This is a genomic window from Gallaecimonas xiamenensis 3-C-1 (assembly GCF_000299915.1).
GTDB classification, from domain to species: domain Bacteria; phylum Pseudomonadota; class Gammaproteobacteria; order Enterobacterales; family Gallaecimonadaceae; genus Gallaecimonas; species Gallaecimonas xiamenensis.
In genome coordinates this window covers 1-56,789 of the sequence record NZ_AMRI01000008.1, presented here as the reverse complement: position 1 = coordinate 56,789, position 56,789 = coordinate 1, and the positions used below count along the sequence as shown (strand labels likewise).

Sequence of the window (56,789 nt, the reverse complement as noted above, 5' to 3'; positions counted from 1 at the left end):
CATTATCACCTTGATTGCCCTGGCCCACTGGCTGACCCGGCTGATGATGGATTACTTCTTCGAGCTGGTGCAGCAGATCCCCATGGTTCTGCAATGACCTTTTCCGTCGACCAGTTGCTCGACTGGCTCGCCGCCTATGCCTGGCCCTTTGTGCGCATCAGCGCCACCCTGACCGCCATGGTGGCCTTCGGCACCCAGTTGATGCCAAGGCGGGTCAGGGTGCTGTTGACCCTGGCCATAGCCCTGGTGGTGGTGCCCACCCTGCCACCCATGCCCAACGAGACCCTGTTTTCCATCAAGGGCATGCTGATCACCGGCCTGCAGGTGGTGGTGGGGCTGGCCATCGGCTTTATCACCCAGATGGTGATGCAGATCCTGGTGCTGGCCGGCTCCATTATCGCCATGCAGTCGTCCCTGGGCTTTGCCGCCATGGTCGACCCGGTGTCCGGGCAGCAGACCCCTGTGGTGTCCCAGCTGTTTCTGATGCTGGCCACCTTGCTGTTTTTTGCCTTGGATGGCCACCTGTGGTTGCTGCAGATGCTGCACATGAGTTTTTTCCTGGTGCCGGTGGGGGTGGACGGTATCCAACTGCCCAATTACCAGGTAATAAGCGGTTTTGGCACCACCCTCTTTGCCAGCGGCCTGTCTATGGCCATTGCCGAAGTCATCGCCCTACTGCTGATCAACATCACCTTCGGCTACATGACCCGAGCCGCGCCTCAGCTCAATATCTTTACCATCGGCTTTCCCATCATCATGTTGTCGGGATTGCTGTTCTTGTGGATCACCGCCGCCAACCTGCTGGATCATTTCATGCAGGCCTGGCGTGATGGCCAAGGGGCCATCTGCACGCTCTTAAGGACCAGTTGCTGATGGCCGAAGAGCAAGCAGGGGAACGCACAGAAGAGGCGACACCCAAACGAAAACAGCAGGCCAGGGAAAAAGGCCAGCTACCCCGCTCCAAAGACTTGGCCGGGGCCGTTGGGCTATTGGGAGGGGTGATCGCCCTGATGTGGTTCGGCACCTGGCTGGGCCAGAATCTGATGGGGGTGATGAATGCCTCCATGGACTTGCAGCGCGATACCCTCTTTGACTTTGACAAACTGCTCACCCACCTGGGGGGCGTGGTCTGGGGCGTACTGTGGCCGACCCTGCTGCTGCTGGGGGCCATGTTCCTGATGAGCCTGATAGGCTCGGTGCTGTTGGGGGGCTTTAACTTCTCCGGCCAGGCCATGGCCCCCAAGTTCAGCAAACTCAGCCCCCTGAACGGTTTCAAGCGGATGCTGGGTACCCAGGCCCTGGCAGAGCTGCTCAAATCCCTTGCCAAGTTTTTCGTTATCGGCGGCACCGCCTGGCTGCTGTTGGCTGGCGTCTTTGAAAGGGTGTTGGCCCTGGCCGGCGAACCGGTAGACGGCGCCATTATCGATGGCCTCAAGATCCTGCTGTGGCTGTGCCTGGCCCTCTGTACCCCCTATGTGATCATCGGTCTTATCGATGCCCCCTTCCAGCTGTGGCAATACAACAAGCAGCTGAAGATGACCAAGCAGGAGATCAAGGACGAGTACAAGGACGCCGAGGGTAAGCCCGAGGTGAAAAGCAAGATCCGCCGCATGCAGATGCAGATGGCCAGTCGCCGCATGATGGCCAAGGTGCCGGAAGCCGACGTCATCATCACCAACCCCACCCATTACGCCGTGGCCCTGCGCTACGACCAGAGCAAGGACAACGCCCCCACGCTGCTGGCCAAGGGGGTGGATGAAGTGGCCGCCCACATCCGTGACATTGGCAACGCCCACAACATCACCATGCTGCGCTCGCCCTTGTTGGCCAGAGCCCTGTATTACAACGGCGAGCTGGATAAACCCATCCCCGACGGCCTCTTTGTGGCGGTGGCCCAGGTACTGGCCTACGTCTACCAGCTGCGGCTGTGGAAGCGGGGCAGGGGCACCAGGCCCAAGGGCCTGCCTACCGAGGTGCCGGTACCGCCGGAATTCCGGCACTTCTAACCTAGCCTTTTGTTATTAAAAGTCTTTTTTAATTGGCCTGGACTTTGCTTGCCTGGCGCTATCCTCCTCTAGAGCGTCAAGGCATGGCTGTTGCGAACTGGCAAAATGTCCTTCTGAACATCAAATCCGCCAAGGGCTCCCTGGCCAAAGGGCTGGGGGCACCGCTGCTGGTATTGGCCACCCTGGCCATGGTGGTGCTGCCCATGCCACCTTTGCTGCTGGATGTGCTGTTTTCTTTCAATATTTCTTTGTCTCTGGTGGTATTGCTGGTCTGTATCTATGCCGGTAGGCCCCTGGATTTTGCCGCCTTCCCGACCGTGCTGCTGGTGGCCACCCTGCTGCGTCTGGCCTTGAACGTGGCCTCCACCCGGGTGGTGCTGCTCGAGGGCCATAACGGCGCCGGCGCCGCCGGCCAGGTGATCGAGTCCTTCGGCTCCGTGGTTATCGGCGGCAACTATGCCGTGGGCCTGGTGGTCTTTGCCATCCTTATCATCATCAACTTCGTGGTGGTCACCAAAGGTGCCGGCCGTATCTCAGAGGTGAGTGCCCGCTTTACCCTGGACGCCATGCCCGGTAAGCAGATGGCCATCGATGCCGATTTGAACGCCGGTATCATCAACCAGGACGAGGCCCGCAAGCGCCGTAAGGAAGTGACCAGCGAGGCCGACTTCTACGGGGCCATGGACGGTGCCTCCAAGTTCGTCAAAGGGGATGCCATCGCCGGTATCCTTATCCTCTTTATCAACGTCATCGGCGGCTTTGTGATTGGCATGGTCCAGCACAACCTGCAGTTCGGTGACGCCGTGCAGATCTATACCCTGCTCACCATAGGTGACGGCCTGGTAGCCCAGATCCCGTCACTGCTGTTGTCGGTGGCGGCCGCCATCATGGTCACCCGGGAAAATACCGACGGCGACATGGGCAGCCAGCTGCTGACCCAGATGTTCGACAGTCCCAAGGCCCTTTACATTGCTGCCGGCATCCTGGTGGTGATGGGCCTGGTGCCGGGCATGCCCCATTTTGCCTTCCTGCTGCTCGGTGCCCTTTGTGGCTACGGCGCCTGGTACCAGCACAAGCGGCGCCAGAAACAGGTGGCCGAGGCGGCTGCGGCACCACCGGCCAAGGCCGGGGAAGTGCTGCCTCCCGAACAGCGGGAGCTGGGCTGGGACGACGTGCAGCCGGTGGATACCATAGGCCTGGAAGTGGGTTATCGCCTGATCCCGCTGGTAGACAAGGCCCAGGGCGGCGAGCTGTTGTCGCGCATCAAGGGGGTGCGCAAGAAGCTCAGCCAGGACCTTGGCTTTTTGGTGCCGCCTGTGCATGTGCGTGACAACCTGGAACTGGAACCCAACACCTATCGCATCACCCTGATGGGGGTGGCGGTGGGGGAAGCCGATATTCGCGGCGATCGGGAGCTGGCCATCAACCCCGGCCAGGTCTTTGGCAAAGTCGACGGCATTCCCACCCTGGAGCCGGCTTTTGGCCTGGAAGCCTACTGGATCACCCCATCCCAGCGTGACCATGCCCAGAGCCTGGGCTATACCGTAGTGGACGCGGCCACGGTAGTGGCCACCCACTTGAGCCAGTTGTTGTCCAACAACGCGGCGCAGCTGCTGGGGCACGAGGAAGTGCAGAACCTGCTGGATATGCTGTCCAAGAAAACCCCGAAACTGGTGGAAGGCCTTATTCCGGACATCATGCCCCTGGGCATTTTGGTCAAGGTGCTTCAGAACCTGCTGCACGAAGGGGTACCCATTCGCGATATGCGTACCCTGGTGCAGACCATGGTGGAGTACGGGCCCAAGTCCCAGGATGCCGACGTGCTGACGGCCGCCGCCCGTATCGCCACCAAGCGCCTGCTGGTTCAAGAGATCTTCGGCAACACCACGGAACTGCCCGTCATAACTTTGTCACCAGAGTTGGAACAGATGTTGCATCAGACCCTGCAAGCCGGTGGCGAAAACGCCGGACTGGAGCCAGGCCTTGCCGAACGTCTGCAACAGTCTCTGGAAAACGCCGCCAATCAACAAGAAATGAATGGTCAGGCAGCGGTGCTGCTGACATCCGGGGTACTCCGTGGCTCCCTGGCCCGCTTCGTCAAATATTCGATACCGGGCTTGAGAGTGCTGTCTTACCAGGAAGTACCGGATGACAAGCAGATCCGTATTGTCAGCAGCGTCGGTAGCGGAGGCTAAGGCCAGTGAAAATCCATCGCTTTTTTGCCAAAGACATGCGTACCGCCTTGGCCGAGGTCAAGGACACCCTGGGGTTGGACGCCGTGATCCTGTCCAACACCAAGGTCAATGGTGGTATCGAGATCGTGGCCGCCGTGGATACCGAGCGCAGCCTGCAAGAGTCCCCTGTACGCAGCAGCCGGATCGGCGAACGTGAATTACCTGAAGACAGGGTCACCCTGTCTGCCGGCCCCCAGCGCCAGGCCTTTGTGTCCGAACCCCGGCGTAAAACCGCCCCGGTGATGAACTGGGACTGGCAGGCCAAAGAGCAGGAAAGCCGTGCCGGCAGCCTGCCCGAATGGTCCCGCAATTTTGCCAAGCACAGCCCGGCGCCTGAAGGCGAGTCTTTCCAGGCCGAGACCGTCAAGAAGGTGACGCTCAACGAGCTGTCAGACGAAGTGCAAAGCCTGCGCGAGCTGCTGGAACACCAGCTGTCCGGTTTGCGCCATGACGTCAAGGCCCGCCGCCAGCCGGTGCGGACCCTGCTGGAAGAACGCCTGGTGAACATGGGCTTCCCGGCGGCGCTGGCCGAAGAGCTGGTGGCGCCCATGCCCGAAGCCCTGGGAGCCAACGACGGTTGGAAATGGGTAAGGGTGCAGCTGAAAAAGCGCATCCATACCACTGAAAACAGCATTTTGCGTAAAGGCGGTGTGGTGGCCATGATGGGCCCCACCGGGGTCGGCAAGACCACCACCATCGCCAAATTGGCCGCCCACTATGCCCTTAAGCATGGTGCCGACGAAGTGGCCCTGGTCAGTACCGACACCTACCGTATCGGTGCCCACGACCAGTTGGCCACCTACGGGCGCATCATCGGCTGCCCGGTCAAGGTGGCCAAAGACGCCGAAGAATTGGAAGACGTGCTGTATCAACTGCGTAACCGCTCTTTGGTACTGATTGATACCGCCGGCCTTGGCCAGCGTGACTTGCGCCTGAGCCAGCAGCTGACCACCCTGGTGCAGGCCGGGCAGGTGCCCATACAGCGTTACCTGGTATTGTCGGCCACCAGCCAGATGCGGGTGCTCAGCGACGCCGTGAACCGTTTTTCTCAGGTGCCTTTGGACGGCCTGGTACTGACCAAGCTGGACGAGACCCTGAGTCTGGGCGAAGCCTTGGGCTTGGCCATACAAAATGCCCTGCCGATCGGGTATCTTACGGACGGTCAACGCGTCCCAGAGGATCTGCAGGTAGCGCAACAGGACAACCTGCTTGAGCGTGCTCTGGCACTTTTTGTGGGCGGGGCCGCAGCTTGAGCTGTGGCGACAAGTAAAATAAGGAACACCCATGGATCAAGCGAGCGGCTTGAGGCAAATGAAGCGCCAAAGCATTACCAAAGTGGTAGCCGTGACCGGCGGTAAAGGCGGTGTCGGCAAGACCAACGTCTCTATCAATACCGCAGCAGCCCTGGCCCAGGCCGGGCAGCGGGTACTGCTGTTGGATGCCGACCTGGGCCTGGCCAACGTTGACGTACTGTTGGGCCTGCGGGTCCAAAAGAACCTGTCCCACGTGTTGGCCGGCGAGTGCGAACTAAAAGACGTACTGCTGGAAGGGCCTGGCGGCTTCAAGATAGTGCCTGCTACCTCCGGCACCCAGTCCATGGTGGAACTGACCCCGGCCGAGCACGCCAGCCTGATCCGCGCCTTTAGCGAGCTGGATGAAGAGTTCGATGTGCTTATCATCGATACCGCCGCCGGTATCTCGGACATGGTGCTGAGCTTCTCGCGGGCCGCCCAGGACGTGATGGTGGTAGTGTGCGACGAGCCCACCTCCATCACAGACGCCTACGCCCTTATCAAGATCCTGTCCCGCGATTTTGGCCTCTTTCGCTTCAAGATCGTCGCCAACATGGTGCGCAGCCTCAAAGAAGGCCAGGAACTCTTTACTAAGCTTTCCCGGGTGACGGACCGTTTTCTTGATGTGGCCCTGGAACTGGTGGGCACAGTCCCCTTCGATGAACATGTACGCCAGGCAGTGCGCAAGCAGAAGCTGGTGGTGGACGTCTTTCCCCGGGCACCGGCCTCGGTGGCCTTCAAGGCCCTGGCCTCCAAGGTCATGACCTGGCCTATTCCCAGCCGTCCGGGCGGGCACGTTGAATTTTTCCTAGAGCAATTGATCGGCGACAAATCTCATGTCGGGAGCGAGCAAGATACTGAATAAGAATCCCTATGGTGAGCAGCGGGAAAGCCAACTGGTTGCCCGCCATGCCGAACTGGTTCGGCGTATTGCCCACCATTTGCTGATGCGCCTGCCCCCCTCGGTGCAGCTGGATGATCTTATCCAGGCCGGGATGATGGGGCTTATTGAAGCGTCGCGTAACTTCGACGGTTCAAAAGGCGCCAGCTTCGAAACCTACGCCGGTATCCGCATCCGTGGCGCCATGCTGGATGAAATCCGCCGAGGCGACTGGGTGCCGCGCAGCGTGCACCGCAACGCCAGGGCCATCAGCGACGCCATCGGTGAAGTGGAGCGGGAAACGGGCCAGGAGGCCCGAGACCTGGAAGTGGCCAGCAAGCTCAACGTCAGTGTCGACGACTACCACAAGATGCTCAACGACGTGAACTGTGGCCGCCTGGTGGCCATGGAAGACTTGGGTGTCAGTGATGATATCCTGGCGCCCGACGACTCCCAGCGCCCGGACTTGCACCACCACAAAGGCCGTTTCCAACAGGAATTGGCCGAGGCTCTGAAAAAACTCCCTGAGCGTGAAGCCATAGTGCTGTCGCTTTATTACGAAGAGGAACTCAACCTCAAGGAGATTGGCGCCGTTTTAGGTGTGAGTGAATCACGGGTTTGCCAGATCCATGGCCAGGCCATGTCCCGCCTTAAAGGGCGGTTGATGGAATGGCATCAGGACAGCAACATTATTTAAGTAATGGTCAACAGCGCCGATACAGATTCAGCTAAGGCAGCTTAGGCTTCGTTGGAGGAAGCATTGGACAAGAACATGAAGATCCTCATCGTGGACGACTTTTCCACGATGCGCCGTATCATCAAGAACCTCATGCGCGATCTGGGCTTCAACAACTGTCATGAAGCTGATGATGGCAACACGGCTTTGCCGATGCTGCAAAACGGTGATTTCGACTTCGTCATCACCGACTGGAACATGCCTGGCATGCAGGGGATTGACCTTCTCAAGGCCATTCGTAACGATGACAAACTCAAGCACCTGCCGGTGCTGATGGTCACCGCCGAAGCCAAACGTGAACAGATCATCACGGCCGCTCAGGCCGGGGTTAACGGTTACGTTGTCAAACCCTTTACTGCCGCCACCCTCAAAGAAAAACTCGACAAGATCTTTGAGCGGATGGGTTAAGGAAGGTCCATGACTGAGCGCCAAAAAACCGCCATCACCCTGGAGCAGGCCAGACAACTGGTTGCCTACCTGGAGGCGGGCCAGGAACAAGAGGCCGAAGCGGTGCTTCGGGAGATGGCGGTCGCCGCCAACACAGAACTCTTTTCCCAGGTGGGCAAGCTGACCCGGGAATTGCACAGCTCCCTGTTGGAGTTCCAGCAAGACCCTAGGCTGGCCACGTTGGCGACTCAGGACATTCCCGATGCCAAGGACAGGTTGATGCATGTCATCACCATGACCGAATCGGCCGCCAACACCACCATGGACGCCGTTGAGTCCTGCCTGCCGGTCACCGACCGGCTGGTAGAAACCATCGACGGCATGACCCCGGCCTGGCGGCGGCTGATGGAGCGGGAGATGAGGGTAGGCGAGTTCAAGACCCTGGTCCATGAACTCGACGCCTTTTTGGCCAATTCCAAAGTGGAGGCCGACCAGTTGCGTAACTCCCTGACCGAGGTGCTGATGGCCCAGGGTTATCAGGATCTTACCGGCCAGATCATCCGCCGGGTGATCGAACTGGTACGGGAAGTGGAAGAGCGGCTGGTGAGCCTGGTGGCCATGTTCGGCCAAACCCAGGCGGCGCCGGAGCGCAAATCCGGCACCGAAGCCGAAGGCCCCATCCTCAATCCCGAGCTGCGGGACGATGTGGTCAAAGGGCAGGACGACGTGGACGACCTGCTGTCCAGTTTGGGTTTCTAAAGGAGCTGATTGATGAGCTTCGAGTTGGACGAAGACATCCTGCAGGACTTTCTGGTCGAGGCCGGAGAGATCCTGGAACTACTCTCAGAGCAGCTGGTGGAGCTGGAAAAGCGCCCCCAAGACAGTGATCTGCTCAACGCCATCTTCCGTGGCTTCCATACCGTCAAAGGCGGCGCAGGCTTTTTGGGCCTGGCCAACCTGGTGGACGTTTGCCACGGTGCCGAGAACGTCTTCGACCTGCTGCGCAATCATCAGCGCCAGGTAAATGCCGAACTGATGGATGTGGTGCTGTCCGCTCTGGACACCATCAATGAGATGTTTACCCAGATCCAGGACCGCATCATTCCTGGCCCTGCCGACCAGCAGCTGCTGGACGATCTGCATCGCATTTGCGACGACAATTACAGCCCGGCTGCCTCAGCAGAGGCGGCCAGCACTGCGGCCGAGCCCGAAGTGGCACCGGCCCAGGAGCCCATTGCCGAAGTGTCAGAAGCGGGCAACGGCGGCGGCATAGACGAAATCACCGACGACGAATTCGAACGTCTGCTCGACGAGCTGCACGGCACCAGTAAGGGCCCCTCCACCGACGTGGTAGCCGAAGCGCCAGCAGCCCCTGTTGCCGCTGCCCCGGCCGCTAACGGTGACGAGATCACCGACGACGAATTTGAAGCGCTGCTGGACCAGCTTCATGGCAAGGGCCAGTTCACCGGTGCCGTTGACGAACCCGAGGCACCCAAAGCCGAGGCTCCCAAGGCTGCTGGTGACGCGCCCAAAACCGAGGCGCCGGCCGGTAAAGACAAAGAGCTTATCCAGGACGACGAATTCGAAGCCCTGCTCGATGAGCTGCACGGCAAAGGCAAGGGGCCCTCTGTGGAAGGGGCTGCCCCGGTGCCTGCGCCCAAGGCCAGCGCCCCAGCGCCCAAGGCTGCCCAGCCGGCACCGGCCCCTGGCAGTAATGCCCAAGCCAGTGCCCCGGCAGCGGCCCCCGCCGCCCAGGCCGAGACCACGGTCCGGGTCGACACCAAGAAGCTCGACGAAATCATGAACATGGTTGGCGAGCTGGTGCTGGTGCGTAACCGCCTGCTGTCCATCGGCCTCAATGCCGATGATGACGAGCTGTCCAAGGCCGTGGCCAACCTGGATGTGGTGACTGGTGACCTGCAAGGCGCCGTGATGCAGACCCGGATGCAGCCCATCAAGAAGGTCTTTGGCCGCTTCCCCCGGGTGGTGCGCGACCTGGCCCGCAGCCTGAAAAAAGACATCAACCTCGAACTGGTTGGTGAAGAGACCGATCTGGACAAAAACCTGGTAGAGGCCCTGGCCGATCCCCTGGTCCACCTGGTGCGTAACGCCGTCGACCACGGTGTCGAAATGCCTGAAGACCGGGTCAAGAAGGGCAAGTCTCGCACCGGTACCATAGTGCTGTCCGCCAGCCAGGAAGGGGATCACATACTGCTGTCCATCACCGACGATGGCGCCGGTATGGACCCGGAAAGGCTCAAGTCCATCGCCATCGACCGTGGGGTCATGGACGCCGATGCCGCCGGTCGCCTGTCCGACGAAGAAGCCTACAACCTGATTTTTGCCCCGGGTTTCTCCACCAAGAAGGAGATCTCCGATATCTCCGGCCGTGGTGTGGGCATGGACGTGGTCAAAACTAAGATCAGCCAGCTCAACGGCTCGGTACACATCGATTCTTCCCTGGGTGAAGGTACCCGCCTGACCATCAAGGTGCCTTTGACCCTGGCCATACTGCCGACCCTGATGGTGTTGGTGGGCAAGCAGACCTTTGCCTTCCCCCTGGCCACCGTCAACGAGATCTTCCACCTGGATCTGTCCCAGACCAACGTGGTGGACGGCCAGCTCACCGTCATCGTCCGGGAAAAAGCGATACCGCTTTTCTACCTGGACCATTGGCTGGTGCGGGGCGGCTCCCGCCGCGAACGCCGCAAGGGCCAGGGCCATGTGGTTATCATCCAGCAGGGCACCCTGCAGGTGGGCTTCGTGGTGGATGGCCTGATCGGCCAGGAAGAAGTGGTGATCAAGCCGCTGGGGCAGATGCTGCAAGGCACCCCTGGCATGGCAGGGGCCACCATCACTTCCGACGGCGGCATTGCCCTGATATTGGATGTTCCGGCACTATTAAAACGCTACGCCCGTAAGATGTAAGGGGATTACCCAGCTATGCCGATTCGCGTTTTGGTGGTAGATGACTCCAGCTTTTTCCGCCGCCGGGTGTCCGAGATCCTTGAATCGGACGCCGGTGTGCAGGTCATCGACACTGCCATCAACGGTAAGGACGCCGTTCAAAAGGCCAAAGATTTGCGGCCTGACGTGATCACCATGGATATCGAGATGCCTGTTATGGACGGCATCTCGGCGGTCCGCGAGATCATGCTTGCCAATCCCACCCCCATATTGATGTTCTCCTCTTTGACCCATGATGGCGCCAAGGCCACTCTTGATGCCTTGGATGCCGGCGCCCTGGACTTTTTGCCCAAGCGTTTCGAGGACATCGCTAAGGACCGCAACGACGCCGTCGCTACCTTGCTGACCCGGGTTAAGACCCTGGCTAATCGCCGAGGCCTTAGCCTGATCAAGGCCCGCCAGCTGCGCAGCGCCTCGACGCCGACCATTGCCAAGCCGGAACCGGCCCCGGCGCCGCTCCGTTCCGAACACAGCAGGGAAAGCGCAGCGCCGCCGCCAAGGCGCCGCCGCTCCACCCCCTACAAGCTGCTGGCCATCGGTTGCTCCACCGGCGGCCCGGTGGCATTGCAGCAGATCCTTACCCGCCTGCCGGGTAACTTTCCGCTGCCCATCATCCTTATCCAGCACATGCCGGGCACCTTTACCTCGGCCTTTGCTCAGCGCCTCAACGGCCTTTGCCAGATCACCGTCAAGGAAGCCGAGAACGGCGACCGGCTCCAGGCCGGTACCGCATACCTGGCGCCGGGCGGCAAACAGATGCTGGTGGAAGGTGCCGCCAGTGCCATGCGCCTGAAGGTGACCGAAGGCCCAGAATCCCTGGTCTACAAGCCGTCCGTTGACATCACCTTTGCCTCCGCCGCCAAGGTCACCGGCGACGTCTTGTCGGTGATCCTCACCGGCATGGGGGCCGATGGCCGCGACGGCTCGCGCCTGCTCAAGGCCCAGGGTGCCACCCTTTTTGCCCAGGACGAAGCCAGCTGCGTGGTCTACGGCATGCCCCAGGCGGTGACCGCCGCCGGCTTGACCGACGAGTCCATCAGCCTGGAGCGCATCGCCGGGCGTATCCTGGCCGAGATAGGTCATGGATAGGTTAGCCCTGCCGGCAGTGCTGCTGGGCCTGGGAGTGATAGCCCTGGCCCTCTGGCTCGAAGGCGGCCACCTGCAAAGCCTGATGAACGGCCCGGCAGTGCTGATCGTGGTGGGCGGTTCCTTTATTGCCACCCTGGTGCAAAGCCCCTGGGGCCGTTTTACCCGCTGGCTGGACTTGTGCCGCTGGCTGGTAACGCCGCCCCGTCAGGATCTTGACGCCCTGTCGGACAACCTCCAGTACTGGAGCCAGCAGTGCCGTAACCAGGGCCTGCTGGCCCTGGAAAACGCCTCTGAGAGTTACCCCGAACCCTTTGTGCGCAAAGGCTTGCAGTTGCTGGTGGACGGTGCGCCGCCAGAGCAGATCCGCGAGATGCTGGAAAGCGATCTCTATCTGCAACAGGACAGTGACTACAAGGCGGCCGACGTGTTCCAGATGATGGGTGGCTATGCCCCCACCATGGGCATTCTTGGCGCCGTGCTGGGGCTTATCCAGGCCATGGGCCAACTGACCAACCCCGAAGCCCTGGGCGCCGGTATCGCCACTGCCTTTGTGGCCACCATCTACGGGGTGGGCTTTGCCAACCTGATTTTCCTGCCCCTGGGTGGCCGCCTGCATGCCCTTATCGATGCCCGCAGCCGTTACCAGGAAGCGGCCATTGTTGGCCTGATGTCCTTAGGGCTTGGTGAGCACCCGGCCAAGGTGGCCATGAAGCTGCACAGCTACAAGGCTCACTGACATGTACCGCTACCGGCGCCAACACAAGGTTCGCCATAAAGACAACGGCGACCGCTGGCTGGTGTCCTATGCCGATTACATGACCCTGATGTTTGCGCTGTTCGTGGTGCTCTACGCCTTTGTGCTTTTGGAAAAAGACGAATTCCAGGATGTGGTGGCCAAGCTGGAAGATGCTGTACAAGGCGTCGCCAAACCCCGCCAGCAAGAAAGCCACTCCAAAGACGGCCAAAGCGAGCAAGTCGCCGGCCACAGCATATTGCCTGACGGCGCCGGACTCTTGGATGGGGGCGCCCTGCTCAATGCCGAGGGCAACGCCAAACAGGCCGCCGATGAAGGCCTGCTGGCCGACCAGCCGGACACCCAAAAAGGCATGCCCCTGCCGGAACTGGCCGAAAAGCTGGCCCAGGCCCTCAAAAGCGACAACAACCTGACCGGTGCCCGTATGCACCTGGGGGAAGACTGGTTAACTCTGGAGTTGCCGGACGACCTGCTTTTCTCTCGGGCCAGTGCCACCTTGCAGAAACCGGCACGGGACTTGCTTTCTTCCCTTGCTCCGGCGCTGAAAAGCGCCAACAACTACATCAGGGTGCGGGGCTACACCGATAGCACCCCTATTGAGGACCCACTGTTCCCGTCCAACTGGGAACTGTCGGCAGCCCGGGCGGCAGCCGTACTGCGGGAATTGGTAGGGCAGGGGGTTGAAGCGCCCCGCCTGGCACTGGAAGGCTACGGCGCCTTCGGTCAGGACCAGGGGCTTAGCGAAGCGGATAAACGCCGGGTGGTGCTGGCCCTGTCGGTCTATGGCTGGAAAAAGCCCAAGCCTTTGCCCACCAAACCCCTGGAAGAGGCGCCCCAGCTACGTGAAGTCAGCCTGCCGGGAGGCGGTATCCGCATTACAACCCGCCAGGACAATTAAGGCGATGAGGACAGCGTGAATATCTGGACCGTTGCAAACCAGAAAGGTGGTGTCGGCAAGACCACCACCACCGTCACCCTGGGGGCCCTACTGGCCGCCCGGGGCGAGCCCGTGCTCCTTATCGACATGGACCCCCACGCCTCGTTGACCAGCTATTTCGACCGTACCCCCGAAGAGCTGCAGGCCACTTTGTTTGACCTGATGTCGGCCCAGAAGCTGACCCCGGGCCTTATCGATAGCGCCACCCTGGACCTTGGCAACAATCTCTATATGTGGCCGGCGGCCATGGAACTGGCCACCCTCGACCGCCAGCTTGGCACCCGCGAGGGCCTTGGCCTGCTGCTCAAGCAGCTGCTGGAAAAGCTCGACGGTCTCTACGCCCATGTGCTGATCGACTGCCCGCCGGTACTGGGCGTGCTGATGGTCAACGCCCTGGCTGCCTGCCAGCGGGTGTTGGTGCCGGTACAAACCGAGTTTTTGGCCATCAAGGGGCTGGAGCGGATGCTGCGCACCCTGTCGATGATGGAAAAGTCCCTCAAAGGGGCACGCCAGGTCACCATAGTGCCGACCATGTTCGACAAGCGCACCCGGGCCTCCCTCGAAGCCCTCCAGGAGTTACGCGAGGAATTTGGCGACAAGGTCTGGCAAGGCATGGTGCCGGTGGACACCAAGTTCCGTGACGCCAGCCGCAGCCATGTGCCCTTGCCCTTGCTGATGCCCCAGGCCAGGGGGGTTTTCGCCTACGAAAAACTCCTTGAGACCTTGCTGCCCACCGAGGTGAACGCATGAGCCTGATGGACGATTACTTTGCCGCCCTGTTGGCCGATCCTGAGGTCAAGGGGGCGCCGCAGCCGGCCCCGGCAGTCAAGGCCGACGACAAGCCCGGCCGGCCCCTGGCAGAACGACCGGCCCCGACCAGTGATGACAAGGCGGCCCTGACCAAACTGCTGGCACAGGTGCGCACCGCCCAGGCCGAAGAGGAAGCGGCCAAGGTCGCTGTTGAAGCCAAGGCCGAAGCTCCGGCCCCTGTAGCCCCCCCAGCCCCGGTCGACGTCGTTAAGGCGCCGCCAGCGCCGGCGCAGGAAGTACCGGCCGAACCCGCAGCTGCCATCGCCGCCGAGGCCAAGGCCGAACCGGTGCGTCCCGAGGGCAGCTTCCAGGTGTTGCTGTTCGACGTGGACGGCCTGGAACTGGCGGTGCCTTTGGATAGCCTCGGCGGCATCCACCAGCTCACCGAGGTGTCGCCCCTTTTTGGCAAACCGGACTGGTTCAAGGGCATCATGCTGCACCGCAATCAGAAAATTCGCGTGGTGGATACCGCACGCTGGGTAATGCCGGATAAAATCAAACATCAAGAAAACGACCAAAATTACCGATATCTGGTTATGTTGGGTGACAGTCCCTGGGGACTGGCCTGTCAGAGCCTGGTTCGAACCGAAAAGATCGATAGCGCCTCGGTCCGGTGGCGCCAAGGGGCCAGTAAACGCCCCTGGCTTGCCGGCATGGTCAAGGAACGCATGTGTGCACTGCTGGATGTAGAAGCCCTTTTGGGTATGCTCGACAAGGGCCTGGGCGGTCTGGATCTGGAAGACAATAAGGGTAAGGCATGAGCAATAAGCAAAAGCTGGCGAAAGTGGCGGAAGCCAACGATCAAATCCTGCAGTGGGTAACCTTCCAGCTGGATAACGAGACCTACGGCATAAACGTGATGCAGGTCCAGGAAGTGCTGCGTTATACCGATATCGCACCGGTACCCGGCGCGCCGGACTATGTGTTGGGCATCATCAACCTGCGTGGCAACGTGGTGACCGTTATCGACACCCGTTCCCGTTTTGGCCTGCCGCCCTCCGAGGTGAGCGACCAGTCCCGCATCGTCATCATCGAGGCGGAGAAGGAAGTGATCGGTATCCTGGTGGATGCGGTGGCCGAAGTGGTCTACCTCAAACGCTCCGACATCGAAGTGGCGCCCAATGTGGGCACCGAGGAGAGCGCCAAGTTTATCCAAGGCGTCTCCAACCGCGATGGCGAGCTGCTGATCCTGGTGGATCTCAACAAAATGCTCACCGATGAAGAGTGGGACGAGATCATGAGCCTGTGATGGAACTGACCAGCCTATTGCAGCTGGCGCTGCTGTTGTTGTTAGTGCTGGTGGTTGCCTTGCTGTACCGCCGTCAAACCCTGCTGGTTGCCAGGGTGGCCGACCTGGAAGACAGGCTGGCCGACCGCGAGCAGCTGCTGCACGAGGTGCACTCCGGTGCCCTGGGTATGGGCCAGCGCCTGTTGGCCCTGGCCGGCGACGTGGAGCGCCTGCAAGGCACCCAGGACGAGCTCAAGAATGTCGACCCCCAAAGTAAGCTCTACAGCCGGGCCGCCAAGATGGTGTCCCTGGGCGCCGATATCGACGAGCTGATGCGCGAATGCGAACTGCCCCGAGCTGAAGCCGAGCTGCTCTACAACCTGCACAAACGTCCATGAAAAAAGGCCCCGAACGGGGCCTTTTTTATGCCTTGGCGCTGATCCCCCCCTGGGGAGTACGCCAGTAGTCGGGCTCCTTGCCCATCAGCAACCAGGCATAGGCGATAAGCTCGGCGACGATTTGATAAAGCTCGGCCGGGATCTCTTCCCCTTGTTCCAGGCGCAGCAGGCTGTGCAACAGGGCCTGGTCCTCATGCACCAACAATCCCTTGTCCCTGGCATCGGCCACCAGTTGCCTGGCCTCGTCGCCACTCAGCTTAAAATCCAGTTTCGGCGGGCTCTGGCCGTCGTATGAGAGCCCTACGGCCTTGTCGTTTTCCATGGTCATACCAATTCGTTTATCCCCCCCACCGGGGGCATGAGGCGGCTGGGCACCTTGCCCTGGAAGCTGTGCAGGGCGGGGCTGAGGTTGAGGCTGTCCAGGCGTTTGGCCAGGCGCGGCAAGGTGTCGTCCACCCGGGCCTTGAGGGCAGGGGTGTCGGCGTAGAAACGCACTTGGCTCACCCCGGCCTTGACCAGCAACCGGCCAAGCTCGGGAATGGGGAACAGCAGGGTCAGCACCGGCTCTTCCTGGCGCTTTGGGTCCTGGCTGGCGCTCTTGGGCCAGGCCAGTTCCAGCCAGTCTTCGCTAAAGGGCAGGGGCAGGGCCCAAAACAGGGTGTCCTGACGCGACTGCACCTGGGCTTGTTCCAGGCGGCCAAGGCCTTCGCTGAGGGTCTTGCGTGCTTCGCTGCCCAGACTGTCCAGAAAACGGGCCAGGGGTTCGGGTAAGGGCATACGGGCGTCTTGCAAACGGGCGCCCACTGCCGCCAGCAACCATTGGCGCAACCCCTGGTGCTGGCCCTTGTCCGGCAGCAGCAGGCTTGAGAGCAGGGTCGGCAAGCTGTCCAGCCCCAAGGGCGGCAACTGGCGGCTAAGGGCGGCGCCGCTGGGGCTTGGCAGGGTCAAACCCAGGGCCAGGCGGGCGGCCTGGGCGTAAACCTGGGGGGCCAGTGGCTCGGTTTTTAACGGCGCTTGGGCCTGGCCGGTGGCGGCCTTGGGGGCCGTGGGTAACTGTGGTGGGGTGACTTTCATCCCTAGGGTACTTGCTCGGCGTAGTCAGTTTCCGCCAGTATGCTATCATCCCGATAACATTGACAGTTGAGCCTGGCTGAGTGAGCTATCCTCTTCTTGCCGTTGACAATTTAGCCTGCATACGAGAAGAGCGCCTGCTCTTTGAAAAGCTGTCCTTTGCTCTTGAGGCCGGCAGCCTGGTGCAACTGGAAGGCCCCAACGGGGTCGGTAAGAGCAGCCTGCTGGCGATACTGGCAGGGCTTAGCAGCCCCTTGGAAGGTGAAGTGCGCTATCGAGGCCAGCCTCTGGTAAAGGTGCGTGCCCAATACCATGAGGATCTGCTGTTCCTCGGCCACAAAAGTGGCGTCAATCCGGTGTTAAGCCCCCTCGAGAACCTACGCTTTTACCAGCAAGTGCTGCCAAGCCATGACCTGGATCTTTGGGAGCTGCTGGATTTGGTGGGGCTCTTTGGCATGGAAGAACTGCCGGTGGGCCAGCTATCGGCCGGCCAGCAGCGACGGGTGGCCCTGGCCAGGCTCTGGCTAAGCAAGGCCAGTTGCTGGCTGTTGGACGAGCCCTTTACCGCCATTGACGCCCTTGGGGTTAAAAAGCTCGAAGCGCGCCTTGAAGAACACTGCCAACAAGGTGGCCTGGTGGTGCTTACTACCCACCAGAGCCTGGCCCTGGCTCCGGCCTTGCGCCTCAATCTGGCGATGGCGGCATGAGCGGGGTCTTTCTCAGCCTGGTCAAACGAGACCTTAGCATTGCCCTTCGCAAAAGGGCCGAAGTCCTCAACCCCCTGGTCTTTTACCTTTTGGTCATTACCCTCTTCCCCCTGGGCCTGGGGCCTGAACCCAGCTTGCTGGCCCGCTTGGCGCCGGGCATTGTCTGGGTGGCGGTGTTGTTGTCGGCCCTGCTGTCTTTTGAACGGCTATTTCGCGACGACGAAGCGGACGGCTCCTTGCAGCAGATGCTGCTGCTGCCGGTGCCCCTGGCGCTGGTGGCCCTGGCCAAGGTCTGTGTTCACTGGTTGCTGACCGCCTTGCCCCTGGTGCTGCTCTCGCCCTTGGTGGCCGTGCTGCTGCATATGGACTGGGCCCGCTGGCAGGCCCTGGTGCTGACCCTGCTGGCCGGCACCCCGGCTTTGAGCCTGCTTGGCGCCGTTGGGGTTGCCCTTACCGTCGGCCTTAAAAAGGGCGGTATCCTTTTGAGTTTATTAGTGTTACCCCTGTATATTCCAATATTGATCTTTGCCGTCGGCGCTTTGGAGGCGGCAGGGCTGGGCTTGGGGTATCAAGGGCAGTTGGCCCTGCTGGGCGCCATCAGCATGGGGGCTGCCACCCTTTGCCCCTTTGCCATAGCGGCGGCGCTCAGGGTGAGCCTGAACTGAAGGGACTTGGACCATGTGGAACTGGTTACATCCATACGCGAAATCGGAAAGGGCCTACCAGCTGTGCCGTACCCTGCTGCCCTGGTTTCTGATACCGGCCGTGCTGGCCCTGTTGGTGGGTACCGTCTGGGGCCTGGCCTTTGCGCCGCCGGACTACCAGCAAGGCAACAGCTTTCGCATCATCTACATCCATGTGCCCACCGCCATGCTGGCCATGGGCGGTTACCTGGCCATGGCGGTGGCGGCGATCATCGGGGTGGTGAGCCAACAGCGCCTGGCCGACCTGACGGTGCAGGCCATAGCCCCCATCGGCGCTGTTTACACCTTTTTATCCCTCTTTACCGGCGCCGTCTGGGGTAAACCCACCTGGGGTACCTGGTGGGAATGGGATGCCCGTCTGACCTCACAACTTATCCTGCTGTTCCTTTACCTGGGGGTAATGGCCCTTTATGGTGCCTTCAACGATAAACGCACGGCAGCCCGGGCGGCGGGAATACTGGCCTGGGTGGGGGTGATCAACCTGCCCATCATCCATTACTCGGTGGAGTGGTGGAACACCCTGCACCAGGGGGCGACCATCATCAAGCTCAGTAAGCCTTCCATCAGTGGCCCCATGCTGTGGCCGCTGCTGGTGAACCTGTTGGGTTTTGCCCTGTTGCTGTCGGCCCTGGCCTGCAAGCGGATGGCTACCCTGATCCTGTCGGTGGAAGCGCGCCGGCCTTGGGTGCTCAAGTTGTTGGAGGACCGCCGTGTACTTTGACAGCTTCGAAGCCTTCCTGGCTCAGGGAAAACACGGATTCTTCGTCTGGCTGGCCTATGGGGTCACCCTGCTGGTGCTGTTGCTGCTGGCCTGGGGGCTCTGGCAGGCAGAGCGCAGCCTGGTCAAAGAAGTGCAGCGCCGTCATGCCAGGGAAGTACGGCGGCAAACAAGGATGGCAGAGGAGGCGGTTCGTGAATCCAAGACGTAAAACCCGGCTGGCCATAGTGCTGGCCGTGCTGCTGGGGGGCGCGGCCACCGCTGGCCTGGTGCTCTATGCCCTGGGCCAGAACATCGACCTTTTCTTTACCCCCGGCCAGCTTCACAGCGGCAAGGATGGTGTTAAACCCCAGCCTGGCCAGCGTCTGCGCATCGGCGGTCTGGTGGTGCCCGGCACCGTGGTGCGCGACAACCAGAGCCTGGATGTGACCTTCGAGCTGACCGACGACAGCGGTGAGCGGGTCAAGGTCCATTACGCCGGCATACTGCCGGACCTGTTTCGTGAAGGGCAGGGCATAGTGGCCCAGGGCCGGCTCACGGTGGCAGGGGCGGTCGAGGCCACCGAAGTGCTTGCCAAGCACGATGAAAACTACATGCCGCCGGAAGTGGCGGAGGCGGCCAAAGAGATGCACCGTCGAGGGGTCAATGGTTCCTGAACTGGGGCATTTTGCCCTTATCCTGGCGTTGATGCTGGCGCTATTGTCAGCGGTTTATCCGCTGCTGGGCGCCCACAGGGGCCAGGTGCGGCTGATGGCCCTGGCCAGGCCCCTGGCCCTGGGTCAGTTCCTCTTTGTGGCCCTGAGCTTTGGCGCCCTGGTCCATGGCTTTGTGGTCAACGACTTTAGCCTGGTCTACGTTGCCAGCCACTCCAACAGCCAACTGCCCCTGGCCTACCGTATCAGCGCTACCTGGGGGGCCCATGAGGGTTCCTTGCTGCTGTGGGTGCTGATTTTGAGCGGCTGGGGTGCCGCCGTGGCGCTGCTGTCCCGTAACCTGCCGTTACCGGCGGTGGCCAGGGTGCTGGCGGTAATGGGCATGATAGCCGTGGGCTTTTTGCTCTTTATCCTCTTTACCTCTGACCCTTTCACCCGCAGCCTGCCTTACTACCCTGTGGACGGGGCCGACCTTAATCCCTTATTGCAAGACCCTGGCCTGGTGATCCATCCCCCCATGCTCTACATGGGCTATGTGGGCTTCTCGGTGGCCTTTGCCTTTGCCATTGCCGCGCTGTTGTCCGGTAAGCTCGACACCGCCTGGGCCCGCTGGTCCAGGCCCTGGACGGCGGCCGCCTGGCTGTTTTTGACCCTGGGCATCACTCTTGGCTCCTGGTGGGCCTATTACGAACTGGGCTGGGGTGGCTGGTGGTTCTGGGACCCGGTTGAGAACGCCTCCTTTATGCCCTGGCTAGCCGGCACCGCCCTGATGCATTCCTTGGCGGTCAGTGAAAAACGTGGCGTCTTCAAGGCCTGGACAGTGTTGCTGGCCATCGCCGCCTTCTCCCTCAGCTTGCTGGGCACCTTCCTGGTGCGTTCCGGGGTGCTGGTCTCTGTCCATGCCTTTGCCTCCGACCCGGCCAGGGGCCTTTTTATCCTGGCTTTCCTGGTGGCGGTCATCGGTGGCAGCCTGACCCTCTATGCCCTGCGGGCCGCCAAGGTCAAAAGCCAGGGCCAGTTTGAACTCTTAAGCCGTGAAACCCTGCTGCTGGGCAACAATGTCTTTTTGACCACCGCCTGCCTGGTGGTCATGGTGGGCACCTTGCTGCCCCTGGTGCACAGGGAGCTGGGGCTGGGGTCCATTTCGGTAGGGGCGCCTTTTTTCAACAGCCTCTTTACCTGGCTTTTTGTGCCTTTTGCCTTTGCCATGGGAGCCGGTCCCCTGGCGCGTTGGAAAAAAGAACCCGCCGGCCCCTTGCTGCGCCGCCTGGGCCTGGCTTTTGCCCTGAGCCTGGTGCTGGGCGTTAGCCTGCCGTTGTTGCTGACCCAGCAAGCTCAAGGCCATGCCATGCTGGGGCTGGCCCTGGCGGCCTTTATCCTGGTCACCTCCATCCAGGAAGTGCAGCTGCGGGTAGGTAGCCGCCATGGCTTTTTCAAGGGACTGAGGCTGCTAAACCGCAGCCACTGGGCCATGATCCTTGGCCACCTTGGCCTGGCGGTGACAGTGATCGGTATCGCCCTAACTACCAGCTATTCGGTGGAAAAGGACCTGCGCATGAGCCCGGGCGACCATTTCGAACTGGCTGGCTATGATTTTCGCTTCGACAGGGTCAGCCAGGTAGCCGGTTCCAACTACCAAGGCTATGCGGCCCACTTTGTGGTGACCCGTGACGGCAAGATGGAGGCCGAGTTGGACGCCCAAAAACGCTTTTATACCGTGGCCCGCTCGGTGATGACCGAGGCGGGCATCGATTGGGGCCTGGGCCGTGATCTCTATGCGGCGCTGGGGGAACAGCTGGACGGCGGCGCCTGGGGCGTGCGGCTCCATGTGAAGCCCTTTGTACGCTGGATCTGGGGCGGTGGCCTGCTGATGGCGCTGGCCGGGCTGCTGGTGGTCAGTGACCGGCGTTATCGCTTTAAGAAATGGCAGGAGGCCACCTGATGAAAAAAGCCTGGCTATTGCTGCCTTTGCTGTTGTTTTTGGGCCTGGCGGTCTTCCTGTTCCGTGGCCTCTACTCGGACCCGCGCACCCTGGACTCTGCCCTGGTAGGCAAAGAGGTGCCGGATTTTGAGATGGTGGATCTGTTCGACAGCCGTCGCTACGATGCCAAGTTGCTGGCCAATGGCCAGCCGGTGCTGCTCAACGTCTGGGCCACCTGGTGCCCGACCTGCTATGCCGAACACCAGTACCTCAATAAACTGGCGGCCCAGGGAGTGCGTATTGTCGGCTTGAACTACAAGGACGAGCGCAGTGCTGCCGTCCAGTGGCTTGGCAAACTGGGCAATCCCTATGAAGTTACCCTCTTTGACCCGGACGGCATGCTGGGCCTGGACTTGGGCGTCTACGGCGCCCCGGAAACCTTTCTTATCGACGGACGGGGCCTTATCCGCTACCGTCACGTCGGTGATGTGAACGACAAGGTCTGGAATGAGACCCTCAAACCCCTCTACAACGGACTGAAGCCATGAGAACGCTGCTGTATTTGCTGCTTCCAGCCGCCCTGTACTGCGCCTCCGCCTTGGCGGCGGTGGACACCACATACACTTTTGACGACCCAGCCAAGGAAGCCCAGTTCCAAGAGCTGATAAAAGAGCTGCGCTGCCCCAAGTGCCAGAACCAGGATATTGCCGACTCCGATGCGGAGCTGGCCAAGGATCTGCGTGACAAGGTGTACCAGATGACCCAGGACGGTAAGAGCCGCACCGAGATCATCGACTATATGAAAGCCAGATACGGCGATTTCATCCATTACCAACCCCCCATGCGCCTGGACACCCTGGTGCTTTGGCTGGCCCCGATAATGGTGCTGGTGGGCGGTCTTATCTTTATCTTCGTGCGTGCCAGCCGTGAGCAGGCCTCTCCCCTTAACGAAGAAGAACGGCGCCGCCTGGCTCGGATCCTCGACGAGGAGGAGCAGCATAGATGACGCTGCTCTACCTGGGGCTTGGGGCGTTACTGGTACTGGCCGTGTTGCTGGTGTTGTTGCCGCCCCTGTCCCAGGGCAGTCTGGCCCAGCGCCAACTGAACCTCAAACTCTATAAGGACAGGCGCCAGGAACTTGCCCTTGAGCACCGCCAGGGGCTGATTGACGATGACCGCCTGGCCGAGTTGGAAACCGAACTCAAGCGCAGCCTTTTGGACGACGCCGAGCAAGGCGAGCGGGCGCAACAGTCTGTCAACTGGAAAGTGTTGTTACCTGGGGTTATTGTGCTGGTGCTTGGCGCCCTTGGGCTCTATTGGAAGCTCGGTTCCAGCGACCAGCTGGCCCACTGGCAAGAAGTGATGGGCCGCCTGCCGACCTTGGCCGACAGGGTACTGCGCCCCGACAGCCAAGCCCCCCTTAGCCGCGATGAGATGCAGGATCTGGCCCTGGCGGTGCGTACCCGCCTGGCCCAGCAGGACGACAAGAACGGCTGGATTTTATTGGGCCGGGTCGGTTTTGCCTTGGGGGATGGGCGCTTGGCGGCGGAGGCTTTCCAAAAAGCCTTGGGTTTGGACCCTGACAATGGCTCGGCCTTATTGGGGTTGGCCCAGGTGCTGCTGGTCAGGCAGGAAGAGGGGGATCTGGACCAGGCCCAACGGGCGCTGGCCAGGCTCCTGGCCCAGGAGCCGCAAGACATCGACGCTTTATTGCTGGCCGGCCTGGTGGCTTATCAGCAGCAAGATTTTACCAAGGCCGCCGACCGCTGGCAGCAGATCGCCGGTCAATTGGCGCCGGAAGACCCCAGGTTGCCGGTGTTGCAAGGGCGGATCCATGATGCCCAGCAGCAGCTGAAGCGGGACGGCAGGCGCCTGGTGGTCAAGGTGGACGTGAGTGAGGCATTGCGTCAGAGCCTGCCCAAAGATGCTACCCTGTTCGTCTTTGCCAAGGCGCCGGCCGGCGGGCCGCCCCTGGCGGCGGTCAGGCTACCCTTATCCAGGTTGCCCACGGAAGTGGAATTATCGGACGCCACGTCCATGATCCCCGGGCGCAGCCTGAGTGATGCCGACAGTTACATTGTCGGGGCCCAGATTGCCCAAAGCGGCACTGTCGGCCAGACTGAATTAGGAGATCTGAGTGGTGAAACCGGCCCGGTGGCGGCGTCGGCCCAACAGGTCTTGCTCACCATAGATAAAAGGATCAAGTAAATGCGGTGGTTGTCCCTCGTTTCCCTTGCCCTGTTGGCCGGATGTGCCGGTAAACCGCAGGTGTTGCCTGACGCCGAACCGCCGGTCCTGGCCCCCACCTATGAGCGCGACCCCATTGAGGGCTTTAACCGCGCCATGTGGGACTTTAACTGGGACGTACTTGACCCCAACCTGGCCCGCCCTGTGACTGTGGCCTATACCGAAAATGTCCCCAGCCCTGTCCAGACCGGCCTGCTCAATTTTGCCGAGAACCTGGGTGAGCCGGGCAACGTGGTCAACCAGTTGCTGCGCCTTGAGTTTGCCCAGAGCGGCAAATCCCTGGGCCGCTTCCTGCTCAACAGTACCTTCGGCCTGCTGGGCTTTATCGATGTCGCCACCATTGCCGGCATCGACCGCAAGGAAACCAACTTTAGCGACGTGATGGGCTACTACGGCGTAGCAGACGGCCCCTATGTGGTGCTGCCGGTATTGGGCCCTACCACGGTACGCAAGGAAGTGGGTGACGTGGTGGACTGGCTCTATCCGCCCCTGGCCCTGCTTAACCTGACCGAAAGAGGGATCCGCTGGGGCATACTGGGCATTGACACCAGGGCCAAGCTTATCCCTCAAGAAGGGCTTATTAATCAAAGTGTTGACCCTTACGCTTTTATTCGCGAAGCCTACCTGCAAAAAGCCTACTACGACGCCTACGGCCAGCCTATGCCGCAGCCCCCGGAAGACGATATCGACATCGATGCCTATCTCGACGACATCGAAGAGTGAACCAAGGCGCCCAAGGGCGCCTTTTTGCTCGATAGTGCCAGGGTGCTCCTGGCGGCCCCGCCATCAAGAGTATGATTTTCATAAGGTCTGAAAGGCCGATTGTCGCTTGTATATTGACAGGGGCCCTTTGCTGGACAAGGTTTGAATGAAGCAGTTTTCAGAGGAATGGGCAGGGTTGCCGGCCCAGGGTGGCATGACGAAAGAGCGCGTATTGGTCGTTGACGATGAACCGGTTTTTTTACGGTTAGTGGTCGCCTTTTTGCGGCGCCTGGGCTTTGAAGCCCTGGATGCCAACAGCTTGCACGATGGCCTGCAAACCCTGGCCCAGACGCCGGTAGACCTGGTGCTTTGCGATCTGCAACTGGGAGACGGCAGCGGCATGACGCTGCTGGAGAAGGTCAGGGACCAGTACCTGGACCTGCCGGTAGTGATGATCTCCGGTACCGCCAACATGGATGACGTCACCCGGGCGCTGCGGCTGGGGGCCAGTGACGTGCTGCTCAAGCCCATCAACGAACTGGCCATGATCGAGTATGCGGTAGAGTCGGCCTTGGAGCGTTACCGCCTGCAGCGGGAAAACCGGCGCCTTTCAGAGGAACTGGAAGCGGCCCATGTGGAGCTGGAACTGAACCTTCGCATGCTCGAAGAGAGCAAGCTGGCAGGGCGGGAGATCCAGCAGCAGTTGCTGCCGGAGCAGTGCTTTCGCTGGCATGAATTTACCCTGCGCTACCAGGTGTTCAGCGCCACCGAAATTGCCGACCAGTTTATCGACTATGTGGCGCTGGACGAGCGCTACCTGGCGGTATTGGTGGGGCGTTTTTCCCAGGCTGGCACCAACAGTGCCTTTTTGTCGGTACTGCTTAAAAGTCTTTTTAATCAGCCCCTCAAGCAATACCGGCCCGGTGAGCCTTCGGTGCTGCTCAACCCCGGCCCTTTGCTCGACTACCTCAATATCGAGCTCCTCAAGAGCCAACTGGAGCAGCCGGTAAGGGCCCAGTACTTCTTGTTGGACAGGGAAAAACACCGCCTGCACTACGGCAACGCCGGCTACCAGCCGTCGGCGCAGCTGTCCGGTATTGCCCTTGAGCCAGGGCAGGCTCCCCTTGGCATGTTCGAATGGAGCCGTTACCAGGAGCAGCAGCTGGACTTTCCCAAACATCGCCAGTTGCTGGCGGCCAACAGGCCTATGGATTGGCCCTGGCCTTTGAGTCCTGGGCGTAAGCTCAGCAGTCAACTCAAGCTGCCGGAAGAGGGCGGCAGGGACGACGACCTGCTGCTCTTGGGACTTTTCCACGGGGATTAGGCCCTAGGCGTTATCCGCCTCGCCAAGCGCGTCACTGCCCAGCGGCTACACTTAGCCATGCCGGCCCTGAGCGCGGCATTGTGTTCCTCCCTGGCGCTTGGCCAAGGGATTGGCGAGGACCCCTATGACGCCAGATATTCCCATCCATAAGCGGATCCCTTTTCTGCTGCAATTGGCTGCAGGCCAGAGCCATGCTCAAAAGTTGGTGCTCAGTTGCCACCGCTTGGAACAAAGTTGGAGCCACCCGGCCGACGACGGCCAGGCTTTGTTACCCAAACACCAAAAGCTGCTTATCGAACAGGACGTTGCCGGCCAGCACCGTTTCCTCATCCCCCTTTGGCGCCGCCAACAGCAGTTGGCTACCCTGGGGCTCTGGTGCCAGGGGCCCAGCCTGGACATGGAGGCGATAGGGGTATTGGGGGAGCTGCTACTGGACCAACTGGACAAGCTGAGCGGCATTCAAAGCGCCGTGGTGGAACACCTCAAGTTCCAAGATGGCCCCCTGGTGATGGTGATGTGGGAAGCCAGCACCGCCCTGCCGGTCTGCTACCTGTCGGCCAATGCCGCCACTCTGTTGGGGATGGACGTTAAAGCCATACTCAACGGCGAGGCGCGCTTCGAAGATTGGCTTGAGGGTGACGACATCAAGGCATTTTTGCGGGTAATGCGGGCCCATGCCAAGGGCATACGCCACTCGGAGATCGATTACCGCATCCGTGACCCCCAGGGGGGGCTGCGCTGGGTGCGTCAATACACAGTGGCGCACCTGGCCGAGGACAAAAGCGTGGTGGCCATCTGCGGCTACCTGCTGGAACAGACCCACCGTAAGCAGTTGGAGATCCAGATGAAGGCCACCCGGGACCGGCTGGCCCTGGTGATAGAGGCCTCGGCCATGGGGGTGGCAGATTGGGACATTCCCCAGGACCAACTGCTGACCAATGCCAAATTCCGGGACATCATGGGCCACCATTACGATGATATGGAGCCCTGCCTGCGGGCCTGGCAGGAACAGATCCATCCTCTGGACAGCAACTTGGTGGAAGATCGCCTGACCCAGCACCTGGCTGGGCAAAGCGAACGCTTTCTATGTGAGTACCGCATCATCACCCCCGACAACCAGATCCGTTGGCTCGAGTCCTACGGTGCTTTGGTGGAGCAGGGAGAGCAGCAACCCAAACGTATGGTGTTCATGCACCGGGACATCACAGAGCGGCGTGCCCAGGAAAGGGCCAGGGAGCGCCAACAGCTGCTGCTGAACCTTATCCATAGGGCCCAGTCGGTGTTCTTGGTTGAAAAAGACCTGGGCGCCGCCTGCGAAAGCATTTTCGAGCCGCTGTTGGAGCTGGCGGAAAGCCAGTTCGGTTTTATTTCTGACGTACGCCACAACCCCGACGGCAGCCCTTTCATGCAGGTACAGACCCTGTCCGACATCAGCTGGGACGACAGCAGCAGGGCCCTTTACCAAAAGCACCTGGCCCAGGGGCTGGAGTTCCACAACATGGAAACCCTCTTTGGCAGGGTGATCACCACCGGCCAGCCCCTTATCTCCAATAATGTGCGCCGCGACGCCCATGCCGGCGGTACCCCAAAAGGCCACCCACCCCTGGACTCTTTCCTGGGCTTGCCCATTCAGTATCAGGGGCGGCTGCTGGGGTTGGTGGGCTTTGCCAACAGGTCCGAAGGATACAGCCAGGCAGAAGTGGACTTTCTGCAGCCGTTGATGGACACCCTGGGCATGCTGATGCACGCCCGCCTGGTGGAAAAGGCCAGGCGTGATGCGGAAACCGAATTGGCGGTATTGGCCAGCACCGATACCCTGACCGGTTTGAACAACCGCCGTGCCTTTATGGATGCCCTGGCTGAAGCCATCACCATGGGCCAGCCGCATACCCTGGTACTGATGGATCTGGACCACTTCAAGCAAGTGAACGACACCTTTGGCCACGGCATGGGGGACCAGGTGTTGGGGCATTTCGCCGAGCTGTTGCGCCAGCATGCCCGCAGCGGTGATGTACTGGGGCGTATCGGCGGGGAGGAGTTTGTCTGGCTGATAAGGGGGGTAACCTTGGCCGACAGCAAATCCATACTTGAGCGTATGCGCCAGGCCGTGGCCTGCCAGCCGCTGCTGGCGGAAGGGCAGGCTATCGGCATTACCGTCAGCCTGGGGGCCACCGAACTCAAAGCCGACGATCCGCCAGACGCTCCCTTGCTCCGGGCCGATGTTGCTTTGTATGAGGCGAAAAAGCGCGGCAGAAACTGCCTGGTGGCAGCATAAGAAAAGGGGCCCAAGGCCCCTTTTTCAGCGCACCAAGTGCAAGAAGTGCATGTGCTTTTCGTATTGGTCCAGCACGTCGCTTATGACCTGGTCTTTGGTGTAGCCGTAGATATCGTAGCCCTGGCCCCCTTCACGCAGGTAAACCTCGGCCCTGAAATGCTTGGCCTCGTCCTTCTCGGTGAAGTTGAACTCGGGGAAAGCGAAGGTGGGGGCGGTGTAGCCCCGGGTGCGAACCTCGTAGATGAAGTCCACCTCTTCGCCGTGAGACACCACCATGCTGACCCTGTCGTCCTGATCCTGGCGTACCGCCACTTCCATGCCGGTATCGCGTAGCTCTTCGGCCACCGATTCCAATGCCGGCTGCACATTGGTAGTGATAAAGCCTTTGACCTCGCTGCGTTTTGGCCAACTGACGATGCGTTGCAGGCGGTTTTTCCAGGTGTAGGGAGTCTTGCTGGTTGCCGGCGCCCTGGGGGTAGTGACAGTGTGGCGCAGACTCAACTGCTTGACCCCTTCGATGCGCAGGGCTTTCCATAGGGAGTAGCACATCAGCAGCATGACCACCGCAAAGGGCAGGGCAGAGGCGATGGACAGGGTTTGCAGAGCCTTGAGGCCGCCCGTGCCGCCTGCCACCAACAGGGCTATGGCCACGGCCCCTTCGGTGAGGGCCCAGAAGATCCTTTGCCAGACCGGCGGCTCTTCCTTACCCCCCGACGTGATCATGTCGATAACCAGGGAGCCCGAGTCGGAAGAGGTGACGAAGAAGGTAACTACCAGCAGGGTCGCCAGCAGCGACATGATGCTGGACATGGGCAGTTCTTCAAGGAACTTGAAGATGGCCGTAGCGGTATCGTTCTGCACCGCCTGGCCGACGCTTTGAATATTGTCCATCAGCATCATGTGGATAGCGGTATCCCCAAAGAAGGTCATCCACATGAAGGTAAAACCGACCGGGACGCACAGCACGCCGATGACAAATTCCCTGATGGTGCGGCCACGGGATACCCGGGCAATGAACATGCCTACGAAGGGGGACCAGGCAATCCACCAGCCCCAATAAAAGAGGGTCCAGCCACCTATCCAGCTGTGGTCGGACTTATAGGCGTAGAGATTGAAGGTCTTATCTACTATGTCGGCCAGATAGGAGCCCGTGTTTTGAACAAAGGTCTGCAGCAAGAAGACAGTGGGGCCAGCCAACAGCACGAATAGCATCAGGGCCACCGCCAGCAACAGGTTGAGTTCAGACAGACGTCTGATCCCCCCGTCCAACCCTACTACTACCGAGATGGTGGCCAGCAGGGTGATGCCGCAGATGAGCAGTATCTGCACCGTCAGGTTTGTAGGCACCTCGAACAGGTAGTTGAGGCCGGCGTTGACCTGCATTACCCCCAGCCCCAGGGATGTTGCTACCCCAAACATGGTGCCCAGCACCGCGAAAATGTCTACCGCATGGCCTATGGGGCCGTGGATGCGTTCGCCCAGTATGGGGTAGAGGGCAGAACGGATGGTCAGGGGCAGGCCGTGGCGAAAGCTGAAGTAGGCCAGGGACAGGGCCACGACAGCATAGATGGCCCAGGCATGAATACCCCAGTGGAAGAAGGTGATACGCATGGCCTCGCGGGCCGCTTCAATGGTTTGACCTTCGCCCACGGGAGGACTCACGAAGTGCATTATGGGTTCGGCAACCCCAAAAAACAGCAGCCCTATACCCATGCCGGCAGAGAACAACATGGCGAACCACGAGCCGTAGCTGAAATCCGGGTCTATGTGGTCCGGCCCCAGCTTTATTTTGCCGTAACCGCTGATGGCCAGACCCACCACAAACAGCAGGAAAAGGGCCACCGCCAGGATATAGAACCAGCCGGTGTTGGTGATGATCCAGGATTGGATGTCGCCAAACAGATTGCCGGCCGTGTCCGGGGCCAACACCGCAAAGAGGACGAAACAGAAAATGATGAGGGCCGAGCCGAAGAAGACTGGCGGATTCAATTGATGACTAATGGATTTTCCTTTGGGTGACATAGAGCCCATCTTGTGTTGTTGAGTCTGACACTAGTTTAACGGCGGTTAATGCCGGACTCAAAGGGCTTGTCCGGATTGCTGTCCAGTCTTTCGGTTCTTTTCTAAATGAATGTACCGAAATGAAAGTTAGCGCAGGCGCAGATAGAGTAGAAACCAGCTCCAGTTGGAACTGCGTTTACTTAGCCGGAATTGGCGCCCGAACTTGTCTTTCACTATAGCGTGGCTGGCTTGGGGATGGCGGGCCAGCTCCTGGCGGGTCAGTTGGGCGATGTCGAGGGCAGATAGATAGGTAGAGAGCACCAGCCGGTAAAGCATCTGGTCCTTGGCAAAAAGGGTCAGGCGGGTGGAGGCTCGTGACATCCGTTTTCCTGTGCTGTCCTGGTGCTAATTGCGTAACGTCTTGATAAGCATAGAGGCGTTAAGGGAAGAGTCAATCGCTTGACGGCCAGCAGCCATAAAAAAGCCCCGCCGAAGCGGGGCTTTTGCCTAAAGACAGTTACTGATGAGACTTACGCATGGCTTCATGGTCGCCTACCACTTCCATCTCTTCACTCAGGGCCTGCCCGGTGTTGGCAGGAGCACCTTTCTCGGCGCCGTGCATCCACACCACCAGCTTGCCGGAGATCAGCCACAGCACAACGGCAAAGAGGCACAGGAAGAGGGCGATGGACCCGAAGATCACCAGAATGCCGGCATCCTCAGCACGAATACCCAGGCCTTCGGCAAAGTGGCGTACCGCTTGGTACTCACCGGCACGCTCGGAGTAGGCACCGATCAAGCCGCCCAGCAGCTGGGCCAGGGCCGGCATCAGGAACCAGATACCCATAACCAGTGAGGCCAGGCGCATCGGCGCCAGCTTAGTCATCAGCGACAGGCCCACAGGGGAGATACAAAGTTCACCCAGGGTGTGGAACAGGTAAGCCAATACCAGCCAGATCATGGTGGCCTTGCCGTCGCCAGTGGTCTGCATCTCGAAGATACCGGCCACCAGGAAGCCAAAACCGATGGCGGTCAGGATAAGGCCGGCAACAATCTTGATGGGGGCGTCCGGGTTCTTGTCAATCTTGTTGAGCTTGATCCAAAGGATGGAGAACAAGGGCGCGAAGATCAGGATGAACATGGCGTTCAAGGACTGGAACCAGCCGGCCGGCACTTCAAAGGTGCCCACCATACGTTGGGTGTTGTCCTGGGCAAAGATGTTCATCAGGCCGCCGGCCTGTTCGAAGGCCAGCCAGAACATGACCACGAAGATAAAGAGGGTCAGGATCACCCGCAGGCGGTCGATTTCCACTTTGGTCAGGGGCTGCTTGACGCCGCCGCTGGCGGCCAGGGAGCGCTTGGCACCGGCTTCCAGGCCAACGTCACCCAGGAAACGCTGGGCAAACAGCAGTTGGATCACCACGGACAGGGCCATACCGATACCGGCAGCCAGGTAGCCGTAGCGCCAGCCCCAGGCCGGGTCTTCACCCAGGGTAGAGCAGATCAGCGGGGCAATGAAGGCGCCCAGGTTGATACCCATATAGAAGATGGAGAAGGCCGAATCACGGCGGGCATCCCCTTGGTCGTAAAGGTCGCCGACCATGGTGGAGATGTTGGGCTTGAAGAAGCCGTTACCGATGATCATCAGGCCCAGGCCAACATAGAAGAGGCTCAGGCTGTGGGGAGTGGCCACAAACAGGGTGAACTGGCCGGCAGACATCAAGGCGCCGCCCAGTACTACGGCTCGGCGTTGGCCGATAAAGGTATCAGCCAGCCAGCCGCCGATGATGGGGGTCAGGTAGACCAGAGAGGTGTAGTAAGCGTAGAGTTTCAGGGCTTCGGCAGTGGTCATGCCAAAGCCAGGGTTTGCTGCATCGGTAGCGGCGACCAGGGTCAGTACCAGCAGGGCGCGCATACCGTAATAGGAGAACCGCTCCCACATTTCCGTGGTGAATAGCAGGAATAGCCCCTTGGGGTGGCCCATCAGGGTCCCCTGTGGGATGTGATGACTCATGAATGAACTCCCGTCCTTCAGTGGTTCAGTTATTGTTTTGGTAGATTGACGGCCTCTTATACCCATGACCCCCACAAAACACAATAAAAGGCTGGCAGAGTTGTGACAGTGGCCGGCCCTGCTCAAAGGTGCACCAAGTGGCACCGGTGTCACCCATTGGACTAGGCAGATTGATTAACAAAATATTGAAAGTTGTTATAGCTGGGGTAAACTAATTCGCTAAGGTGACTCAGGGATGGTCCGGAGAAGTCGTAATGTCGGATTGGTATTTAGTGTATTGCCGTGCCAAACAGGAAGGGCGGGCAAAAGCGAACCTCCAAAATCAAGGATTTGAAAGCTACCTGCCTAAGGTCCTGGGCTCTCGTCTTTGCCGGGGTAAGCTCAAAACCCAGGAACAAGTTTTGTTCCCCAACTATCTCTTCGTCCAACTGGATGCCACGGGCGCCGATTTTTACAAGGTACGCTCCACCCGGGGAGTATCCGGTTTTGTCCGCTTTGGCGATATGCCTGTCAAGATCCCAGCCAAACTCATCAAGACCCTGGCACTCAACGAAGAGCGCCTGGAAGCTGCTGGTGTGATGGACCAGGGCTTCAAGCCTGGCCAGCGCGTCCGCCTGCTCAATGGGCCTTTCAAGGGGCTCAGCGCCATCTACCAGGCTCAGGACGGTGAAGAGCGGGTTAAGGTCATGATCGAGATCCTCCAACGTCAGTCAAATGTCTCCGTCGCCTTAAGGGACCTTGAACGCCAGTAAGTCTTTACTTGCTAACAGCGTGTTGATTTGGCTTTCTTTTGAAACTGCCTTGGTCGCCTTTGGGTAGAGAATGCTAATGTTGTGAGGCATTTCTGGCAGTGAGAAGGGCTCGGTCAATTCATTCTTTGCTGCTGAAAGGTGTTGGTGTGAGTTAGCCAGCAAAAGCAATATTTTTTTGAACTTTAATTTTTTTTTGCTTATAAATCATGCGCTTGTGATTTTGCTTTTGGTTTAACTTTCAAGCGTTACTTGGTACCCTAGTAGCACTGAAATAAGTTGTCGCAGCCCCGGCTTTCGGGCTGATTGGTGAGCATAGATGAGCCGGCGGGAAAGCAGGGCATGGAACACTGGTTGGATGCAACGTTGAATGGGCAGCCCTTGACGTAATAGAGACACAAAGTGTGGCTTGTTGGTGACAAGCCACACTTTGTGTTTTTTTGTAGCTTGGCTTTGGCCAAGCCATGAACAAACGAAAAAATCACCAATGGTGACTGCTATCAGCGCTGTGGGAGCTGTAACCCAGGGGCGGTAGCGTGTCTGCGATTCCCTTTCGTCATCCATGTAAATGGTTGTTTTTATTGTGGTTTTTGTTTTTGCACGAGTTCTTTTTTGGCATTCTTGCCAAGCAATCTGGCCGGAAGGCAGTGTTTATAATCTAAACGGAGCATTCGCGTGTTGAGGAAAATCTGGTTTGTTTTCACGGCACTTGTGATGTGTACGACAGCGTCTGCGGCGGCCATTTCGCCGGCAATGATTGAGCAATTCAAGACGCTCCCCCGTGCCCAGCAAGAGCAGCTGATGAAACAATATGGCATAGATCCATCTGAGTTCATCCAGCAGAGCGGTGGCAGTACCAAGCAGCCCGCCATGCCGTTACAACAACGTCAAAATGCCGGCAATAGCGCCGATTCTGACGCCGCCAGGAAAGAGGTGGACGACGAACCAGAAGAAAAAGCCGTGGTCGCCCGTTTCGGTTTGAACCTCTTCGATGCCGATATCAGCAGCTTCACTCCGGTGGATAATGCCCCTGTCCCCGAGAACTATGTAGTGGGCGCCAATGACGAGCTTTCCGTTCAACTCTTCGGTAAAGACAGCCAGCAACTGAGCTTGGTGGTGTCCCGGGATGGCAGTGTTAATTTTCCCGACCTGGGGCCTATCCAGGTTGCCGGCCTCACCTTTGCCGAGGTGAAGGCCCTGATCGAGGGGCGGGTCAAGGAACAGATGATAGGCGTTACGGCGGCTGTCACCCTCAACAGCACCCGTACCATCAGCATCTTTGTTGCAGGTGAAGCAAAATCCCCCGGCTCTTATGCCGTACCTGCCCTGACTACCGTTACCCAGGCGCTTTTTGTCGCTGGCGGTGTCAGTGATATCGGCAGCTTGCGGCATGTGGCCGTAAAACGTGCCGGAAAAACGGTGGCCAACTTTGACCTTTATGACCTGCTGCTAAGGGGCGATGCGTCGGACGATATCCGCCTGCAGTCAGGGGATGTGGTTTTTATTCCTCCTTATGCCGGCATTGCTGAAGTCAAAGGGGAAGTACGCAGGCCTGCCCTTTACGAACTGAACAAAGATGACACCCTGGCCGACCTGCTGGCCATGGCTGGCGGCGCCACCTCCGGCGCTTATCCTCAGGCTTCTGTCCTGGAGCGGGTCAATAACCAGAACCTTAGGGATATCCAGAACGTTGACCTGACCAAAACCAACATCCTGGCCGAAAAAGTTCGGGGCGGTGATGTGCTGCGGGTAGGGGTGACCTCCAACCGCTACGCCAATGCGGTGGTGTTGGCTGGTGCTGTGGTGCGCCCGGGGAAGTATGCCTGGCACCAAGGTATGAAGGTGCACGACTTGGTGGGTAGCCTCTGGGCCGATTTGAAACTGTCTGCAGATCTGGACTACGCGCTAGTGATCCGTGAGGTTAACGACCTGGGGGATATCCAGATACACCAGTTTGCCATAGGTAAGGCTGTTACCGAGGCCGGTGGCGATCAGGACCTGGCCTTGGCCCCCCGTGACATCGTGTTGGTGTTCAACTACGACGACAGCGCTCTGGACCGGCAAAAGCTCAACAAGTTGGTTGCCAAGGAACTCAAGCCGGTACTCAACCGCCCCTCTTCCGAGCGTTGGTTGAGCGAAGACCTGATCGCCAAAGGCTTCCAATATATCGAAGAAAAGCCGGAAGAATTGCGCTCCAAACAGGTGGCTGGTTTTAGCATCAGGGATGCAGCCTCAGAACAGTTTGTTGAAGACCAGGGCTTAAGCCTTGAGGAACAGGTAAGAACCCTGAGCGAAGAAGTGGACAGGATCATGTCCCGGCTCTACGTGGATCCGGAGTTGATGGCCCTGACCCCAGAGCTGAAGCGCCAGGAACTGCTGTTCCCGATACTGAAGAAACTCAAAGCCCAGGCTCGCAACGGCTCGCCTCTACAGATCCTGACCATTACCGGTGATGTCAAAGTACCAGGCGACTACCCCCTGGCTGACAAGAGCACCGTCAAATCCCTGATCACCGCTGCTGGCGGTCTTAAGGTATCTGCTTATATAGGCCGGGCCGAGCTGACCCGGGCCAAGGGCAGCAATAAAAGTGTCAACGGCATCAGCGTGGTGCACAAAGCGCTGGACCTGGAGAATGCCCTGGGTGGCGGTAACGACAACCTGGCGCTGGCAAGCCGCGATCGCCTCAACGTCTTTGCCACCCCTGATTGGCAGGTGGACCGCACCGTAGAAATTCGCGGTGAAGTGAAGTTTCCCGGCAGTTATACGGTCCACCGTGGGGAAACCCTGGAAGATGTGCTGCTGCGGGCCGGTGGCGTCACCCAGTATGCCTTCGTGGACGGCGCCGTTTTCACCCGCAAGCAGGTCCAAGAGCGTGAAAAACTGCAAGTGGGCAAGCTGATTGAGCAGCTGCGCACCGATGTGGCAACCCGCGCCTTGTCTGCCGATAAAACCCAGGTCACATACCAAGACGCCATGGCCATGATTGGCGAGCTGCAGAAGGTGGAGCCGGTAGGGCGTCTGGTTATTGACTTGCCGGAAGTGCTGGCCGGCAGTAGGGATGCTGATATGCAGGTGGAAGACGGCGATGTGCTTTACGTGCCCCGTAAGACCACCACCATCTCCGTGGTAGGGGAAGTGCAGCATGCCAGCAGCCACCGCTTCAAAGTCGGTATGTCGGTAGAAGACTATCTGAACCTGTCCGGTGGATTCCGTAAGCGTGCGGACGATGAACGTGTCTATGTGATCCGTGCTGACGGCTCGGTGATGATCCCTCAAGGCTCCAGCTGGTTCGCTGCCAACGAGGATGCCCTGCGTCCCGGCGATACCATAGTGGTGCCGCTCGACACCGAATACATGAATAGCCTCTCCATGTGGAGCAGCGTGACTCAGATCATTTATCAAAGTGCTGTCGCTTTGGCTGCTATAGCGACGTTGTAAGCCAAGCCTAAGAGGGCTACATGGTTGTAGTCCTCTCCACACATTTCAATTTGCTTTATAAGTCTGTGGCTGCGCCACAGGAATGAGGGTTCCATGAAGGACGCTGAGTTTCCGACATCAGATCGTTACCCACACCAAGCGGTGATGCAGGACGATGAAATAGACCTTCGCGAGTTGTTCGGTGCCATTTGGCGCGGTAAATGGTTCGTAATTGCCTGCACTGTTGTGTTCGCGGTGGTCTCGGTTGCTATTGCTTTATATCTTCCGAATATCTACAAATCTGAAGTCCTGTTGGCCCCTGCAGAAGAACAGCAGCAAGGGGGCTTAGCTGGGCTGGCGGGGCAATTCGGTGGCTTAGCATCGCTAGCAGGTATTAACCTGAGCGGCGGGAGTACTGACAAAACAAATCTTGCATTGCAGGTTCTGCAGTCCCGGGAGTTCATCAAGACCTTCATTGAGAAACATGATGTACTAGTTCCTCTTATGGCGGCGAAAGGCTGGAACCGGGATTCTAATACCCTGATTTGGGATACTGATATCTACAACCCTGAAAGTAAAAAGTGGGTGCGTGATGTTAAGCCTCCTTATCAGCCAAAGCCTTCAGCCCAAGAGGCTTATAAGGAATTTACTAAAAACATTCTGAGCTCTAGCCAAGATAAAGAGACAGGCATGGTAACGGTTTCTCTCAGCTTCTACTCGCCAGCGATGGCGCAGCAATGGGCAACATGGCTGGTGAAAGATCTTAATGATGTGATGCGTCAGCGAGATATGGCAGAGGCTAAAAAAAGCATTCAATATCTAGATGATCAGATAAGTAAGACCAACCTTACAGATCTTCGTGCAATGCTTTATCAATTAGTCGAGCAGCAAACTAAGACTCTGATGTTCGCCGAGGTGCGTGACGAATATGTATTTAAGACTGTCGATCCCGCTATCGTACCTGAAGAGAAGGATGAGCCCAAACGCGCCCTGATTTGCGTCTTGGGTACTTTGCTTGGCGGCATGCTGGGCGTGATGTGGGTACTTATCCGATATTTCATGCGTAAGGAATGAACTATGAATGTTTATCTGAGAAGCCCCGACGAATTTTCTATTGAGCAGATGCTTTCCACTGATAAAACGTCTGGTCTGACGAAAAGAGAGGCTTATGGAGCATCAGAAATCTACATATTCTGCCCTGAAGAAGATCTTGAGTCGGTAAGGGCTTCTGTTAAAGGGTTAGAAGTTAGATTTATCTTCAATGAGCCCATCCTTGAGAGCGTAAGAGGAAAAGTGATTTGCCATTACAAGAGTTCAGAACTACCTGGCAATTTGAGGGAGTTTCTTGTCCTGGCTACTGAGGTGGGTGCCTGGGTAGAGCCTTTGGTAAGCTATTTGGATTCCCGCTTAGGATACACCACTATTGAGCTTTTACATTCTGGCTATTTCCTGCATCAAAGAGCTTTCTCAATTCTTTCTGACAAGAAACAGGAGACTAGAAAGCGCATCATGGATCTCCTGATGGCAACGGCAATCTCTGTTTTTGCTTTTCCCTTCATGTTGCTGACGATACTTGCTATTAAATTAGAGTCCAGAGGTCCTATCTTTTACAAACAAAAGCGGGTTGGCCAGTTCAACCAAGAGTTTGAAGTGGTTAAGTTCCGTTCCATGTGCACCGATGCTGAAAAAAATGGCGCAGTATGGGCAAAAGAGAATGACAATCGTGTCACCAAGGTTGGACGCTTTATTCGTAAGACACGCATAGACGAGTTGCCACAACTGATTAATGTCTTCAGAGGAGAAATGTCTATTGTAGGTCCTCGTCCTGAGCGTGAGATCTTTATCCGTGATTTAGAAAAGCATATTCCTTACTATCGTTTTCGTCATGCTGTTAAACCTGGAATCACCGGGTTGGCCCAAGTTAGATACCCCTATGGAGCATCAATTGAGGATGCTAAGTGGAAACACCGTTTTGATGTTCATTACATAAAGCATCACCGAGCAATCTTGGATCTCAAGATAATCCTGATGACAATCAAAGTTGTCTTATTTGGTATGGGAAGGTGAAGTGAAAATAGAGATCCTTTCTGAACAGCCAGCTATGTTGGGTGAAGGAATTTTTTTCGATGACGAAACTAAAGATATTTATTGGCTCGATATACTCAATTCAAAGTTATACAGGAAAAATATCATAAATGAGGAAATTCCTGTTCAAGAGTTCGATGTCGGAGATATGCCAAGTTCGATACTGGAAGTTTCTGATGATGTTATTACCTTTATTGACCGAACAGGACTCTGTGAATTTAATATAAAAGAGCAAGTTTACAATACCATCCTATTGACACCCTACTCAGGTCAAAGTGAGATTTTTAGAGCTAACGATGGTGTCAAACTCAACAATGGGTTAGTGCTTTACGGCACAATGCAGATAGAGCCTGATAATAAGAAAGGAAGCCTTATATGTTGCTCAAAAGAAAACATTATTAGCCACATTCATAATGAGATATTTATACCAAACAGTTTTATCGAAGTGGATGACAAGGTCATTATTTCTGATTCATTGATTGGTGAAGCCTTCGTTTATTCTATTAACAATGGAGAGCTTGAAAGAAAAGGCCTTTGGAGTAATTTTTCTTCATGTGTCGGAACACCTGACGGTGGATGCCTTGATATGCAGGGAAATATATACCTTGCATTCTGGGATGGGCATGCCATTTATAAATTTGACAGTGACGGTAAGGTCTTAGGAAAAATAGAACTCCCAGTACCCAGGCCTACCAATTGCGTTGTTGTTGGCTCTTCTTTGTATGTGACTTCTGCTATGGTTGGTTTGTCTGAAATTGAATTGGAAGAATATCCAAAATCTGGCCATCTATTGAAGGTGGAGTTAGGAGAGTCAAAATGAAAAGACCTCTAGTTAGTATTGTTATTCGTACGTTGAATGAAGAGCAATATTTGAACGAGTTGCTTCAAGCAGTCAAAAATCAAGACCGAAGTCTTTTTGATATCGAAACGGTAGTTGTCGACTCCGGCTCAACAGACTCTACCCTCGATATTGCTCAGAAATTTGGTTGCCGGGTTACTTATATTGAGAAGAGTCAGTTCACCTTTGGACGTTCACTGAATATTGGTTGCGAGTTCGCGAAAGGTAGTTATCTCATTTTTGTCAGTGGTCATTGCGTACCTTGTGATGAGTATTGGGTTAACAACCTTGTTAGACCTCTCATGAGAGATTGTGTCTATTCATATGGTAGACAGCTTGGTAGAGACACGACAAAATTCAGTGAATGTCAGCTTTTTTCTAAATACTTTCCTGAAGAGTCAAGAATTCCTCAGGAAGGTTTTTTCTGTAACAACGCTAATTCGGCTATACGAAAAGACATTTGGGAAGCACATCACTTTGATGAGAGCCTTACTGGCTGTGAAGATATGTATCTTGCCAAAGAGCTAGTTGGACTTGGACTAAAGCTAGCTTATGTTGCGGAGGCAGGTGTTTATCATATTCATGATGAATCATGGGAGCGAGTTAGGATACGATATGAGCGCGAAGCTGTTGCGCTCCAAAAGATACTGCCCCAAGTTCATGTTACGCTTTTTGATACAATAAAATATATTTCCACGGGGATTATTAAGGACATTAGAGCTGCGCTTTCTTCAGGAGTTCTTTTAAAAGAGTTAAACTCAATAATAAGATTTAGGTTTGCACAGTATATCGGTGCATATAAGGGAAACCATATTAATCGCAAGGTTTCGGAGGAAATGAAGTTGAGATACTTTTACCCTCGAGTGACTGATATGAACGTAAATATTGAGTACAAATTAGAGGATAGAGATTCTCAAGATGCCTAAAAAAATTGTAGCATTGCTTCCTATGAAGGCTAACAGTGAGAGAGTTAAAGGTAAAAACTTCAAGCAACTTGCTGGAAAACCTCTCTTTCAGTGGATACTCGACTCCCTGCTTGCAGCTCCTGAAATTGATCAGGTAGTAATTAATACAGATGCAAGGCATATTTTGCTTGAGAGTGGACTTAAGGAGAGCAACAGAGTTGTTATTCGAGAGCGTAGGCCAGAGCTTTGTGGTGATTTTGTTAGCATGAACTTAATATTGGCTGATGACATTGAGAATGTCGATGCAGATGCTTACGTAATGACTCATACCACAAATCCTTTATTGTCTACTGAAACTATCTCCACTGCTATAAGAGCATTTTCAGAAGGGAATGACTCCCACGATTCACTGTTCACTGTCAACAAGTTCCAAACTCGATTTTATAGAGAAGACTTGACTGCCGTTAACCATGATCCAAAAAATCTCATCCGGACACAGGACTTAGAGCCTTGGTTCGAGGAAAATTCATGTCTTTATATATTCACAAAAGACAGTTTCAAGAAAAATCAAGCTCGTATTGGAACGTCTCCAATAATGTATGTGACTCCACGTCTTGAATCCATTGATATTGATGAACCTGAGGATTGGGTAATAGCTTCAGCGCTTGCAAATTACCTTAAAAAAGAGAACGTTTGAAATGAAAATTTTAGTCACCTGTCCACCCATGCTGGGTATGAAAGAGCAATTTCTTCCTATTTTAGAAAAATATGGTGTTGAAGTTTTCTGCCCTGATGTTGTTCAAACACTTTCCGAAGAAGAGCTCATTCAGCTCGTCCCTGGATTTGATGGTTGGATAATAGGAGATGACCCGGCCACTCGTGCCGTATTCGAATCTGGTAAAATTGGGAAATTAAAAGCGGCGGTGAAATGGGGCATCGGCGTTGATAACGTCGATTTCCAGGCATGTGATGACTTGAATATTCCGATCACTAACACCCCAAACATGTTTGGGGCCGAAGTCGCTGATATTGGCGTGGGTTACCTTATTGCCTTGGCTAGAGAAACATTTTACATTGACAGGGAAATAAGGAAAGGAAACTGGCCTAAAAATCGGGGAATATCGCTCCATGACAAGAAAGTAGGCCTAATTGGCTATGGAGATATCGGACGGAATGCTGCCAGTAGGCTAGTCGCGTTGGGAATGAATGTCCTAGCTTACGATCCAGGTGTCAGTAGCATTGAGGATGAGGGTATTAAATTAGGGCAGTGGCCTCATGGGGTAGAAGACTGTGACTTTCTATTTTTTACCTGTTCATTGAATAAGAAAAATTACCATATGCTTGATGCGAAGGTTCTAGGGGAGTGTAAGAGAGGTATACGTATCGTCAATGTAGCTAGAGGACCACTTATTGACGAAAATGCTCTTTGTGATGCATTGAAATCAGGCTCCGTGCACTCTGCAGCTTTGGACGTATTTGAAATCGAACCTTTACCTATGAACAGCTATCTTCGTGAACACCCTCTTTGTATCATGGGTTCACATAATTCCTCCAATACTATTGATGCGGTTGCCAAGACTAATGAGGTAGCAATTGGAAAGCTCATGGACTTTTTAGGAATAGCGCGTATATGAAATCCGTTATTATTACGGGATCTAATGGCGGAATTGGATCCGCCATATGTAGCCATTTTTTGAAATTAAGATATAAGGTTATCGGTATAGATTTAGGTGAGGATAGAAATCACTTGGATTCCTATCTTTCATGTGATCTTTCGAAACTAAAAATTTCTACTATTTGTGACTCTTTCACTGCATCTTTACAGAGTGAAATCGGCGATTCACATTTGGTTGGATTGGTAAATAATGCTGCTTTACAGGTATGCGGAGGTATTGAGAGTATTAGTGTTGAGGACTTCTCAAGATCACTTGATGTTAATGTAGTAGCACCTTTTATCTTATCAAAGATTTGCTTCTCTAACCTCAAAGAGAATAGTGGTTCTATAGTTAATATTGGGAGTATACATTCTAAGTTGACCAAGCCGAATTTTGTTGCTTATGCGACGAGTAAATCAGCTTTGCTTGGACTTACGCAAAGCTTAGCTGTCGATTGTGGAGCAAGCATTAGAGTTAATGCAATTCAACCAGCTGCAATCGCGACAGAAATGTTGCTTGATGGATTTAAAGATAATCCAGATTCATACTCAAAGCTCAGAGATTATCATCCAACTAAATCGATAGGTGAGACTTCTGAAATTGCGCGGGTAGTTGAATTTCTTTTGTTGCAGAGTAATAAATTCTTGAATGGCAGTGTCATAGATGTGAGCGGTGGTATTAGCTGTCGGTTACATGATCCTGTTTGAAAAATTAACTAAAATATTCTTGAGTAATGTCTAGATATATAAGAAAATCTTATTTTTATTTTATTTATATGATATCACGCGTTTTTTTTGTCTGGAATTTTTTGAGAGGAAAAAAACGCGTTCTCGTTTTCACCGATTCAAGGGGGTTTGAGATAACTAAAAAGACAAATAGAGGAAATCCATTTTCTTCATACGCCTCTCACATTATAAAAAATTATTGCTGTGATTATTATCTGTGTCCTGAAAAGTACACCAGTATTGTCGATTTCATAGCATTGAATAAAGAGATCGATATTAATAAATATGATCTAATTATATTGCATTGTGGGATCGTTGATTTTGCCCCACGGCCTGAAAGCTCTTTCTTGGAAATGAGAGATATGAAGTCTTTGAAGGCTGAAGAAAATGGAGTGACGGATTTCATTTCTAAAGCCCGCTTAGATGATACTTATTATATGGGGGAGAGTACTTTCAGCTATATAGATTATCTAGAGCTTCCAGAACTATTAACATCACTTGATAGTATTAAAAACAAAACTATCTACATAGGAATAAGTAGAGTACTTACTGGCTGGAGAGGGAATTATTGGAGAGATAGGCCATTTAACATTAATAGACAACTCGATGCTAATGAAATCATGTTGGATTATTTCAAAAATAATATAGACCTTTCTAAATGGTCAGATGAAAATATAAAAGAATATACGTCGGATAATGTCCACTATACTAGCGCTGGATTTTCTGTTATTAAAAAAGAATTAATTAAAGCACTAGAGAATATAGAATGAAAATTCTAGCTAGACTTTTAACATACGGGGTGAGTGAGGTATTAAATAGACTAGCTCCGATAATAACTTCTTTTATATTGGCTAAAAAACTAGGCGCGGAGTCATTCGGTGAATTGTCACTTATCGTTGTAGGAGTGGAAATTCTTTTTATATTTATTTCAAATAATATTCAAGCTGTTTCCCGCATTGAGTTTTTTAAAAGAAATACTGAAGAATATATAGAGTTTTCGAAAAACGCATTTTGCTTTAGCTTTTTTGTTTTTTTCTTTTCATTGCTTTTAATCGGTATTCTATCGTTAATAGAGGCTGATGCTTCTCTTTTACTCTTACCCTGTATTGCATTATTTAGAAGTATGGCGCAATTCTATCTATCCACTCTGCAGTGTAGTAAAGAATCGTGGTCATATTTTAAGGTTCAAATAACCTTTATACTTGTTTTTTTTGTATCGTTTTCCTTGACATTGAATTACGGCATCTACTCTTGGATATTATCAATGCTCATAGCAGTAATATCTCAGGCCATAATTGGAATGGTGCTAGTAAGAAAAAAAACAGGCATTTGTATCTTCCCATTGGCGTTCCATAGAAAATTAAATTGGTCGCAAGTAAAATTCGGCTACTCTTTTATGCCTCAAGCATTAGGGTGGTGGATGAAAAGCGGATTGGACCGGTATATTATTTCATTCAGCTATGGGTTATCTATTCTAGGTAAATACTCTCTATCCTATCAATTTGCATCATCAATAATGATCTTAGTGAGCGCGCTTAATCTAACAATTGTTCCTGAAATAAACAGCTTGATAAAGCAGAAAAAGAATCTAGCGAACGATAAAGTTAATAAAATATATTTTGCTTCATTTACTTTGATAGTAGTATCATCTTTGGCGATTTATTTTTTATCAACTATTATTATTGAGTATTATTTTCAGGATTATGATAAAGCAATTTCATATCTTCCCTTTCCTTTGATCTCGCTAATGATCCAGGCAAGCTCTTTAATAATGATGAATGAATTGTATTTTAGAGATCATGGATGGTTTGTTGCGAGACTGGTCTTTCTTAATTTTCTTCTCCAAGGTGTTTTGAGCTTTTTACTATCAAAAAGCTTTGGAATTGAAGCGGTATTAATTAACTCAATTTTATTCAACTTGGTACTTTTTACTTTCGTATTGGTCAAAGTTAATAATTCAAGAGCGATATAATTAGGAAATCTAAATGGCAATTCGTTTTAAAGTCTTGGATATAATCAAAAAAAATATCGATCTTAATGCTATCCCCTATCAAATGCGAGAAGAGCCCTTTGTCTACGGGTTCCCTGATACTAAAAAAATAAGATCTCTTAAAGGTAAGTTCGCGGGGAAAAGATGTTTTATATTGGGAAATGGTCCTTCATTAAATAAAGTAGATCTCTCTCTGTTAAAGAATGAATACTCTTTTGCTGTAAACGGAATTTTCTATAAAACTGATGAGTGTGGCTATCGCCCAACCTTTTACGTTGTTGAAGATAAGGCTGTAATGGCTGACAACATTGAAAGAATTAATGAATATGAGGCGCCATATAAATTTTTCCCAATAAATTATAGAAGCAAGGTTAAAAATAGAAAAAATTGTTTGTTCTTCAGGATGAATACCGGATTTTATAAAGAGTGCTCTCCTAATTATGGAGTTCCCAGGTTTTCTACAGACGCCTCAAGACGTCTCTATTGTGGTCAATCCGTAACTATGATTAATTTACAGCTTGCTCATTATCTAGGCTTTTCGGAAGTCTATTTAATTGGTATGGATTTTAATTATGAAATACCTAAGAGTGCAGTAGTTAATGGTAAGGAAATTTTATCTACGGAAGATGATTGTAATCATTTCCATCCTGAATATTTTGGGAAAGGAAAAACATGGCATGACCCGCAACTAGATAAGGTGTTAAATAGCTATAAGATGATGAAAATTGTGTATGAGGCGTCGAATAGAAGAATATTTAATGCGACTGTGGGAGGAAAGCTTGAAGTTTTTGAGAGGGTCGACTTTGATAGTCTATTCTAATCCCTCTAAAGTAAGCCATCCAACGGGGGCGATGCTCGCTCCCGTTGTTAATATGGGGACAGTGATCATATTGATGGCTTACTCCCCTGCCATTTTATTCCTATACTGTATACTGAGTATGCTGTTATTGTCATACTCCAGTTCTAGATACAATCAAGATACTAATATCGCGAAATCGTTTTTTGTTGTTTTGGCTATAGGCATTTCATACGCAACAATCATAGCTGCTGTCAGCGAGCCTATTTTCTTATACGAAGAGTCTGACTTTACAACTTACTATAATAATTACTTATTATTTCTACACAATGATTTTAGTTCAGATTTTTTTGAATTTGGAGCAGGGCTCGAAGTCGGAGTTCCGCTATTAAATTATTTCCTATCTATTATAATTGGTGGAGAATACCCTAATATTGTAAGGCTTTTCTATTCTGTCCTGATGGTTCTTCTATTCAATATTCTGATCTTCTCATTCAATAAGAAAAAGAAATTAACTGTGAAGGAACTATCTCTCTTATATGTGATGAGCTTCATTTTCTTCAAGTACGGAGCCCTACTCAATCATCTTCGCCAAGGAATTGCATCATTTTTTATATGCTACGCAGTTTTTTCAGAAGGCAAAAAAAAATGGTTGCCTTTTTTGGTGGCGATATCCTTTCATGCATCATCATTGGCGATTTATCCGCTGGTTAACTTCCTGCTGCGTTCCAAAGACAGAAGAAAACTCAGTATTTTTATCTTGGTCTCATTGGTGAGTGCTGCTCTACTTTTCTTATTTGTTAAAATTTTAAGCCAGTTTATGGCTAGCTCAAACATACTAGTTCTGGCTAAGCTGGTATGGGCATTTTCTAAAGTAACAGAATTAGATAATGTGCTTGCATCGTTAAAGTTGGCATTTACCGCCTCAGTTTATATAGTGCCTATTTTGATGATTTATATAATAAAAAGAATAAAATATGGTAAGCCTAGCAAGAATGATGACTGGTTATATAATATACTATCAATATATATCTATACTTTAGCGTTTTCATTTCTTCCTGGAATATCTATTAGGACATTGACACCTATTTACTCAATCCTGATGGGTTACCTTTATTTTGTCTCATTTACGAAAATAACAAGATTTACGCAAGTTAGAGAGTTTTCTTTAATTATAATTATATTTTTCTTTATGAATTGGATTTTCTCGTCGCCTAAATACTATTATCAGTATCCTATGTTCGATTCATCTCCATTTTATTATGCAGACCAATTATTTAAAACGTCAGGTCATGTATATCGAGAAACGCTCCCTAGTTTGGAAGATAAAGAAATAATAAACCCGAATAGATAGAAATATGAAACTGTCAATTATTCTTGCAACCTGTAATCGAAGCGATATCATCCACTTCATGCTGGACTCGATATCAAAGATAGAAATAAGTAATGATTTTATATTAGAGTTACTCGTCATCGATCAGAGCTTCGATGATAAAACGTTTAATGTTATTCAATCTTATGCCAATTCACTGGACATTCTATATATTCATGCCTTACGTCGAGGTTTAAGTCATAGTCGAAATATTGGTTTGTTGTTAGCGACAGGTGACATTGTTTGCTTCGGAGATGATGACTGCACTTATCCCACGAACTTACTGGAATCACTAAAAAAGTATTCATTCTCAACTCAAGATAGCATTGTTGGTGGTGGGGTTTATATTCCAGGAACAGCTACACTCACCAAGTATACTCGTAAATCTGAGTGCACTTCGATAAACCAACTTAATATGGCCAAATTGATCACGTCAATTTCTATTTTTATCAATAAAAATTCGATAGATGAAGTGGGAGTGACCTTTGATGAAAGACTTGGTTTAGGAGCGGAATTCTCTAGTTGTGAGGAACTTGATTTCGTTTACAGATTACTTTCTTCTGGCGTTAAAGGCATTTATGATCCAAGTCTAGCGGTATTTCATGCTGAACCCGAAGGGTACAGCGAGGAAAAAACCTTCAGCTACGCAAAAGGCCATGGGGCATATTGTAGAAAACTTCTATCCTCTAGTAATTTTAGTGCCCTTCAGTATGTTTTCTTAAAATTTATGAAAACACTAGCAAAAATACCATTGCAGCTTATATCTGGACACCAATACCATGCAATGAAGTATTTTAAAGGTTTCTTGTATGGGTTTAGAAGATATAAGAGAAATGACTGATGACTATGAAGAAAAAGTGCAATCGTTCAATTTCCTTCTATGATGTAAATCTTCTTAATCATAAGAATTATATTGGCGATATAATACTAGAGTTTTTTAATAATGACTACTCAGTAACTTTATTTTATGACGAATTTCACGTCGAAGCTTTTAATTTTTTCTCAAAATACAAAATTGAAATGGTCAAAAATGGGATTTTTTCAAGATCCAGAATAAAAAAGAAACTGATTAATTCTGGTGCTCAAGTGTTGATAGTTAATGCTCAAAGGCTTAGTGATAGCGCTTTTGTGACTGTGGCTAGAAGTTTGGGAATAAAAACAGGCATGATTCAGCATGGCATGTATATCCCATTCATGAAACGAGAACGTTTCTTCCTTTTCAAAAAGGCAATAAAAACCCTGAGGTATTTGGCTTATTCCTTTATCATCGCCAGGACGTTAGGCAAAGATTTTGGCAATGTCTTTCGAAGCTTTTTTGGAACCTTTGTTAAAGGGGCGGTTTATAAAGACGCCGTCCACTTCCACAAAGAAGTGAACACTGATTTTGTTTTGGTTTACGGCCCTTACTGGAAGCAGTATCATTCTGATAATTTTGGTTATGATGAATTTCAGATGTATGATATTGGATATCATGAGTTATCGAAGATTGATATGATAAAAGGTTCACCAATAGAGCAAGATACCGTTTGTTACATTGCTCAAACGTTGGTGGAGGATGGTCGTTTACCTAAAGAAATGCAGATCGAATTCCTTGAGCAGTTGGAGAGACTGGATACAGTCCAAGTCGTAATTAAACTTCATCCTCGGTCAGATAAAAGCATGTATGAAGGTAGAGGCTTCCGCCTGCATGAAGACGCAAACCTCCCCCATTGTCCATTGTACATCGGACACTACTCATCATTACTTGCTTTGGCTGGTAGCATTTCTGGAATGGTTTTATATGAATTTCCAGGGCACGATATACCGGATTATTTCTCTAGCCATGCAATCGTTGTAAAAAATGTCAAGGATGTATCCAAGACCATCTCAAATTCATTGAAGTTACCTTCCTGTATCACAGGTTCTAACTTTGACGATGTTTTCTCCTTTGGATATACTCCCCAGCTCGCATTTAAAATAATTCACGCTGCTAAAGATTAAATTTAATTTATGGATGAGAGGTTTTTTATGAAAGCTGTTATTCCTGTGGCGGGACTAGGTACTCGCATGTTACCCGCCTCTAAAGCCATTCCGAAAGAAATGCTGCCTGTGGTGGATAAACCTCTTATCCAATATGTTGTTAATGAGTGTATTGCTGCGGGTATCAAAGAAATTGTGCTGGTTACTCATTCCTCTAAAAATGCGATAGAAAACCACTTCGATAAAAGCTTTGAGCTGGAATCCATGCTTGAGCGCCGTGTTAAACGCCAGCTCCTGGATGAGGTGCAAAGCATTTGCCCGGAAGGAGTAACCATCATGCATGTGCGCCAAGGTGAAGCTAAAGGCCTGGGCCATGCCATCATGTGTGCCAAGCCTCTGGTAGGTGATGCGCCTTTTGCAGTTGTGCTTCCCGATGTATTGGTTGACGACGTAGCAGCTAATCCGCAGAGCGATAATATGGCCGAGATGGTTCAGCGCTTTTTAAGCACGGGTACCAGCCAGGTTATGGTTGAGGCAGTGCCTCAGGAGTCAGTTAGCAGCTATGGTGTAGTCGATCTGAAAGGCGAGGCTATTAACCCTGGTGAATCGGTAACCATGTCGGCCATTGTTGAAAAGCCGCCGGCGGAAGAAGCCCCATCGAATATGGCGGTGGTGGGGCGCTATGTCTTCAGTAAGGACATCTGGCCTTTGTTGGCCAAAACTCCTATTGGCGCCGGTGGCGAAATCCAACTTACCGATACCATAGCGCTTTTGATGGAACGTCAGGCGGTAGAAGCCTACCGGATTAAAGGGCATAGTCATGACTGTGGCGATAAGCTCGGCTATATGAAGACTTTTGTTACCTATGGTCTGCGTCATCCTAAGCTGGCTGGCAAATTTGCGGACTTCTTGAAAGGGTTGGAGTTGTAATCATGATTTTGGTTACCGGTGGTGCCGGTTATATCGGTTCCCATACTGTATTGGAATTGCTACAAGCAGGGCATGAGGTTCTGGTATTGGATAATCTGTCCAACAGTACTGAGGCGTCTCTGGAGCGCGTGGCCAGTTTGGCTGGCCGGCAAGCGTATTTCGTTAAAGGAGATGTGCTGGACAGGCAATTGCTTGACCAGATCTTTGCTCAATACCCCATCACCTCGGTAGTCCATTTTGCCGGCCTTAAGGCGGTAGGGGAGAGCACCGAGCAACCCTTGCGCTACTACCAGAACAATGTCGCTGGTACCTTGACCCTGTGTGAGGCTATGGCTGAGGCTGGTGTATTTAAGTTGGTGTTTTCATCTTCCGCGACGGTTTATGGCGACCCGGCAATAGTTCCGATCACCGAAGCTGCGCCAGTTGGTAATACGACCAATCCCTACGGTACCTCCAAGTTTATGGTTGAACGTGTCTTGGCTGACTTGGCCAAAGCAGACGAGCGTTGGGCTATCGCAGTGCTGCGCTATTTCAACCCTGTTGGTGCCCATGAGTCGGGCCTTATTGGTGAGGACCCTAACGGCATTCCCAATAACCTTCTGCCCTTTATTAGCCAAGTAGCAGTAGGGCGCCGCGAGCAGCTTAGTGTCTTTGGTAATGATTATCCCACCCCTGATGGTACCGGGGTACGCGACTACATCCATGTTGTGGATTTAGCTCTTGGCCATCTCAAAGCCTTGGATAAGTTAGCTTTGCAAAAAGGATGGCAGGCTTACAATCTGGGCACTGGCAACGGTTACTCGGTGCTCGAGATGGTCAAGGCTTTCGAAGCGGCATCTGGCCGTGAAGTGCCTTACCGAGTAGTAGAGCGTCGCCCAGGAGACATCGCCACTTGCTATGCCGACCCGGCTTATGCCCAAGAGGCCTTAGGATGGCAGGCAGAAAGGGATTTGGGCACCATGATGCGTGATGCCTGGCGCTGGCAATCTCAAAATCCCAATGGCTACACAAGCTGAAAGGGCGCCCTAGGGCGCCCTTTTTGTTATGATGCTTCGCCTAAGTTAGAGGGTGAATGTATGCGTTATCTTGTAACCGGTGCTGCTGGATTTATCGGTTTTCACGTGGCCAAGCGTCTGCTGGACGCCGGGCACCAGGTTGTGGGCATTGACAATATTAACGATTATTACGATGTCAGCCTTAAAGAAGCGCGCCTTAACCTATTGGCGCCTTATGAGCATTTCCAGTTCGTTAAGATGGATTTGGCCGATAGGGCTGCAATGGCGCAGCTGTTCAGTGGCCCCAGGTTTGACCGGGTCATTCATCTGGCTGCCCAGGCCGGTGTGCGCTACTCCATCGACAACCCCCATGCCTATGCTGATGCAAACTTGGTGGGGCACCTTAATGTGCTGGAAGGGTGCCGGGCTCAGGGAACGGCCCATTTGGTATATGCGTCTTCCAGCTCAGTTTACGGCTTGAACACTGAAATGCCGTTCAAAGTGGCTGACAGTGTTGATCATCCAGTATCTCTCTACGCAGCCACCAAGAAAGCCAACGAGTTGATGAGTCATACCTACTCGCACCTTTATCAGGTCCCCACCACAGGGCTGCGCTTTTTTACGGTTTATGGTCCCTGGGGCCGGCCTGACATGGCACTTTTTAAATTCACCAAAGCCATTTTGGATGGCTACGCCATCGATGTGTACAACCATGGTGATATGCAGCGTGACTTCACCTACATCGACGACATTGTCGAGGCTCTGCTGCGTGTTAGTGAAGAGATCCCCGCCGCTAATGATCAATGGTCGGTGGAAAAGGGCAGCGCTGGCGAAAGCTCAGCTCCCTACCGGGTGTTTAATATTGGTGCGGGTAACCCCGTGAAGTTGACTGCTTTTATAGAAGCAATAGAGGCTGCGACAGGTCTTAAGGCCAAGCAGAATCTGATGCCCATTCAGCCTGGTGACGTGCCGGCGACCTGGGCTGATACCGAGGATTTGTTCAACGCCATTCAGTTCCAGCCTCAGGTGGGGGTGAATGAAGGAGTGGCTGAGTTTGTACGCTGGTATAAAGATTTTTACCTGTCATGAAAAAGGGCGCCTCGGCGCCCTTTATAGTCTGCGGATCCTTTCCGGCGCATTCATACGCTCCAACTCCTGTTCCCTGAGCTCTTCTGCCTTGTACACTTGGAATTTTTCACTTGCGCTTTGGCATTCTTCCAATGCTCTCTTTACCATTAATTCCAGTGTCTCGAGACTTTTTGCGCGGCGAAAATGCGGAAGCCAGTCGTCGCTGGTTTTCATCCAGTCAAGGTTCCTTTCATCATGAGTGGGTATCATCGATATGCTCAGGATGAAAGCCTGAGCGGTGAACAGGAATAGGCGATTACCTATTCCTTATCTTAGCAAGCTTTTTCCTCATGCCCTAGGCCTTTACCTGCTTAAGGCGAGCACTTACTTGGCTGCCTGGCTCCGGTGGCGATGGTTGTTTAGCCTACGCAGGCCTTGGTGCTTGGCGACATGAGCCTGCTGGGATAGCATTGGCCCTCTTTGAGATACCCAAGGATTGTGATGAGAATAGGTGTCGACCTGGGCGGAACCAAAACAGAAGTCGTGGTGCTTGACCAAAGGGGACAGGTTGTCTTCCAAAAGCGTCAACCTTCCCCCAGGGGCAACTATGCGCAAACCTTATCCAGTATTGCAGCCTTAGTTAAAGAGGCTAGCTCAGTTATCAGCACGCCGGCAACCTTGGGGGTCGGTATTCCAGGCGTCTTGGATAAGGCATCCGGCCGAGTGCGCAATGCCAGTGCTACTTGGCTGAACGGTATGCCACTGGCTAAAGACTTGGCAACACTGCTGGGCCAACCGGTGAGAGTGGCCAACGACGCTGATTGTTTTACGGTATCGGAAGCGGTAGACGGAGCAGGGCATGGCGCCAGCGTCGTGTTTGGTGTCATCTTGGGTACGGGCTGCGGCGGTGGCATTGCCGTCAATGGTCGCCCCTTAACTGGCCCGAATGGCTTGACGGGTGAGTGGGGGCATACGCCTTTGCCATGGCCTCGCCAGGATGAACGGCCGGTTCCCGCCTGCTTTTGTGGTAAGTCCGGCTGTCTTGAGCAGTACCTGTCGGGGCCAGGGGTCAGCCGTGACTACCAGGTGCGTGCAGGCCAGCATTTGGATGTGGCCGCCATTGTTGAACGGATGCGCCAAGGCGAGGCGCAGGCTGTGTCGGCTTGGCATGCGTTCATCGACCGACTGGCCAGAGGCTTGTCGCAAGTCATCAATATCCTGGACCCAGACGCAATAGTGATTGGCGGCGGCCTATCCAACATTGATGAGATCTATGCACAACTTCCTGCCTCTTTGACCGCTTATGTACTTGGGGGCGAGTGTATAACCCCCATAGTGAAGGCCCACCACGGAGATGCCAGCGGTGTGCGCGGTGCGGCCTGGTTATGGCCTCTTTGAAGTTTCCTTTTCCCTGTCCTCCAGCCTTGGCTGTTATAGTGTGCCTCAAGACACAAGGCTGGGTTCCTATTGAGAGTTACGGATGAAAGTCACGGTATTTGGTATTGGTTATGTGGGTTTGGTGCAAGCAGCGGTATTGGCTGAAGCTGGCCACCACGTGTGTTGTGTCGATATCGATCAAGGCAAAATCGACGGCCTGAAGCAGGGCATTATTCCCATTTATGAACCTGGCCTGGAGGCCTTGGTAAAGAAAGGAACCCGGGAAGGGCGCCTGTTGTTTACCACTGATGCCGCTCTGGGGGTGGGCTTTGGTGAGCTGCAGTTTATTGCCGTTGGCACGCCTCCTGACGAAGACGGTTCTGCCGACCTTAAATATGTACTGGCTGTGGCTCAGACCATTGCCCAGCATATGACTGGTTATAAGGTCATCATCAACAAATCCACTGTGCCTGTGGGCACCGCTGATAAAGTCAGTGCCAAGGTGGCCCAGGTACTGGCCGAACGCGACTCTTCGCTCAGTTATGCTGTTGTATCCAACCCCGAGTTCCTGAAAGAAGGTGCCGCAGTCAGTGACTGCCAGAAGCCTGATCGCATCGTGATTGGCACCCAGGATCTCCAGGCCGAGCAAAAGATGCGTGAACTCTATGCGCCTTTTAACCGCAATCATGACAAGGTCATTGTCATGGATGTGCGCAGCGCCGAGCTGACCAAGTATGCGGCAAACTGCATGCTGGCCACTAAAATCAGTTTTATGAATGAGATGGCCAACCTGGCCGAGCTGCTGGGCGCCGATATCGAAGCTGTGCGTAAGGGCATTGGTTCTGATCCCCGTATCGGGTACCACTTTATTTACCCGGGTTGCGGTTATGGTGGCTCCTGCTTCCCCAAAGATGTACAAGCTCTGGTCCGTACTGCCGAGCAGGTGGGTTATCAGCCCCAACTGCTGCAGTCGGTTGAAGCGGTTAACTATCGCCAGAAACAGAAGCTGTTCCAGTTCATCAACAGGCACTTCAAAGGTGAACTGGCCGGTAAAACCATAGCGCTGTGGGGATTGGCATTTAAACCCAATACCGATGACATGCGTGAAGCCTCAAGCCGGGTGCTGATGGAGTCCCTCTGGGCCGCTGGCGCCAAAGTGCAGGCCTTCGACCCAGAAGCCCAGCACGAAACCCAGCGTATATACGGTGATAGGGACGACTTACTGCTGGTTGACTCCATGGAAGCCGCCTTGCAAGGGGCTGATGCGCTGATGATATGTACCGAGTGGCAACCCTTCCGGGCGCCTGACTTTTCCTACATCAAGGAGCAACTGAAGGACGCGGTTATTGTTGATGGGCGCAACCTCTATGACCCGGCCCAGATGAAGGCCCAAGGTTTTGCCTATTACGGCATTGGCAGAGGGGAGAGTGTCACTACCTTTTAACCATAACCTGATGAAGGGATCGCAGGTGGAAAGTACAAATAATAAGCTTGCCTGGGCAGCCTTTGGGCTGCTCTTTTTGTTTGCCACGCAATACTTCCAGCACAATATTGGCGGCTATGGACTGCAGCTGTCTTTTAATAATGTGGTTTGGATCGCTGTCCTGGTGATGATAACGGTGGGGATAGTGCGTGGCACCAATCGTGGAACCTGGACGTTGCCCAGCCGCTGGCCTTGGTATTTGGGGCTGTTTCTCTGCTTATTCTTACCTTTGTTATGGTCAGACAATACCGCCGAGTATGCCATAGGGCGCTTTTTTGGTGTCTTGGGCGGTTTGCTGTTTTTGTTGGCTTTATTCCAATGCTTCGAAGCCCGCCAGGCAGAGAAGGGGCTGCTGCTGATCATTATCGGCTCAGTTTCGTTGCAGTCATTGCTTGGCACTTTGCAGCTTTTTGGCTGGGACTGGCTACCAATAGGGCGGATAAGTGAGGCGGGCGTGCGGCCTCAGGGCATTTTCCAACAGCCCAATGTTTTTGCCAGCTATGTTGCGACCGGGGTAATGGCGTCCCTTTGGTGCCTGGTAAAGTACCAGGCTCCCAAGAGGGTTAGCCTGAAAGTTGCCTGGTACGGGGTACTTTTGAGCTGCCTGACGCTGGGGCCGTTTTGTCTTTACATCGCCCTATCCAGAACGGGTGTGTTAGCCCTGGCTTTGGGACTGTTCTGTTTCCTCTGGGTGCGTAAGCCTGCGAGCCGCCCCCTGATGATAGGTGTTGCCGCCATTATTCTTGGCGAACTGGCAGGGCTGCTATTTACCGAGGTCGTTCAAGGGGCTGTTCGTGGTGCTGCCGGTATTACTGAGAGCAATGGTCGAACAGGTATTTGGACCGTGTCTTTGCAGCTTTTCAGCCAACATCCTCTATTGGGTAGCGGTTTGGGTAGCTTCGAGGCGGCTTACGCCTGGCAGCGCGGCGCAGCCTTTGCGGCAACCGGACTTCTGGCCATGGCCAATGTCGACCACCCCCATAACGAGCTTCTTTTCTGGGCTGTGGAAGGAGGCCTGTTACCTGTTACCGGTATCGTGGCTTTTTCCCTAACTTTTCTGCTCGCCCTGCGCCACCTGGGCCGTGATGCCTGGGGCTACGGGGCATTGCTGTTACCTATTATTCTGCATTGCATGACCGAATACCCCTTCTACCACTCGGCAGCCCATTGGTTTGTGTTCCTGACACTGCTGTTTTTGGTGGAAAGTCGGCTAGCTCCTTTAAAAGACAAGCCAGTGGCCTTGCCCTATGTGTGGAAGTCGCTCTCCATGATAGCCCTGTTGGTAGGCTCGTTATTTCTAGTGACGAATCTTCATACCATCGCCAAGCTGACTCAGGTGGCAAGGGCTAACAAGGTTGCCCAGGGGAGCGATTCCCCCTTGGCACCTTTGCTGGATATCGTCAATCCTATCGTCTTTCAAAATCACATTACCCATTTGGGGATGTACACGCGTTTGCAGGTGGCCTTGGCAACCCATGACCAACAAGCGCTACGTGACTACATCTCTTGGGGCTGGCAGTTCAGCCACAATGTAGTGCGACCAGATACCTTCATCTATATGAGAGAGGCTGCCGAGGCCCTGGGAGATGAAGCCGAAGTCGCCCGTATCGAAAGCAGAGCCCGATGGCTATATCCTATGAACCCTCAATTTAAGCATCATCCAGCTGCTAGTGGAGCCCAGTTAACCCAATGAAAGCCGCCGTATTCCTTGATCGTGATGGTGTGATTAACGTCGACCATGGCTATGTCAGTGCCATTGATGACTTCGAGTTTGTCGATGGCGTCTTCGAAGCTTGCCGGGCATTCAAGTCCATGGGCTATCTGGTGGTGGTGATCACCAACCAGTCAGGTATAGCCCGGGGCATGTATAGCGAAGAAGACTTCCAGGTACTGACCCAGTGGATGGATTGGAACTTTGACGACAAAGGCGTGCTGTTGGATGGTGTCTACTATTGTCCCCACCATGCCGAAAAGGGGCAGGGCAAGTACAAGGTAGACTGCGACTGCCGCAAGCCTAAACCCGGTATGCTGCTAGAAGCGCAGAAAGATCTGGCAATTGATCTTGCCCGTTCCGTCTTTGTCGGTGACAAGGCTGATGACATGCGGGCCGCCAAAGCGGCCGGCCTTGGGGCAGCGCTGCTGGTCCGTACCGGTAAAGAAGTAACCGCAGAAGCCCAATCCCTGGCCACTGCCACCCTCGATAGCGTGGCAGATGTGCCCGCCTGGCTGAAGTTGAACAGATAACACCCAGTCGGTACGCAAGGGCCATTTTGGCCCTTGCGTTTTTTTCGGGAGGCGCCCATACTTCGCTTCCCGTCGCCAAGGAAGTCGTCGGAATCAGTCGGTTGAGAAAGTGCTTGACGGAATGATTTCAGCGAGTAGAATGGCGG

At 54.1% G+C, this 56,789-nt stretch carries 57 protein-coding genes (1 of these 57 running past the window's edge); 51 read left to right on the top strand and 6 right to left on the bottom strand.

The genetic code is table 11. The features are described from left to right. From fliQ to B3C1_RS06950, 17 genes are all read left to right on the top strand, one after another. Window positions 1-97, top strand: the 3' end of a protein-coding gene (gene fliQ / locus B3C1_RS07030; protein WP_008483838.1) for a flagellar biosynthesis protein FliQ. The gene continues 173 nt to the left of window position 1, outside the view; the window shows 97 of its 270 coding nt (coding positions 174-270); the start codon falls outside the window, past its left edge; its stop codon occupies window positions 95-97. Beyond that, window positions 94-873, top strand: coding sequence for a flagellar biosynthetic protein FliR (gene fliR / locus B3C1_RS07025; RefSeq protein WP_008483837.1), 780 nt, complete (start codon window positions 94-96; stop codon window positions 871-873). The genes fliQ and fliR overlap by 4 nt, the downstream gene beginning before the upstream one ends. Continuing rightward, window positions 873-2,006: a flagellar biosynthesis protein FlhB gene (flhB, locus tag B3C1_RS07020; protein ID WP_008483835.1), complete on the top strand. Its 1,134-nt coding sequence runs from the start codon at window positions 873-875 to the stop codon at window positions 2,004-2,006. Before fliR ends, flhB begins: the two co-directional genes overlap by 1 nt. 83 nt (window positions 2,007-2,089) lie before the next feature. After that, window positions 2,090-4,201: a flagellar biosynthesis protein FlhA gene (gene flhA, locus B3C1_RS07015; protein WP_008483834.1), complete on the top strand. Its 2,112-nt coding sequence runs from the start codon at window positions 2,090-2,092 to the stop codon at window positions 4,199-4,201. Between the two features lie 5 nt (window positions 4,202-4,206). Then, the gene (flhF, locus tag B3C1_RS07010) at window positions 4,207-5,493 is read left to right on the top strand and encodes a flagellar biosynthesis GTPase FlhF (RefSeq protein ID WP_008483833.1); all 1,287 of its coding nucleotides are present in this window, start codon (window positions 4,207-4,209) and stop codon (window positions 5,491-5,493) included. 31 nt (window positions 5,494-5,524) lie between these two features. Beyond that, complete coding sequence (locus B3C1_RS07005) at window positions 5,525-6,397, top strand: MinD/ParA family protein (RefSeq protein WP_035481378.1); 873 nt, start codon at window positions 5,525-5,527, stop codon at window positions 6,395-6,397. Next, window positions 6,369-7,109, top strand: coding sequence for an RNA polymerase sigma factor FliA (locus B3C1_RS07000; RefSeq protein WP_008483831.1), 741 nt, complete (start codon window positions 6,369-6,371; stop codon window positions 7,107-7,109). Before B3C1_RS07005 ends, B3C1_RS07000 begins: the two co-directional genes overlap by 29 nt. A gap of 75 nt (window positions 7,110-7,184) precedes the next feature. Continuing rightward, a complete protein-coding gene (gene cheY / locus B3C1_RS06995; protein ID WP_336391108.1) occupies window positions 7,185-7,556 on the top strand; it encodes a chemotaxis response regulator CheY in 372 nt (123 codons plus the stop codon). Window positions 7,557-7,565: 9 nt separating this feature from the next. Continuing rightward, on the top strand, window positions 7,566-8,294 hold the full coding sequence (locus B3C1_RS06990; RefSeq protein WP_008483829.1) for a protein phosphatase CheZ: 729 nt from the start codon (window positions 7,566-7,568) through the stop codon (window positions 8,292-8,294). 12 nt (window positions 8,295-8,306) lie between these two features. Continuing rightward, window positions 8,307-10,463, top strand: coding sequence for a chemotaxis protein CheA (locus B3C1_RS06985; protein ID WP_008483828.1), 2,157 nt, complete (start codon window positions 8,307-8,309; stop codon window positions 10,461-10,463). A gap of 15 nt (window positions 10,464-10,478) precedes the next feature. Then, the gene (locus B3C1_RS06980) at window positions 10,479-11,591 is read left to right on the top strand and encodes a protein-glutamate methylesterase/protein-glutamine glutaminase (protein WP_008483825.1); all 1,113 of its coding nucleotides are present in this window, start codon (window positions 10,479-10,481) and stop codon (window positions 11,589-11,591) included. Further along, window positions 11,584-12,327 carry a flagellar motor protein gene (locus B3C1_RS06975; RefSeq protein WP_008483824.1) on the top strand — a complete coding sequence of 248 codons (744 nt, stop codon included), beginning with the start codon at window positions 11,584-11,586 and terminating at the stop codon, window positions 12,325-12,327. The genes B3C1_RS06980 and B3C1_RS06975 overlap by 8 nt, the downstream gene beginning before the upstream one ends. Window position 12,328: 1 nt before the next feature. After that, window positions 12,329-13,243 (top strand): flagellar motor protein MotB, encoded by a 915-nt coding sequence (locus B3C1_RS06970; protein ID WP_008483823.1) that lies wholly within the window; start codon window positions 12,329-12,331, stop codon window positions 13,241-13,243. Window positions 13,244-13,258: 15 nt separating this feature from the next. Next, the gene (locus tag B3C1_RS06965) at window positions 13,259-14,032 is read left to right on the top strand and encodes a ParA family protein (RefSeq protein WP_008483822.1); all 774 of its coding nucleotides are present in this window, start codon (window positions 13,259-13,261) and stop codon (window positions 14,030-14,032) included. Continuing rightward, window positions 14,029-14,853 (top strand): chemotaxis protein CheW, encoded by an 825-nt coding sequence (locus B3C1_RS20435; RefSeq protein WP_008483821.1) that lies wholly within the window; start codon window positions 14,029-14,031, stop codon window positions 14,851-14,853. The genes B3C1_RS06965 and B3C1_RS20435 overlap by 4 nt, the downstream gene beginning before the upstream one ends. Further along, window positions 14,850-15,341 (top strand): chemotaxis protein CheW, encoded by a 492-nt coding sequence (locus B3C1_RS06955; protein WP_008483820.1) that lies wholly within the window; start codon window positions 14,850-14,852, stop codon window positions 15,339-15,341. Before B3C1_RS20435 ends, B3C1_RS06955 begins: the two co-directional genes overlap by 4 nt. After that, window positions 15,341-15,718, top strand: a complete 378-nt coding sequence (locus B3C1_RS06950) for a DUF2802 domain-containing protein (RefSeq protein WP_008483819.1) — start codon at window positions 15,341-15,343, stop codon at window positions 15,716-15,718. The genes B3C1_RS06955 and B3C1_RS06950 overlap by 1 nt, the downstream gene beginning before the upstream one ends. Window positions 15,719-15,743: 25 nt before the next feature. Here B3C1_RS06950 and B3C1_RS06945 read toward each other — a convergent pair whose 3' ends face one another. Together B3C1_RS06945 and B3C1_RS06940 are read right to left on the bottom strand one after the other, a co-directional pair. Continuing rightward, window positions 15,744-16,046, bottom strand: a complete 303-nt coding sequence (locus B3C1_RS06945; RefSeq protein ID WP_008483818.1) for an EscU/YscU/HrcU family type III secretion system export apparatus switch protein — start codon at window positions 16,044-16,046, stop codon at window positions 15,744-15,746. Further along, the gene (locus B3C1_RS06940; RefSeq protein ID WP_008483817.1) at window positions 16,043-16,792 is read right to left on the bottom strand and encodes a flagellar hook-length control protein FliK; all 750 of its coding nucleotides are present in this window, start codon (window positions 16,790-16,792) and stop codon (window positions 16,043-16,045) included. The genes B3C1_RS06945 and B3C1_RS06940 overlap by 4 nt, the downstream gene beginning before the upstream one ends. Before the next feature lie 80 nt (window positions 16,793-16,872). Between B3C1_RS06940 and ccmA the strand changes: the two genes are divergently transcribed. The 12 genes from ccmA to B3C1_RS06880 all read left to right on the top strand — a co-directional run bounded on the left by ccmA (window position 16,873) and on the right by B3C1_RS06880 (window position 28,040). Next, window positions 16,873-17,496, top strand: a complete 624-nt coding sequence (gene ccmA / locus B3C1_RS06935; RefSeq protein WP_008483815.1) for a cytochrome c biogenesis heme-transporting ATPase CcmA — start codon at window positions 16,873-16,875, stop codon at window positions 17,494-17,496. Then, window positions 17,493-18,161 carry a heme exporter protein CcmB gene (gene ccmB / locus B3C1_RS06930; RefSeq protein WP_008483814.1) on the top strand — a complete coding sequence of 223 codons (669 nt, stop codon included), beginning with the start codon at window positions 17,493-17,495 and terminating at the stop codon, window positions 18,159-18,161. Before ccmA ends, ccmB begins: the two co-directional genes overlap by 4 nt. Window positions 18,162-18,174: 13 nt before the next feature. Then, the gene (locus B3C1_RS06925; protein WP_008483813.1) at window positions 18,175-18,921 is read left to right on the top strand and encodes a heme ABC transporter permease; all 747 of its coding nucleotides are present in this window, start codon (window positions 18,175-18,177) and stop codon (window positions 18,919-18,921) included. Next, on the top strand, window positions 18,911-19,129 hold the full coding sequence (ccmD, locus tag B3C1_RS06920; RefSeq protein ID WP_008483812.1) for a heme exporter protein CcmD: 219 nt from the start codon (window positions 18,911-18,913) through the stop codon (window positions 19,127-19,129). Before B3C1_RS06925 ends, ccmD begins: the two co-directional genes overlap by 11 nt. Then, window positions 19,113-19,574 carry a cytochrome c maturation protein CcmE gene (ccmE, locus tag B3C1_RS06915; RefSeq protein ID WP_008483811.1) on the top strand — a complete coding sequence of 154 codons (462 nt, stop codon included), beginning with the start codon at window positions 19,113-19,115 and terminating at the stop codon, window positions 19,572-19,574. The genes ccmD and ccmE overlap by 17 nt, the downstream gene beginning before the upstream one ends. Further along, window positions 19,564-21,513, top strand: coding sequence for a heme lyase CcmF/NrfE family subunit (locus B3C1_RS06910; RefSeq protein ID WP_008483810.1), 1,950 nt, complete (start codon window positions 19,564-19,566; stop codon window positions 21,511-21,513). Before ccmE ends, B3C1_RS06910 begins: the two co-directional genes overlap by 11 nt. Then, entirely contained in the window at window positions 21,513-22,040 is a 528-nt protein-coding gene (locus B3C1_RS06905) for a DsbE family thiol:disulfide interchange protein (RefSeq protein WP_008483809.1), read from the top strand. Before B3C1_RS06910 ends, B3C1_RS06905 begins: the two co-directional genes overlap by 1 nt. Next, on the top strand, window positions 22,037-22,498 hold the full coding sequence (locus tag B3C1_RS06900) for a cytochrome c-type biogenesis protein (RefSeq protein ID WP_008483806.1): 462 nt from the start codon (window positions 22,037-22,039) through the stop codon (window positions 22,496-22,498). The genes B3C1_RS06905 and B3C1_RS06900 overlap by 4 nt, the downstream gene beginning before the upstream one ends. Further along, entirely contained in the window at window positions 22,495-23,700 is a 1,206-nt protein-coding gene (gene ccmI / locus B3C1_RS06895) for a c-type cytochrome biogenesis protein CcmI (RefSeq protein WP_008483805.1), read from the top strand. The genes B3C1_RS06900 and ccmI overlap by 4 nt, the downstream gene beginning before the upstream one ends. Next, window positions 23,701-24,462 carry an MlaA family lipoprotein gene (locus B3C1_RS06890; protein ID WP_008483804.1) on the top strand — a complete coding sequence of 254 codons (762 nt, stop codon included), beginning with the start codon at window positions 23,701-23,703 and terminating at the stop codon, window positions 24,460-24,462. It begins immediately after the preceding gene. 145 nt (window positions 24,463-24,607) lie between these two features. Further along, window positions 24,608-25,765: a response regulator gene (locus B3C1_RS06885; protein WP_008483803.1), complete on the top strand. Its 1,158-nt coding sequence runs from the start codon at window positions 24,608-24,610 to the stop codon at window positions 25,763-25,765. Window positions 25,766-25,889: 124 nt separating this feature from the next. After that, window positions 25,890-28,040, top strand: a complete 2,151-nt coding sequence (locus B3C1_RS06880; protein ID WP_008483802.1) for a GGDEF domain-containing protein — start codon at window positions 25,890-25,892, stop codon at window positions 28,038-28,040. A 24-nt stretch (window positions 28,041-28,064) separates the two neighbouring features. Here the strand turns inward: B3C1_RS06880 and B3C1_RS06875 are convergent, their stop codons facing one another. From B3C1_RS06875 to B3C1_RS06865, 3 genes are all read right to left on the bottom strand, one after another. Then, the gene (locus tag B3C1_RS06875; protein ID WP_051012895.1) at window positions 28,065-30,071 is read right to left on the bottom strand and encodes a BCCT family transporter; all 2,007 of its coding nucleotides are present in this window, start codon (window positions 30,069-30,071) and stop codon (window positions 28,065-28,067) included. A 117-nt stretch (window positions 30,072-30,188) separates the two neighbouring features. Then, complete coding sequence (locus tag B3C1_RS06870; RefSeq protein ID WP_008483800.1) at window positions 30,189-30,422, bottom strand: hypothetical protein; 234 nt, start codon at window positions 30,420-30,422, stop codon at window positions 30,189-30,191. Between the two features lie 136 nt (window positions 30,423-30,558). Beyond that, complete coding sequence (locus tag B3C1_RS06865) at window positions 30,559-32,055, bottom strand: peptide MFS transporter (RefSeq protein WP_035481374.1); 1,497 nt, start codon at window positions 32,053-32,055, stop codon at window positions 30,559-30,561. Window positions 32,056-32,309: 254 nt separating this feature from the next. Between B3C1_RS06865 and rfaH the strand changes: the two genes are divergently transcribed. The 18 genes from rfaH (at window position 32,310) to B3C1_RS06805 (ending at window position 51,560) form a co-directional block, all read left to right on the top strand. Further along, window positions 32,310-32,807 (top strand): transcription/translation regulatory transformer protein RfaH, encoded by a 498-nt coding sequence (gene rfaH / locus B3C1_RS06860; RefSeq protein WP_008483796.1) that lies wholly within the window; start codon window positions 32,310-32,312, stop codon window positions 32,805-32,807. Window positions 32,808-33,605: 798 nt separating this feature from the next. Then, complete coding sequence (locus B3C1_RS06855) at window positions 33,606-36,242, top strand: SLBB domain-containing protein (protein ID WP_008483795.1); 2,637 nt, start codon at window positions 33,606-33,608, stop codon at window positions 36,240-36,242. A 93-nt stretch (window positions 36,243-36,335) separates the two neighbouring features. Then, window positions 36,336-37,295, top strand: a complete 960-nt coding sequence (locus B3C1_RS06850) for a Wzz/FepE/Etk N-terminal domain-containing protein (protein WP_008483794.1) — start codon at window positions 36,336-36,338, stop codon at window positions 37,293-37,295. A gap of 3 nt (window positions 37,296-37,298) precedes the next feature. Beyond that, complete coding sequence (locus B3C1_RS06845) at window positions 37,299-38,288, top strand: sugar transferase (protein WP_008483793.1); 990 nt, start codon at window positions 37,299-37,301, stop codon at window positions 38,286-38,288. A 1-nt stretch (window position 38,289) separates the two neighbouring features. Continuing rightward, window positions 38,290-39,126 (top strand): SMP-30/gluconolactonase/LRE family protein, encoded by an 837-nt coding sequence (locus B3C1_RS06840; RefSeq protein WP_008483792.1) that lies wholly within the window; start codon window positions 38,290-38,292, stop codon window positions 39,124-39,126. Then, window positions 39,123-40,070, top strand: a complete 948-nt coding sequence (locus B3C1_RS19730) for a glycosyltransferase (protein WP_008483791.1) — start codon at window positions 39,123-39,125, stop codon at window positions 40,068-40,070. The genes B3C1_RS06840 and B3C1_RS19730 overlap by 4 nt, the downstream gene beginning before the upstream one ends. Continuing rightward, the gene (locus tag B3C1_RS06835) at window positions 40,063-40,746 is read left to right on the top strand and encodes an acylneuraminate cytidylyltransferase family protein (RefSeq protein WP_008483790.1); all 684 of its coding nucleotides are present in this window, start codon (window positions 40,063-40,065) and stop codon (window positions 40,744-40,746) included. Before B3C1_RS19730 ends, B3C1_RS06835 begins: the two co-directional genes overlap by 8 nt. Before the next feature lies 1 nt (window position 40,747). After that, a complete protein-coding gene (locus tag B3C1_RS06830) occupies window positions 40,748-41,683 on the top strand; it encodes a phosphoglycerate dehydrogenase (protein ID WP_008483788.1) in 936 nt (311 codons plus the stop codon). Continuing rightward, entirely contained in the window at window positions 41,680-42,411 is a 732-nt protein-coding gene (locus B3C1_RS19725) for an SDR family NAD(P)-dependent oxidoreductase (RefSeq protein WP_008483787.1), read from the top strand. The genes B3C1_RS06830 and B3C1_RS19725 overlap by 4 nt, the downstream gene beginning before the upstream one ends. Before the next feature lie 26 nt (window positions 42,412-42,437). Further along, a complete protein-coding gene (locus B3C1_RS20130) occupies window positions 42,438-43,199 on the top strand; it encodes a hypothetical protein (protein WP_192813354.1) in 762 nt (253 codons plus the stop codon). Further along, window positions 43,196-44,401: a lipopolysaccharide biosynthesis protein gene (locus B3C1_RS19720; protein WP_008483786.1), complete on the top strand. Its 1,206-nt coding sequence runs from the start codon at window positions 43,196-43,198 to the stop codon at window positions 44,399-44,401. Before B3C1_RS20130 ends, B3C1_RS19720 begins: the two co-directional genes overlap by 4 nt. Window positions 44,402-44,414: 13 nt before the next feature. After that, window positions 44,415-45,239: a 6-hydroxymethylpterin diphosphokinase MptE-like protein gene (locus B3C1_RS19715; protein WP_008483785.1), complete on the top strand. Its 825-nt coding sequence runs from the start codon at window positions 44,415-44,417 to the stop codon at window positions 45,237-45,239. After that, a complete protein-coding gene (locus B3C1_RS06825; RefSeq protein ID WP_008483784.1) occupies window positions 45,178-46,569 on the top strand; it encodes an EpsG family protein in 1,392 nt (463 codons plus the stop codon). The genes B3C1_RS19715 and B3C1_RS06825 overlap by 62 nt, the downstream gene beginning before the upstream one ends. A gap of 4 nt (window positions 46,570-46,573) precedes the next feature. Beyond that, entirely contained in the window at window positions 46,574-47,428 is an 855-nt protein-coding gene (locus B3C1_RS19710; RefSeq protein ID WP_008483783.1) for a glycosyltransferase family 2 protein, read from the top strand. Next, window positions 47,428-48,567 carry a polysialyltransferase family glycosyltransferase gene (locus B3C1_RS06820; RefSeq protein ID WP_008483782.1) on the top strand — a complete coding sequence of 380 codons (1,140 nt, stop codon included), beginning with the start codon at window positions 47,428-47,430 and terminating at the stop codon, window positions 48,565-48,567. Before B3C1_RS19710 ends, B3C1_RS06820 begins: the two co-directional genes overlap by 1 nt. A 27-nt stretch (window positions 48,568-48,594) precedes the next feature. Beyond that, complete coding sequence (galU, locus tag B3C1_RS06815; protein WP_008483780.1) at window positions 48,595-49,476, top strand: UTP--glucose-1-phosphate uridylyltransferase GalU; 882 nt, start codon at window positions 48,595-48,597, stop codon at window positions 49,474-49,476. Further along, complete coding sequence (galE, locus tag B3C1_RS06810) at window positions 49,476-50,492, top strand: UDP-glucose 4-epimerase GalE (RefSeq protein ID WP_035481367.1); 1,017 nt, start codon at window positions 49,476-49,478, stop codon at window positions 50,490-50,492. The genes galU and galE overlap by 1 nt, the downstream gene beginning before the upstream one ends. A gap of 60 nt (window positions 50,493-50,552) precedes the next feature. Beyond that, on the top strand, window positions 50,553-51,560 hold the full coding sequence (locus B3C1_RS06805; protein ID WP_008483778.1) for an NAD-dependent epimerase: 1,008 nt from the start codon (window positions 50,553-50,555) through the stop codon (window positions 51,558-51,560). 21 nt (window positions 51,561-51,581) lie between these two features. Here the strand turns inward: B3C1_RS06805 and B3C1_RS06800 are convergent, their stop codons facing one another. Continuing rightward, window positions 51,582-51,773, bottom strand: a complete 192-nt coding sequence (locus B3C1_RS06800) for a hypothetical protein (RefSeq protein ID WP_008483777.1) — start codon at window positions 51,771-51,773, stop codon at window positions 51,582-51,584. A 267-nt stretch (window positions 51,774-52,040) separates the two neighbouring features. Between B3C1_RS06800 and B3C1_RS06795 the strand changes: the two genes are divergently transcribed. The 4 genes from B3C1_RS06795 (at window position 52,041) to gmhB (ending at window position 56,643) form a co-directional block, all read left to right on the top strand. Beyond that, window positions 52,041-52,937, top strand: a complete 897-nt coding sequence (locus B3C1_RS06795) for an ROK family protein (RefSeq protein ID WP_008483775.1) — start codon at window positions 52,041-52,043, stop codon at window positions 52,935-52,937. Window positions 52,938-53,019: 82 nt separating this feature from the next. Continuing rightward, window positions 53,020-54,360: a UDP-glucose dehydrogenase family protein gene (locus B3C1_RS06790; RefSeq protein WP_008483772.1), complete on the top strand. Its 1,341-nt coding sequence runs from the start codon at window positions 53,020-53,022 to the stop codon at window positions 54,358-54,360. A 25-nt stretch (window positions 54,361-54,385) separates the two neighbouring features. Continuing rightward, entirely contained in the window at window positions 54,386-56,092 is a 1,707-nt protein-coding gene (locus B3C1_RS06785) for a PglL family O-oligosaccharyltransferase (RefSeq protein ID WP_008483771.1), read from the top strand. After that, window positions 56,089-56,643, top strand: coding sequence for a D-glycero-beta-D-manno-heptose 1,7-bisphosphate 7-phosphatase (gmhB, locus tag B3C1_RS06780; protein WP_008483769.1), 555 nt, complete (start codon window positions 56,089-56,091; stop codon window positions 56,641-56,643). The genes B3C1_RS06785 and gmhB overlap by 4 nt, the downstream gene beginning before the upstream one ends. The last annotated feature ends 146 nt before the right edge of the window (window positions 56,644-56,789 follow it).

Coding starts and splice junctions, on each gene's coding strand:
- fliR (WP_008483837.1), top strand. CDS start 94: ATGACCTTTTCCGTCGACCAGTTGCTCGACTGGCTCGCCGCCTATGCC.
- flhB (WP_008483835.1), top strand. CDS start 873: ATGGCCGAAGAGCAAGCAGGGGAACGCACAGAAGAGGCGACACCCAAA.
- flhA (WP_008483834.1), top strand. CDS start 2,090: ATGGCTGTTGCGAACTGGCAAAATGTCCTTCTGAACATCAAATCCGCC.
- B3C1_RS07005 (WP_035481378.1), top strand. CDS start 5,525: ATGGATCAAGCGAGCGGCTTGAGGCAAATGAAGCGCCAAAGCATTACC.
- B3C1_RS07000 (WP_008483831.1), top strand. CDS start 6,369: ATGTCGGGAGCGAGCAAGATACTGAATAAGAATCCCTATGGTGAGCAG.
- cheY (WP_336391108.1), top strand. CDS start 7,185: ATGAAGATCCTCATCGTGGACGACTTTTCCACGATGCGCCGTATCATC.
- B3C1_RS06990 (WP_008483829.1), top strand. CDS start 7,566: ATGACTGAGCGCCAAAAAACCGCCATCACCCTGGAGCAGGCCAGACAA.
- B3C1_RS06985 (WP_008483828.1), top strand. CDS start 8,307: ATGAGCTTCGAGTTGGACGAAGACATCCTGCAGGACTTTCTGGTCGAG.
- B3C1_RS06980 (WP_008483825.1), top strand. CDS start 10,479: ATGCCGATTCGCGTTTTGGTGGTAGATGACTCCAGCTTTTTCCGCCGC.
- B3C1_RS06975 (WP_008483824.1), top strand. CDS start 11,584: ATGGATAGGTTAGCCCTGCCGGCAGTGCTGCTGGGCCTGGGAGTGATA.
- B3C1_RS06970 (WP_008483823.1), top strand. CDS start 12,329: ATGTACCGCTACCGGCGCCAACACAAGGTTCGCCATAAAGACAACGGC.
- B3C1_RS20435 (WP_008483821.1), top strand. CDS start 14,029: ATGAGCCTGATGGACGATTACTTTGCCGCCCTGTTGGCCGATCCTGAG.
- B3C1_RS06955 (WP_008483820.1), top strand. CDS start 14,850: ATGAGCAATAAGCAAAAGCTGGCGAAAGTGGCGGAAGCCAACGATCAA.
- B3C1_RS06950 (WP_008483819.1), top strand. CDS start 15,341: ATGGAACTGACCAGCCTATTGCAGCTGGCGCTGCTGTTGTTGTTAGTG.
- B3C1_RS06945 (WP_008483818.1), bottom strand. CDS start 16,046: ATGACCATGGAAAACGACAAGGCCGTAGGGCTCTCATACGACGGCCAG.
- B3C1_RS06940 (WP_008483817.1), bottom strand. CDS start 16,792: ATGAAAGTCACCCCACCACAGTTACCCACGGCCCCCAAGGCCGCCACC.
- ccmB (WP_008483814.1), top strand. CDS start 17,493: ATGAGCGGGGTCTTTCTCAGCCTGGTCAAACGAGACCTTAGCATTGCC.
- B3C1_RS06925 (WP_008483813.1), top strand. CDS start 18,175: ATGTGGAACTGGTTACATCCATACGCGAAATCGGAAAGGGCCTACCAG.
- B3C1_RS06910 (WP_008483810.1), top strand. CDS start 19,564: ATGGTTCCTGAACTGGGGCATTTTGCCCTTATCCTGGCGTTGATGCTG.
- B3C1_RS06905 (WP_008483809.1), top strand. CDS start 21,513: ATGAAAAAAGCCTGGCTATTGCTGCCTTTGCTGTTGTTTTTGGGCCTG.
- B3C1_RS06900 (WP_008483806.1), top strand. CDS start 22,037: ATGAGAACGCTGCTGTATTTGCTGCTTCCAGCCGCCCTGTACTGCGCC.
- ccmI (WP_008483805.1), top strand. CDS start 22,495: ATGACGCTGCTCTACCTGGGGCTTGGGGCGTTACTGGTACTGGCCGTG.
- B3C1_RS06890 (WP_008483804.1), top strand. CDS start 23,701: ATGCGGTGGTTGTCCCTCGTTTCCCTTGCCCTGTTGGCCGGATGTGCC.
- B3C1_RS06885 (WP_008483803.1), top strand. CDS start 24,608: ATGAAGCAGTTTTCAGAGGAATGGGCAGGGTTGCCGGCCCAGGGTGGC.
- B3C1_RS06880 (WP_008483802.1), top strand. CDS start 25,890: ATGACGCCAGATATTCCCATCCATAAGCGGATCCCTTTTCTGCTGCAA.
- B3C1_RS06875 (WP_051012895.1), bottom strand. CDS start 30,071: ATGGGCTCTATGTCACCCAAAGGAAAATCCATTAGTCATCAATTGAAT.
- B3C1_RS06870 (WP_008483800.1), bottom strand. CDS start 30,422: ATGTCACGAGCCTCCACCCGCCTGACCCTTTTTGCCAAGGACCAGATG.
- B3C1_RS06865 (WP_035481374.1), bottom strand. CDS start 32,055: ATGAGTCATCACATCCCACAGGGGACCCTGATGGGCCACCCCAAGGGG.
- rfaH (WP_008483796.1), top strand. CDS start 32,310: ATGTCGGATTGGTATTTAGTGTATTGCCGTGCCAAACAGGAAGGGCGG.
- B3C1_RS06855 (WP_008483795.1), top strand. CDS start 33,606: ATGAAACAATATGGCATAGATCCATCTGAGTTCATCCAGCAGAGCGGT.
- B3C1_RS06850 (WP_008483794.1), top strand. CDS start 36,336: ATGAAGGACGCTGAGTTTCCGACATCAGATCGTTACCCACACCAAGCG.
- B3C1_RS06845 (WP_008483793.1), top strand. CDS start 37,299: ATGAATGTTTATCTGAGAAGCCCCGACGAATTTTCTATTGAGCAGATG.
- B3C1_RS19730 (WP_008483791.1), top strand. CDS start 39,123: ATGAAAAGACCTCTAGTTAGTATTGTTATTCGTACGTTGAATGAAGAG.
- B3C1_RS06835 (WP_008483790.1), top strand. CDS start 40,063: ATGCCTAAAAAAATTGTAGCATTGCTTCCTATGAAGGCTAACAGTGAG.
- B3C1_RS06830 (WP_008483788.1), top strand. CDS start 40,748: ATGAAAATTTTAGTCACCTGTCCACCCATGCTGGGTATGAAAGAGCAA.
- B3C1_RS19725 (WP_008483787.1), top strand. CDS start 41,680: ATGAAATCCGTTATTATTACGGGATCTAATGGCGGAATTGGATCCGCC.
- B3C1_RS20130 (WP_192813354.1), top strand. CDS start 42,438: ATGTCTAGATATATAAGAAAATCTTATTTTTATTTTATTTATATGATA.
- B3C1_RS19720 (WP_008483786.1), top strand. CDS start 43,196: ATGAAAATTCTAGCTAGACTTTTAACATACGGGGTGAGTGAGGTATTA.
- B3C1_RS19715 (WP_008483785.1), top strand. CDS start 44,415: ATGGCAATTCGTTTTAAAGTCTTGGATATAATCAAAAAAAATATCGAT.
- B3C1_RS06825 (WP_008483784.1), top strand. CDS start 45,178: ATGCGACTGTGGGAGGAAAGCTTGAAGTTTTTGAGAGGGTCGACTTTG.
- B3C1_RS19710 (WP_008483783.1), top strand. CDS start 46,574: ATGAAACTGTCAATTATTCTTGCAACCTGTAATCGAAGCGATATCATC.
- B3C1_RS06820 (WP_008483782.1), top strand. CDS start 47,428: ATGACTATGAAGAAAAAGTGCAATCGTTCAATTTCCTTCTATGATGTA.
- galU (WP_008483780.1), top strand. CDS start 48,595: ATGAAAGCTGTTATTCCTGTGGCGGGACTAGGTACTCGCATGTTACCC.
- B3C1_RS06805 (WP_008483778.1), top strand. CDS start 50,553: ATGCGTTATCTTGTAACCGGTGCTGCTGGATTTATCGGTTTTCACGTG.
- B3C1_RS06800 (WP_008483777.1), bottom strand. CDS start 51,773: ATGAAAACCAGCGACGACTGGCTTCCGCATTTTCGCCGCGCAAAAAGT.
- B3C1_RS06795 (WP_008483775.1), top strand. CDS start 52,041: ATGAGAATAGGTGTCGACCTGGGCGGAACCAAAACAGAAGTCGTGGTG.
- B3C1_RS06790 (WP_008483772.1), top strand. CDS start 53,020: ATGAAAGTCACGGTATTTGGTATTGGTTATGTGGGTTTGGTGCAAGCA.
- gmhB (WP_008483769.1), top strand. CDS start 56,089: ATGAAAGCCGCCGTATTCCTTGATCGTGATGGTGTGATTAACGTCGAC.